60 protein-coding genes, 2 tRNA genes and 1 pseudogene (2 of these 63 cut by a window edge) are annotated in these 55,753 nt (G+C 61.6%); 29 read left to right on the top strand and 34 right to left on the bottom strand.

Translation table 11 applies throughout. The features are described 5' to 3' along the window. Positions 1-67 carry the final stretch of a uracil-DNA glycosylase family protein gene (locus C7I87_RS14450; RefSeq protein ID WP_373424698.1) on the top strand. Its footprint begins 551 nt before the window's first position, so only the last 67 of its 618 coding nucleotides appear in the window; the start codon falls outside the window, past its left edge; its stop codon occupies positions 65-67. A gap of 108 nt (positions 68-175) precedes the next feature. Then, a complete protein-coding gene (locus tag C7I87_RS14455) occupies positions 176-667 on the top strand; it encodes an Lrp/AsnC family transcriptional regulator (protein ID WP_006205209.1) in 492 nt (163 codons plus the stop codon). A gap of 9 nt (positions 668-676) precedes the next feature. On the opposite strand, the gene C7I87_RS14460 is transcribed toward C7I87_RS14455, so the two are convergent. The 12 genes from C7I87_RS14460 to moaA all read right to left on the bottom strand — a co-directional run bounded on the left by C7I87_RS14460 (position 677) and on the right by moaA (position 9,924). Beyond that, positions 677-1,243 carry a DUF3299 domain-containing protein gene (locus C7I87_RS14460; protein WP_149904843.1) on the bottom strand — a complete coding sequence of 189 codons (567 nt, stop codon included), beginning with the start codon at positions 1,241-1,243 and terminating at the stop codon, positions 677-679. A 52-nt stretch (positions 1,244-1,295) separates the two neighbouring features. Further along, positions 1,296-2,060 carry a DNA alkylation repair protein gene (locus C7I87_RS14465; RefSeq protein WP_149904844.1) on the bottom strand — a complete coding sequence of 255 codons (765 nt, stop codon included), beginning with the start codon at positions 2,058-2,060 and terminating at the stop codon, positions 1,296-1,298. A gap of 6 nt (positions 2,061-2,066) precedes the next feature. Beyond that, positions 2,067-2,936, bottom strand: coding sequence for an NAD(P)-dependent oxidoreductase (locus C7I87_RS14470; protein WP_149904845.1), 870 nt, complete (start codon positions 2,934-2,936; stop codon positions 2,067-2,069). Between the two features lie 123 nt (positions 2,937-3,059). After that, entirely contained in the window at positions 3,060-3,884 is an 825-nt protein-coding gene (locus tag C7I87_RS14475) for an ABC transporter permease (RefSeq protein ID WP_149904846.1), read from the bottom strand. After that, a complete protein-coding gene (locus C7I87_RS14480) occupies positions 3,881-4,597 on the bottom strand; it encodes an ABC transporter permease (protein WP_149904847.1) in 717 nt (238 codons plus the stop codon). The genes C7I87_RS14475 and C7I87_RS14480 overlap by 4 nt, the downstream gene beginning before the upstream one ends. 73 nt (positions 4,598-4,670) lie before the next feature. Further along, a complete protein-coding gene (locus tag C7I87_RS14485; RefSeq protein ID WP_149904848.1) occupies positions 4,671-5,456 on the bottom strand; it encodes an ABC transporter substrate-binding protein in 786 nt (261 codons plus the stop codon). 158 nt (positions 5,457-5,614) lie between these two features. Continuing rightward, a complete protein-coding gene (mobB, locus tag C7I87_RS14490; protein ID WP_149904849.1) occupies positions 5,615-6,124 on the bottom strand; it encodes a molybdopterin-guanine dinucleotide biosynthesis protein B in 510 nt (169 codons plus the stop codon). Continuing rightward, a complete protein-coding gene (gene mobA / locus C7I87_RS14495) occupies positions 6,121-6,753 on the bottom strand; it encodes a molybdenum cofactor guanylyltransferase MobA (RefSeq protein WP_149904850.1) in 633 nt (210 codons plus the stop codon). The genes mobB and mobA overlap by 4 nt, the downstream gene beginning before the upstream one ends. Positions 6,754-6,804: 51 nt before the next feature. Further along, positions 6,805-7,725, bottom strand: a complete 921-nt coding sequence (locus C7I87_RS14500) for a DMT family transporter (protein WP_149904851.1) — start codon at positions 7,723-7,725, stop codon at positions 6,805-6,807. A gap of 179 nt (positions 7,726-7,904) precedes the next feature. Next, positions 7,905-8,264 carry a hypothetical protein gene (locus C7I87_RS14505; protein ID WP_149904852.1) on the bottom strand — a complete coding sequence of 120 codons (360 nt, stop codon included), beginning with the start codon at positions 8,262-8,264 and terminating at the stop codon, positions 7,905-7,907. 137 nt (positions 8,265-8,401) lie between these two features. After that, entirely contained in the window at positions 8,402-8,875 is a 474-nt protein-coding gene (locus C7I87_RS14510; protein WP_149904853.1) for a hypothetical protein, read from the bottom strand. Between the two features lie 53 nt (positions 8,876-8,928). Continuing rightward, positions 8,929-9,924 carry a GTP 3',8-cyclase MoaA gene (gene moaA, locus C7I87_RS14515; protein WP_149904854.1) on the bottom strand — a complete coding sequence of 332 codons (996 nt, stop codon included), beginning with the start codon at positions 9,922-9,924 and terminating at the stop codon, positions 8,929-8,931. Between the two features lie 196 nt (positions 9,925-10,120). On the opposite strand from moaA, the gene C7I87_RS14520 reads away from it, so the two are divergent. Both C7I87_RS14520 and C7I87_RS14525 read left to right on the top strand, forming a co-directional pair. After that, the gene (locus C7I87_RS14520) at positions 10,121-10,474 is read left to right on the top strand and encodes a gamma-butyrobetaine hydroxylase family protein (RefSeq protein WP_149904855.1); all 354 of its coding nucleotides are present in this window, start codon (positions 10,121-10,123) and stop codon (positions 10,472-10,474) included. A gap of 63 nt (positions 10,475-10,537) precedes the next feature. Continuing rightward, entirely contained in the window at positions 10,538-11,149 is a 612-nt protein-coding gene (locus C7I87_RS14525; RefSeq protein WP_149904856.1) for a pyridoxamine 5'-phosphate oxidase family protein, read from the top strand. Between the two features lie 23 nt (positions 11,150-11,172). On the opposite strand, the gene C7I87_RS14530 is transcribed toward C7I87_RS14525, so the two are convergent. Next, a complete protein-coding gene (locus tag C7I87_RS14530) occupies positions 11,173-11,625 on the bottom strand; it encodes a MarR family winged helix-turn-helix transcriptional regulator (RefSeq protein ID WP_149904857.1) in 453 nt (150 codons plus the stop codon). Positions 11,626-11,672: 47 nt separating this feature from the next. On the opposite strand from C7I87_RS14530, the gene C7I87_RS14535 reads away from it, so the two are divergent. After that, the gene (locus tag C7I87_RS14535) at positions 11,673-12,584 is read left to right on the top strand and encodes an alpha/beta hydrolase (protein ID WP_149904858.1); all 912 of its coding nucleotides are present in this window, start codon (positions 11,673-11,675) and stop codon (positions 12,582-12,584) included. A 12-nt stretch (positions 12,585-12,596) separates the two neighbouring features. Here C7I87_RS14535 and C7I87_RS14540 read toward each other — a convergent pair whose 3' ends face one another. Then, on the bottom strand, positions 12,597-12,992 hold the full coding sequence (locus C7I87_RS14540; protein WP_149904859.1) for a rhodanese-like domain-containing protein: 396 nt from the start codon (positions 12,990-12,992) through the stop codon (positions 12,597-12,599). Between the two features lie 133 nt (positions 12,993-13,125). Between C7I87_RS14540 and C7I87_RS14545 the strand changes: the two are divergent. Further along, positions 13,126-13,233, top strand: a pseudogene (locus C7I87_RS14545) (SDR family oxidoreductase); the annotation flags it as partial. A 211-nt stretch (positions 13,234-13,444) separates the two neighbouring features. Beyond that, positions 13,445-15,328, top strand: coding sequence for a L,D-transpeptidase family protein (locus C7I87_RS14550; RefSeq protein WP_149904860.1), 1,884 nt, complete (start codon positions 13,445-13,447; stop codon positions 15,326-15,328). 198 nt (positions 15,329-15,526) lie between these two features. Here C7I87_RS14550 and C7I87_RS14555 read toward each other — a convergent pair whose 3' ends face one another. From C7I87_RS14555 to C7I87_RS14565, 3 genes are all read right to left on the bottom strand, one after another. After that, positions 15,527-15,787: a PepSY domain-containing protein gene (locus C7I87_RS14555; RefSeq protein WP_149904924.1), complete on the bottom strand. Its 261-nt coding sequence runs from the start codon at positions 15,785-15,787 to the stop codon at positions 15,527-15,529. Positions 15,788-16,146: 359 nt separating this feature from the next. Further along, a tRNA-Val gene (locus C7I87_RS14560) sits at positions 16,147-16,221 on the bottom strand. Positions 16,222-16,360: 139 nt separating this feature from the next. Beyond that, positions 16,361-17,044 (bottom strand): phosphoglycolate phosphatase, encoded by a 684-nt coding sequence (locus C7I87_RS14565; RefSeq protein WP_149904861.1) that lies wholly within the window; start codon positions 17,042-17,044, stop codon positions 16,361-16,363. A 254-nt stretch (positions 17,045-17,298) separates the two neighbouring features. Between C7I87_RS14565 and rpiA the strand changes: the two genes are divergently transcribed. From rpiA to gor, 3 genes are all read left to right on the top strand, one after another. Further along, positions 17,299-18,030, top strand: a complete 732-nt coding sequence (gene rpiA, locus C7I87_RS14570; RefSeq protein ID WP_149904862.1) for a ribose-5-phosphate isomerase RpiA — start codon at positions 17,299-17,301, stop codon at positions 18,028-18,030. Then, positions 18,017-18,637, top strand: coding sequence for a DUF2059 domain-containing protein (locus C7I87_RS14575; protein WP_149904863.1), 621 nt, complete (start codon positions 18,017-18,019; stop codon positions 18,635-18,637). The genes rpiA and C7I87_RS14575 overlap by 14 nt, the downstream gene beginning before the upstream one ends. 118 nt (positions 18,638-18,755) lie before the next feature. Beyond that, positions 18,756-20,147: a glutathione-disulfide reductase gene (gene gor, locus C7I87_RS14580; RefSeq protein ID WP_149904864.1), complete on the top strand. Its 1,392-nt coding sequence runs from the start codon at positions 18,756-18,758 to the stop codon at positions 20,145-20,147. 56 nt (positions 20,148-20,203) lie between these two features. On the opposite strand, the gene mgtE is transcribed toward gor, so the two are convergent. The 4 genes from mgtE to C7I87_RS14600 form a co-directional block, all read right to left on the bottom strand. After that, the gene (gene mgtE, locus C7I87_RS14585) at positions 20,204-21,568 is read right to left on the bottom strand and encodes a magnesium transporter (protein ID WP_149904865.1); all 1,365 of its coding nucleotides are present in this window, start codon (positions 21,566-21,568) and stop codon (positions 20,204-20,206) included. A gap of 271 nt (positions 21,569-21,839) precedes the next feature. Beyond that, on the bottom strand, positions 21,840-23,732 hold the full coding sequence (locus C7I87_RS14590; RefSeq protein ID WP_188393840.1) for an ABC transporter ATP-binding protein/permease: 1,893 nt from the start codon (positions 23,730-23,732) through the stop codon (positions 21,840-21,842). A gap of 518 nt (positions 23,733-24,250) precedes the next feature. Beyond that, the gene (locus C7I87_RS14595) at positions 24,251-24,931 is read right to left on the bottom strand and encodes a DsbA family oxidoreductase (protein ID WP_149904867.1); all 681 of its coding nucleotides are present in this window, start codon (positions 24,929-24,931) and stop codon (positions 24,251-24,253) included. 16 nt (positions 24,932-24,947) lie between these two features. Continuing rightward, positions 24,948-26,768 carry an extracellular solute-binding protein gene (locus C7I87_RS14600; protein ID WP_149904868.1) on the bottom strand — a complete coding sequence of 607 codons (1,821 nt, stop codon included), beginning with the start codon at positions 26,766-26,768 and terminating at the stop codon, positions 24,948-24,950. Positions 26,769-27,000: 232 nt separating this feature from the next. Between C7I87_RS14600 and C7I87_RS14605 the strand changes: the two genes are divergently transcribed. Beyond that, positions 27,001-27,630 (top strand): invasion associated locus B family protein, encoded by a 630-nt coding sequence (locus C7I87_RS14605; RefSeq protein ID WP_015317881.1) that lies wholly within the window; start codon positions 27,001-27,003, stop codon positions 27,628-27,630. Positions 27,631-27,714: 84 nt separating this feature from the next. On the opposite strand, the gene hspQ is transcribed toward C7I87_RS14605, so the two are convergent. Together hspQ and C7I87_RS14615 are read right to left on the bottom strand one after the other, a co-directional pair. Then, entirely contained in the window at positions 27,715-28,038 is a 324-nt protein-coding gene (gene hspQ, locus C7I87_RS14610) for a heat shock protein HspQ (RefSeq protein ID WP_188393848.1), read from the bottom strand. Positions 28,039-28,186: 148 nt separating this feature from the next. Further along, positions 28,187-29,401, bottom strand: coding sequence for a UbiH/UbiF family hydroxylase (locus C7I87_RS14615; protein WP_149904869.1), 1,215 nt, complete (start codon positions 29,399-29,401; stop codon positions 28,187-28,189). 71 nt (positions 29,402-29,472) lie between these two features. Between C7I87_RS14615 and C7I87_RS14620 the strand changes: the two genes are divergently transcribed. The 8 genes from C7I87_RS14620 to C7I87_RS14655 all read left to right on the top strand — a co-directional run bounded on the left by C7I87_RS14620 (position 29,473) and on the right by C7I87_RS14655 (position 37,811). After that, positions 29,473-30,402, top strand: coding sequence for a DUF2182 domain-containing protein (locus C7I87_RS14620; RefSeq protein ID WP_149904870.1), 930 nt, complete (start codon positions 29,473-29,475; stop codon positions 30,400-30,402). A 14-nt stretch (positions 30,403-30,416) separates the two neighbouring features. After that, entirely contained in the window at positions 30,417-31,031 is a 615-nt protein-coding gene (locus C7I87_RS14625) for a DUF1326 domain-containing protein (RefSeq protein ID WP_149904871.1), read from the top strand. Continuing rightward, positions 31,028-31,846 carry a phosphatidylcholine synthase gene (pcsA, locus tag C7I87_RS14630; RefSeq protein WP_281409056.1) on the top strand — a complete coding sequence of 273 codons (819 nt, stop codon included), beginning with the start codon at positions 31,028-31,030 and terminating at the stop codon, positions 31,844-31,846. Before C7I87_RS14625 ends, pcsA begins: the two co-directional genes overlap by 4 nt. A 27-nt stretch (positions 31,847-31,873) precedes the next feature. Beyond that, the gene (locus C7I87_RS14635; protein WP_149904873.1) at positions 31,874-32,851 is read left to right on the top strand and encodes a quinone oxidoreductase family protein; all 978 of its coding nucleotides are present in this window, start codon (positions 31,874-31,876) and stop codon (positions 32,849-32,851) included. 216 nt (positions 32,852-33,067) lie between these two features. Next, positions 33,068-34,645 carry an ABC transporter ATP-binding protein gene (locus tag C7I87_RS14640; protein ID WP_188393841.1) on the top strand — a complete coding sequence of 526 codons (1,578 nt, stop codon included), beginning with the start codon at positions 33,068-33,070 and terminating at the stop codon, positions 34,643-34,645. Then, complete coding sequence (locus C7I87_RS14645) at positions 34,642-35,772, top strand: ABC transporter permease (RefSeq protein ID WP_149904875.1); 1,131 nt, start codon at positions 34,642-34,644, stop codon at positions 35,770-35,772. Before C7I87_RS14640 ends, C7I87_RS14645 begins: the two co-directional genes overlap by 4 nt. Continuing rightward, positions 35,772-36,692, top strand: coding sequence for an ABC transporter permease (locus C7I87_RS14650; protein WP_149904876.1), 921 nt, complete (start codon positions 35,772-35,774; stop codon positions 36,690-36,692). Before C7I87_RS14645 ends, C7I87_RS14650 begins: the two co-directional genes overlap by 1 nt. A 51-nt stretch (positions 36,693-36,743) precedes the next feature. Then, on the top strand, positions 36,744-37,811 hold the full coding sequence (locus tag C7I87_RS14655) for a BMP family ABC transporter substrate-binding protein (protein WP_149904877.1): 1,068 nt from the start codon (positions 36,744-36,746) through the stop codon (positions 37,809-37,811). 77 nt (positions 37,812-37,888) lie between these two features. Here the strand turns inward: C7I87_RS14655 and rimO are convergent, their stop codons facing one another. The 6 genes from rimO to C7I87_RS14685 form a co-directional block, all read right to left on the bottom strand. Then, a complete protein-coding gene (gene rimO / locus C7I87_RS14660) occupies positions 37,889-39,202 on the bottom strand; it encodes a 30S ribosomal protein S12 methylthiotransferase RimO (protein WP_149904878.1) in 1,314 nt (437 codons plus the stop codon). Positions 39,203-39,359: 157 nt separating this feature from the next. Then, complete coding sequence (locus C7I87_RS14665) at positions 39,360-40,046, bottom strand: TerC family protein (RefSeq protein WP_149904879.1); 687 nt, start codon at positions 40,044-40,046, stop codon at positions 39,360-39,362. 185 nt (positions 40,047-40,231) lie between these two features. Then, positions 40,232-40,639, bottom strand: coding sequence for a DUF930 domain-containing protein (locus C7I87_RS14670; protein WP_188393842.1), 408 nt, complete (start codon positions 40,637-40,639; stop codon positions 40,232-40,234). 55 nt (positions 40,640-40,694) lie between these two features. Then, positions 40,695-41,393, bottom strand: a complete 699-nt coding sequence (locus C7I87_RS14675; RefSeq protein ID WP_149904881.1) for a DUF2161 domain-containing phosphodiesterase — start codon at positions 41,391-41,393, stop codon at positions 40,695-40,697. Between the two features lie 98 nt (positions 41,394-41,491). Further along, positions 41,492-42,298: an alpha/beta fold hydrolase gene (locus tag C7I87_RS14680; protein WP_149904882.1), complete on the bottom strand. Its 807-nt coding sequence runs from the start codon at positions 42,296-42,298 to the stop codon at positions 41,492-41,494. 98 nt (positions 42,299-42,396) lie between these two features. Next, positions 42,397-43,263 (bottom strand): sterol desaturase family protein, encoded by an 867-nt coding sequence (locus C7I87_RS14685; protein ID WP_149904883.1) that lies wholly within the window; start codon positions 43,261-43,263, stop codon positions 42,397-42,399. Positions 43,264-43,593: 330 nt separating this feature from the next. Between C7I87_RS14685 and C7I87_RS14690 the strand changes: the two genes are divergently transcribed. Next, positions 43,594-43,827: a hypothetical protein gene (locus C7I87_RS14690; RefSeq protein ID WP_149904884.1), complete on the top strand. Its 234-nt coding sequence runs from the start codon at positions 43,594-43,596 to the stop codon at positions 43,825-43,827. A gap of 54 nt (positions 43,828-43,881) precedes the next feature. On the opposite strand, the gene C7I87_RS14695 is transcribed toward C7I87_RS14690, so the two are convergent. Then, positions 43,882-44,811, bottom strand: coding sequence for a LysR family transcriptional regulator (locus C7I87_RS14695; protein WP_149904885.1), 930 nt, complete (start codon positions 44,809-44,811; stop codon positions 43,882-43,884). A 55-nt stretch (positions 44,812-44,866) separates the two neighbouring features. Here C7I87_RS14695 and C7I87_RS36470 point away from each other — a divergent pair, with 55 nt between their 5' ends. Next, entirely contained in the window at positions 44,867-45,262 is a 396-nt protein-coding gene (locus C7I87_RS36470) for an SDR family NAD(P)-dependent oxidoreductase (protein WP_281409057.1), read from the top strand. Continuing rightward, entirely contained in the window at positions 45,208-45,660 is a 453-nt protein-coding gene (locus C7I87_RS14700; RefSeq protein ID WP_281409058.1) for an SDR family oxidoreductase, read from the top strand. Before C7I87_RS36470 ends, C7I87_RS14700 begins: the two co-directional genes overlap by 55 nt. 23 nt (positions 45,661-45,683) lie before the next feature. Here C7I87_RS14700 and C7I87_RS14705 read toward each other — a convergent pair. From C7I87_RS14705 to C7I87_RS14725, 4 genes are all read right to left on the bottom strand, one after another. After that, positions 45,684-45,773, bottom strand: a tRNA-Ser gene (locus tag C7I87_RS14705). Between the two features lie 66 nt (positions 45,774-45,839). Next, positions 45,840-46,088: a hypothetical protein gene (locus tag C7I87_RS14710; protein WP_149904886.1), complete on the bottom strand. Its 249-nt coding sequence runs from the start codon at positions 46,086-46,088 to the stop codon at positions 45,840-45,842. Then, complete coding sequence (locus C7I87_RS14715) at positions 46,085-46,330, bottom strand: tyrosine-type recombinase/integrase (protein WP_246696275.1); 246 nt, start codon at positions 46,328-46,330, stop codon at positions 46,085-46,087. Before C7I87_RS14715 ends, C7I87_RS14710 begins: the two co-directional genes overlap by 4 nt. Before the next feature lie 573 nt (positions 46,331-46,903). After that, positions 46,904-47,389, bottom strand: coding sequence for a hypothetical protein (locus C7I87_RS14725; RefSeq protein ID WP_149904887.1), 486 nt, complete (start codon positions 47,387-47,389; stop codon positions 46,904-46,906). A 1,077-nt stretch (positions 47,390-48,466) separates the two neighbouring features. On the opposite strand from C7I87_RS14725, the gene C7I87_RS14735 reads away from it, so the two are divergent. The 7 genes from C7I87_RS14735 to C7I87_RS14765 form a co-directional block, all read left to right on the top strand. Further along, positions 48,467-49,690, top strand: coding sequence for a septal ring lytic transglycosylase RlpA family protein (locus C7I87_RS14735; protein ID WP_149904889.1), 1,224 nt, complete (start codon positions 48,467-48,469; stop codon positions 49,688-49,690). Positions 49,691-49,780: 90 nt separating this feature from the next. Continuing rightward, positions 49,781-50,944 carry a D-alanyl-D-alanine carboxypeptidase family protein gene (locus tag C7I87_RS14740; protein ID WP_149904890.1) on the top strand — a complete coding sequence of 388 codons (1,164 nt, stop codon included), beginning with the start codon at positions 49,781-49,783 and terminating at the stop codon, positions 50,942-50,944. An 80-nt stretch (positions 50,945-51,024) separates the two neighbouring features. Then, complete coding sequence (tmk, locus tag C7I87_RS14745) at positions 51,025-51,699, top strand: dTMP kinase (protein ID WP_149904891.1); 675 nt, start codon at positions 51,025-51,027, stop codon at positions 51,697-51,699. After that, on the top strand, positions 51,696-52,751 hold the full coding sequence (locus tag C7I87_RS14750) for a DNA polymerase III subunit delta' (RefSeq protein ID WP_149904892.1): 1,056 nt from the start codon (positions 51,696-51,698) through the stop codon (positions 52,749-52,751). The genes tmk and C7I87_RS14750 overlap by 4 nt, the downstream gene beginning before the upstream one ends. Before the next feature lie 140 nt (positions 52,752-52,891). After that, entirely contained in the window at positions 52,892-54,445 is a 1,554-nt protein-coding gene (gene metG, locus C7I87_RS14755) for a methionine--tRNA ligase (protein ID WP_149904893.1), read from the top strand. Further along, entirely contained in the window at positions 54,445-55,245 is an 801-nt protein-coding gene (locus tag C7I87_RS14760; protein WP_149904894.1) for a TatD family hydrolase, read from the top strand. Before metG ends, C7I87_RS14760 begins: the two co-directional genes overlap by 1 nt. Then, positions 55,238-55,753, top strand: the 5' portion of a protein-coding gene (locus C7I87_RS14765) for an MBL fold metallo-hydrolase (protein ID WP_149904895.1). Its footprint extends 306 nt past the window's final position; 516 of the gene's 822 nt are visible here — the first part of the coding sequence; the start codon lies at positions 55,238-55,240; its stop codon lies off the right edge, out of view. The genes C7I87_RS14760 and C7I87_RS14765 overlap by 8 nt, the downstream gene beginning before the upstream one ends.

The raw sequence follows: 55,753 nt of genomic DNA on the forward strand, positions 1-55,753 counted from the left end.
GAATCCATGGTTTGAAATGGATTTGCTGCCTTTCCTGCGGTCGGAAATCCGCTATCGCCTGGGTTAGGCATTCAGCAAGAAATCACTCGCTTTCGACGCAAGTGGCAGAATTTCTTTCTTGTGAACGGCCCAAACAAAAGGGAATATAGCGAAACCATTCCACCAGGAGCCTCCGATGGACCGCCTTGACCGAAAAATTCTCCGCCTCCTGCAGGAGGACGCGACGCTCGCGGTCGCCGACGTCGCCAAGAAAGTCGGCCTGTCGACGACGCCGTGCTGGCGGCGCATCCAGAAGCTCGAGGAAGAGGGCGTCATCAAGCGGCGCGTCGCCATTCTCGACCACGAAAAGGTCAATGTGCGGGTCACCGTCTTCGTGTCGATCCGCACCAATTCGCACAGCCATGAGTGGCTGCGCCGGTTTTCCGAAGTCATCCAAGAATTTCCAGAGGTGGTCGAATTCTATCGCATGAGTGGCGACGTCGATTACCTCTTGCGCGTCGTGGTGCCCGACATCGCCGCCTACGACGCCTTCTACAAGCGGCTGATCGCCAAGATCGAGATCCGGGACGTGTCGTCGTCCTTTGCCATGGAGCAGATCAAGTACACGACCGAAATCCCGCTCGACTATATGGTGCTGGACAAGGAGTCGGGCGCGAACGCGGCCTGAGCCCGCTGCTCAATTCTTCTTCTTGTTGAGGAAACTCCAGGGCGAGTTCACCGGCAATACGACGGAGTCCGGAACCGTGTCGACGCCCACGACATCGGCTTTGCGCACGGCATAGCCGGACTGGATGACGCTGACGCCGTCGAGAATGAACAACTGGCTTTTCTCCATGTCCGGCTTCAGGGCGCCGGTCACGGCGACTGGCTGGTAGGCTTCCGACATCTTGTAAGGATGAGCTGGCGTGACCAGCACGATCTGGTTGGGGGGAGGCGTCGGCATGTGGCTGCACGCACCTGTCCACGGCACCAGCAGGAACTGGTAGACGAGGTCGCCGTCGCGATCGACCGGCAATGCATAGCCGGCTAACTGTATCGTCCTATCCTGCAAATTGACCGACAGCGTCTCGCCATGATCGGGCAGTTTTGCCGCGATCATCGGCAAGCCGGCGTCTTCGGCGACCGCCTGTGTGGCCGGGCGCAGATCTTTCCAGAGTATGTGAGCGGTCTCGGCCGAAGCACCTGCGGCAAAGGACACAAACAAGGCACCGGCGAGCGCTGCGGTCTTGAAATGGCTGCTCATTGGCCGCTTCCCTTTGGCCGGAGTAAAGACGCTGCTCCCAGCCAGGTCAACGTCAGGGGCGCATCCCATGTTGGCGAGAACCGGCCATGTCGGTCTTATGGATGCCGACAGTCTCAGCTTTCCTGGCGGCGATCCGTTTCAGCGTCTTGGCATCGGTCAATTCCTTGACAGCATCCTTGCCGATCCAGTGCGCCGTCTTGTCGTGCGATGCCGCCAGTCTTTGCGCCAGCGCAAGGGCGGGAGCATGCAGCGCCAGCGACCGTTTGCCGATTTGCCGCAATGCCCAGTTCACCGCCTTTCTGACGAAATTGCGCGGATCGCCGGCATGCGCCTCGATCAGCGGCAGACAGGCAAGAAAAGTCGCGTCCGGGTCCGTCTTCAGATGCACCGCGCTCCAAGCCAGCATGGCAAAGGCGGTGCGGCGGACGAACTCGCGATCGTCCTCGGCGAACTCCTCGATCAGCTCGCGCCAGAACGATGTTGCGGCGAACAGATCCGCGACACTGTCGACGATCTCCCAGGAATCGAAATCGCCGGCCCAGCGCCGGCACTGTTCGATGGTGATCTTCTTCGGCTCTCCGGTGAACGCCGCCAGCAACCGCGCCTCGCGAACGCCGCTGTCCCACAGCGCCAGGGAACGCTCATGACTGCGCTTAACCTTGCGCGCCAACGGCCGCAAATCGGAATTGCCGACGCCGAGCGCGGCCGCGGTGTTGATGCCGAACCGCGCCATTCCGGCGCGATTTTCCTCGGTTCCGATCGAGCGCAGATGGGCGATGATCTCCTGCGCGGTCCAGTCTGGAGCGGGCAGGGACATGGTGTGCTACTTCTCCAGTCGGGCCAGCAACGAGGACGTGTCCCAGCGCTTGCCGCCCATTGCCTGCACGTCCTTGTAGAACTGGTCGACAAGCGCGGTCACCGGCAGCTTGGCGCCATTGCGGTCGGCCTCCGCCAAGCAGATGCCAAGGTCCTTGCGCATCCAGTCGACAGCGAAACCAAAATCATATTTGCCGGCATTCATGGTCTTGTGCCGGTTTTCCATCTGCCAGGAGCCGGCCGCACCCTTGGAAATCACCTCGATGACTTTCTCGATGTCGAGCCCGGCCTTCTTGCCGAAATGAATGCCTTCCGAAAGTCCCTGCACCAGTCCGGCGATGCAGATCTGGTTGATCATCTTGGTAAGCTGGCCGGCGCCCGCGGATCCCATCAACCCGACCATGCGGGCATAGGCGTCGATGACCGGCCTGGCTTTGTCGAAGGCAGCCTCATCGCCGCCGACCATGACCGTCAGCACGCCGTTCTCGGCGCCGGCCTGGCCACCGGAGACCGGCGCGTCGAGAAATGAGAACCCGCCCGATTGCGCGGCTTCCGCCAGTTCGCGCGCGACTTCAGCCGAGGCCGTGGTGTTGTCGATGAAGATCGAGCCTTTCTTCATCGCCTTGAAGGCGCCTTCGGGCCCTGTGGTTACCGAGCGCAAATCGTCGTCGTTGCCGACACAGGAAAAGACGAAGTCCTTGCCCTCGGCGGCCTGTGCCGGCGTCGCTGCAAGACTGCCGCCATGTTGAGCGACCCATTGTTCGGCTTTGGCGCTTGTGCGGTTGTAAACGGTGACGTCGTGGCCGCCCTTGTTCTTCAGGTGTCCGGCCATGGGATAGCCCATGACGCCAAGACCGAGAAATGCGACCGATGCCATGCCTTGTCCTTCCGGCGAAACGAGATTTCAGTTGCGGAAGCTCTAGGCCATGCGACGAATTCGTCAAGGCGTGCACCGCCGCATCGACTGGTACAGGCCGATCAGGAACGGTTCGACGACGCGTCAGCGATGTAGATGGATCGTGATCCGGCGCTCGATCCATTCAACGCCATGGCGCAGGATTTCGACCATCACCAGATAGACGATTGCGACCCAGACATAGGCCTGGAAGTCGAAGGATTTGGCGTAGGCGAGCTTCGCATTGCCCATCAGGTCATAGACCGTGATGATGGCGACTATGGCCGAAGCCTTGATCATCAGAACCAGTTCGTTGCCGTAGGGCCGCAACGCCACGATGAACGCCTGCGGCAGGACAACCTTGCGCAGCGTCTGCAGCTTGTGCAGGCCGAGCGAGGCGGCTCCTTCCCATTGGCCCCTGGGCACGCTTTCGATGGCGCCGCGCAGGATCTCGGCCTGATAGGCGGCGGTGTTGAGCGCGAAGGCAAAGACGCCGCAGTTGAAGGCTTCGCGGAAGAACCACCACAGCCCGACGGACTCGAGCTGCAGCCGGAAAGAGCCCAAGCCATAGTAGACGAGGTAGACCTGGACCAGCAGTGGCGTGCCGCGGAAGAAATAGACGTAGCAATAGGCAAGGCCGGACAAGAGCCGGTTCTTCGACATGCGGCCATAGGTGACGGGCAGCGAAAAGAGCGCACCGGCCACCATCGAAATCGCAACGAGCGACAGCGTGGTCCACAGGCCCTGCAGATAGGCTGGCGCATATCTGGCAAAGAACTCGCCATTCCAGGCATAGACGAGATAGGCGAGGATACCGAGGCCGAAGAGAATCCAGAGGCCGACCAGCGCGTACCCGATGATACGGGTGCGCGGCCAGCCGCGCGCCCGCGGCGGCGGCCGTTCAACGGAGATGGCTTGGCTGACGCTCATCGTGCCTCCCTCCGTCCCAGCGAGCGCAAGATGAACCCGGTCGCGATCGATGACAGGATCGCCAGAACGAGGAAAACCAGCGCGGCCACGCTGTAGAACAGAAATGCGTGTTTCGTGACACGCGCGGCCACGCCAGCATTGCGCAAGGTTTCGGCGAGGTTGACGACCGAGACCAGGGCGGTGTCCTTGAGCAGGCTGAGCCAGCAATTCTCGAGGCCGGGAAAGGCGATGCGCAGCAGCTGAGGCAGGATCACCTTGCGCATGGTCAGCCACGTCGACAAGCCGATCGCATAGCCGCCCTCATACTGGCCCTTGGGAATGGCGCGAAAGGCGGAAAGAAACACCTCGCTGGCATAGGAAGAAAAGATCAGCGACAGCACGATCATGCCGGCGATGAAGCTGTCGACGTCGATGGTCGCCTCGGGCTTGAAAAGGCGGATGACGTATTGCAGCAGGATGGGCATGCCGAAGAAGAACAGGAACAGCGTCACCAGTTCCGGCAGGCCGCGAAACACGGTGGTGTAGATGTTGGCGGCCACCCGCAGCGACGGTTCTTCGGATTGCTTGGCCCAGGCGACGAAAAAGCCGATCGTCAGACCGATCGGCAGCGTTGCAAGGGCAAGCGCGATGGTGACCAACGCGCCATAGGCAATATCGTCACTCCAGCCCTCCGGTCCCCAACTGAGCAGTGTCCATATGCTTTGGGCTGGCATTGATTGGTCTTATCCCCACGGCGCTCCTGAGATGAAAGGCGGCAGGAGACCCCTGCCGCCTTGGCAATGATTATCAGGACTCGGCGCCGTAGACGTCGAACTTGAAGTACTTGTCGTTGATTTCCTTATATTTTCCGTTGGCGCGGATGGCGTCTATGGCGGAATTCAGCTTGTTGACCAGGTCGGTATCGCCCTTTCGAACGGCGATGCCGGCGCCGGGTCCGAAGATTTCGACCGGTTGCGGCGAAGGCTGGCCGAGAATCTTGCAGCAGGCGCCGTCAGGCGAATCGAGCCACTGCTGCAGCACGACGATATCATCCTCGATGGCGTCGAGACGGCCATTGGCAAGATCTGCCTGCTCCTCGGGGCTGCTCGGATAGCCCTTGACGGTGCTGTCGGTATAGGTCTTCGAGGCATAGTTGAAATGCGTCGTCGTGGTGGCCACACCGATGGTCTTGCCGGCGAGGTCTTCCTTGGTCACACCCTTGAGCGGCGAATCCTTCGGCACGGCGATCGCCGACGGCGTGTTGTAGTATTTGTGCGAGAAGTCGACCTTCTCCTTCCTCTCCGGCGTGATCGACATCGAGGCGACGATCGCGTCGAACTTGCCGGCCTGAAGTGCGGGAATGATGCCGTCCCAGTCCTGGGCGACGAAGGTGCACTTGACCTTCATTTCATCGCAAAGCGCCTTGGCGATGTCGATGTCGAAGCCGACAAGTTGGCCATCGGCAGTGAGGTTGTTGAACGGGGGGTAGGCGCCTTCTGTGCCGATCCGCAGGGTCTTTTCCTGGGCCTGGGCTACGCCGAGCGTCAGCAGCGCAGCCGATGCGGCGAGCGCGATACGCAGTGCAATACGCATGATAGTCCTCTCTTTATGGTCCCGGCCGTCGTTCCGAAACGGCTCTGTGGGGCGGTGCTTTTGACCGCCCGCTGGGCCGATACTCCCACTCTTTCCAAGAAAAAAGCAACTGCAAAACCGCCAAAATCGGTAATGGGCTTCTGCCGTTACGTTACTTCTCAAGCAACGAGGCCGGTCGTTCGCTCGATGAAGTCGACTATGGATTTTGCGTCGTCGAGGTCGAAAACCGGCAGGCTTTGGTCGGTGATGGCGAAATCCGCGGCGACGGCGACAATATTGGGATCACTTGCCGAAAGCGGTGTCTGGTCCTTCGCTTGAAGCCGCCTCGTTTCGATCTTGCGGTGGGGTTCGCGCTTGTAGCCTTCTACCAGCACGATGTCGCATGGGGCGAGCCGCGAGAGGATGGCGTCCAGCGGCGGCTCTTGCTCGCCACGCAACTCGTGCATCAACGCCCAACGATTGCCGGACACGATCGCAACCTCGGTGGCGCCGGCCTGCCGGTGGCGGAAGCTGTCCGCGCCCGGCTTGTCGATGTCGAAATCATGATGGGCATGTTTGACCGTCGAGACCTTCCAGCCGCGCCGCACGAGCTCGGCGACCAGCCTCTCGGTTAGCGTGGTCTTGCCGGAGTTTTTCCAGCCGGTGATGCCGAAGACGCGTCTGTTCATGATGTCATGCTCTGCAACAGGTGTTCGGCATGAGCAAGATCGTCCGGCAAATTGATATTGAAGAAAGGATCGATGGGTTGCCCTGCCGATTGCAGGACCGGGAATTCCACCTCGACATGACCGTGGCGCTCGATGAAGGCCGAAACCCGCTTGTTGTCCTCATCGACCAGGAAATGCCGCAAGGCTTCGCGGCATCCGACCGGCCATAGCGCGAAGGTCGGGTGCCGCCTGCCTGCCGACAAAGCGACTGCGATCGAACCGGAACGTTCACCTACTGCCGCCGCTAGACGATCGACGAGCTCCAGCGGCAGGAAAGGCGTATCGCCAGCAGCGGTGACGATCGCCGTGCAAGGCGTGCCGGCAGCGGCCCATTCCAGGCCGGTGAGAATTCCGGCAAGTGGTCCGGCATAGCCTTCGACGGTATCGGCGAGCACCGGCAGCCCGAAACGGGCAAACCGTGCTGGGTCACCGTTGGCGCTAAGCGCCACGGTCTCGAACTGCGGACCAAATCGCGACAGGATCTGGTCGAGCACACAGCCGTCCCCAAGCGGCAACAGGCTTTTGTCGCCACCGCCCATCCGACTCGATTGGCCGCCCGCCAGAATGATCCCCGTGATATCCCGCTTCATACCACCCAGCCTGTACGCCAGCCGCGGGAAATCGCAAGCGACTTCAAGGGACTAGATTCCATCCGGCGCCATGGCCGGCCTCGTGCTTTCGGCGACGATCCTTCGCCGACCGACGACGCGCTCGCGATAAAGCGTATAGAGGCCGGAGCCGACGACTATTGCTGCGCCGGCGATCATCGGCATGTCCGGTATGTCACCGAAGATGATCAGGCCAAGCAGTATCGACCAGAGGAGCGCCGTATAGCGGAACGGCGCGATGAAGGAGATCTCGCCCGAACGCATCGCCATGATGATGAATTGATAGCCGATCAGCACGAGCACTGCCGCCAGCGCCAGCAGCGCCGTGCTTTTGCCGGTCATCGGTGTCCAGCCGCCCATCGGCGTCAACAGAAACGCGCCGACAACAGTCATGGCAAGCGCGGTGGCGGTCGAGACCAGCATCGTCGGGATGGCCTGGGGGATGCGCTTGGTGGCGAGGTCCCGCGCCGTGCAGCACGTGACGGATACTAGCGCCACCAGCGAATAGACGCTGAAGCCCTCGAAACCCGGCCGCACGATGATCATAACGCCGGCAAAACCGATAGCGATCGCCAGCCAGCGCCGCCAGCCGACCGCTTCGCCGAAAAACAGCGCTGCGCCCATCGTCACCGCCAGCGGCAATGCTTGCAAGACGGCCGAAACGCTACCAATCGGCAAATGGGCGAGGGCGACCAGGAAGGACACCGTGGCGCCCGCTTCACTGAGCACGCGGATCGCCACCAGCGGCTGCAGCATCAGGCGAGGCTGGACAAGCGCGCCGCGTTGCCAAGCCAGCAGGCCGACGAACAGCGAGGCGAACGCCCCTCTGATCAGCATGACCTGCGCCATGTTCATCGACTGGGAAGAGTATTTGGTAATGGCGTCGTTGAGCGTGAAGCCAACCATCGCCACCACCATGAACAACGCGCCGCGAAGATTTGGGGAAAGGGGCAAGACACCTACCGGTTGCTTTGGCAAGCAAGCCTGTAACAGCCGGCCATGAAACAGCAACGGCAAAGGGCTGGGCCAGGACCGGATATCCATCTTCGCCGACGCGAAATCATCCCGGATCAGGCACGAATTCTGTCGGAAGGCGGCGTCGCCTCCCGACATTGGTGCAGACGAGGCGTCGTCTATTTCTTGGGGGTCAGCACCTCGGTGCCATTCCCCTCCTTGCCGGCGATGGTCCACAGGCCATGCAGCGACCCGTCATCCTCGACCTTGTAGACGACGAGGCCGATATCCTTGCCCATTGCGTAGCCGGCGGAGAATGCGTTGTCGTTGCGCATGCAGATGCCATCGGAAGAAGAACCGCCGGTCTCCCAGTGGATCGTGCAGGTGGTCCCGCTGGTCAGCGTGATGGTCGCTTCGCCGCCATAGGACGAACCGTCGAAATTGGTGCCGGCGACGGTGTAAGTGCCGCCGATCGACTGGGCGGCCGCAGGCAGGGCGGCCAGGCCGAGCAAGGCGAAAGAGAGAAGAAGTTTGCGCATGATGTAATCCCCCGAGAAAGCGATGAACCGCTGCGGAACGGACGCTAGGCGGGAAACCGTCACCAGTAAATCAGACGGACCTTTGCGGACAAAGATTTGTTTGCGGTGTGGCTAAAATACTCATGACCAGCTACGGTTCACGGCCCCTTGAGGCTGCCGGCGATGGCTCCGACCAGCGGATCATATTTTGATTTCAGCGCCGGGGGATAGTCGATCCAGACCGTGCGGATGACGCCATCCCTGCCAAACAGGCGCCGCTCGTAAAAGATCTTTCCATCCTCCATGCCTGACAGCACCGCCCAGTCCCTGCCGGCCTTGCCGTAGGTGACCTTGTAGCCCGGCTCATTGCTCGCCTTTTCGCCGGCAATGAATCCCTTCGGCGTGTCGTCATCGACATTGAATATTCCGGAGCATGTCAGGCTGGCGCCGTCCGCGCTCAGCCACACCTGGCCGTCGCCATTTTCAGGCTCGGGCTGGCGATCGGTGAAGGTGTCGTCGGGAAAGGTGCAGACGGTGCCGAAGCGTTCATTCACGTAGGTGGATTGCGCGGCAAACGTGGTGCCCGCCGAGACCACGACGAGAAATGTCACGATTGAAAGGAGCTGCCGCATGTCTCGCCCCGAAGCCGATTGCGGGGCAATTCTGGCACAGTCAAGCGAGAAGGTCAGCCGCCTGTGACACTCATATGCCGTGACACCGATGGACGGCTGGTGCGGCGATCGATGATGAAGTCATGACCTTTCGGCTTGCGGCCGATGGCTTCGTCTATGGCGTCGGCGACAAGTTCGTTGCCCTCGGACGCGCGCAGTGGCGCGCGCAGATCGGCCGCATCTTCCTGGCCAAGGCACATAAAGAGCGTGCCAGTGCAGGTCAGCCGTACACGGTTGCAGCTTTCGCAGAAATTATGTGTCATCGGCGTGATGAAGCCGAGTTTTCCGCCGGTCTCGGCGACCTGGACATAGCGGGCCGGGCCACCGGTCTTGAACGGGATGTCGGTCAGCGTGAACTGGCGCTCGAGCGAAGCGCGCAGCAGCGACAGCGGCAGATACTGGTCGGTGCGGTCGGCGTCGATCTCGCCCATCGGCATGGTTTCGATGACGGTCAGGTCCATGCCGCGGCCATGCGCCCAGCGCATCATCTCGGGCAGTTCGGCGTCGTTGAAATCCTTCAACGCCACCGCGTTGAGCTTGACTTTCAATCCGGCCGCCTGAGCCGCGTCGATGCCGGCCATGACCTTGTCGAGATGACCCCAGCGGGTGATGGCATGGAATTTGTCGGCATCGAGCGTATCGAGCGAAACATTGATGCGTTTGACGCCGCAATCGGCGAGTTCGGCCGCGAAGCGCGAAAGCTGGGAACCATTGGTGGTCAGCGTCAATTCTTCCAGCGCACCGCTTTCGAGGTGCCGCGACAATTGGCGCACCAGATGCATGATGTTCTTGCGCACCAGCGGTTCACCGCCGGTGAGGCGCAACCGCCTGACACCCTTTTCGATGAACACGGTGCAGAGCCGGTCGAGTTCCTCCAGCGAGAGCAGGTCCTTCTTGGGCAGAAAGGCCATATCCTCGGCCATGCAATAGGTGCAGCGGAAATCGCAGCGGTCGGTGACCGACACTCTGAGATAGCTGATCGTGCGACCGAAGGGGTCGATCATGTTCATGTTCGAGCGTTTCCGTGGCTGTTATCGGCGCCGTTATATATGGCTATGTGATACGATCCAGCCCGCCATTCAAGATACTGCTTCTCGATCTTTGGTAACATCCCGGGGCCGACACGATGTGTCGGTCGTCTATCAGGACTTTTCCCGTTTGGCGAAGCGGCGTAGGGGAAGAGAAACGGATACGGGATCAAACAGCATGACCGCGCCAAAAGAACTCAGGGTCTCAAAGGACCGCAAACTTCTGTCGGTCACCTTTCCCAATCACCCTCCTTTCGAACTCCCGGCGGAGCTGTTGCGCGTAGCCTCGCCCTCCGCCGAGGTACAGGGCCATTCGCCAGACCAGCGCGTCACCGTTCCGGGCAAGCGCAATGTCGCCATCCTGAAGATCGAGCCGGTCGGCAACTACGCCGTGCGCATCACCTTCGACGATTTCCATGACACCGGCATCTTCACCTGGAATTACCTCCACACGCTCGGCCACGAGAAGGACGCGCGCTGGGGCGCCTATCTCGCGGAGCTCGCCGAGAAAGGCTTGAGCCGCGATCGTTAGCCGTCATTGCGTCGTCAAAACGTCATCGATCGAGAGTAGGGGCGGCGGATCGGGAGACGAAAAATGTCGGTCATCACCACAGTCGAACAACTCGAAGCGCTCTACGGATTGCCCGGCGAAGCCTCAGTGGTCAAGGAACTCGACCATATCATTCCCGAATACGCCGCCTTTATCGAAGCCTCGCCCTTCGTCGCGCTCGCGACCAGCGGTCCGGAGGGGCTGGATTGTTCGCCACGCGGCGATCTCGCCGGCTTCGTGCGTATCATCGATGCGAAAACACTGATGATGCCGGACCGGCGCGGCAACAACCGTGCCGATTCGTTGAAGAACATCATCCGCGACCCGCGCGTCGGCCTGCTGTTCCTGGTGCCGGGCTCCGGTACGACGCTACGCATCAACGGCCGGGCCCATATCACGACCGACACCGCGCTTTGCGCGTCGTTCACCATCGAGGGCAAGCCAGCGCGTTCGGTGACCGTGATCGATGTCGATTCGGTCTATTTCCAGTGCGCCCGTGCGATCGTGCGGTCGGAACTCTGGAATCCGGAGAGACATGTCGACCCGAAGTCGCTGCCGACACCCGGAAAAATCCTGGAAATCACCAGCCGCAAGAATATCGACGGCGAAACCTACGACAGGGAATGGCCGGAGCGGGCGAAAAAATCGATGTGGTAGTGAGTTGGGGCAGGAAAGGCCGATCACGCCTCGTTCAGCACGTCATAGATCTTGCGCATCTGCTCGCCGATCATGTCGCATTGTTCCGGCGTCGACTGGCTCATCGCCTTCTCGATCAGCGCCATATGCACTTTCAGCGCCTGCATCAGCAGCGCCTCGCCGGCTTGGGTCAGCGTAAGCCGCAAGATGCGCTTGTCCTTCTCATCGCCTTCGCGCCGCAGCAGGCCACGCGCCTCCAACTGCGGCAACAGCATGGTGATGTTGGAGCGGCCCACGAGCAGCTTGCGGGCAAGGTCGTGCTGCGACATGCCGGGATGGCGGTAGAGGTTCATCAGCACGTCGAGCTGCGCCGGCTTCAGGTCGAGCGGCGCCAGTTTCACCGCCAGCGTGCGCTCCAGCACATGGCAGGCGCGCGCCACCGCGACCCAGTTGCGAAAACGCGGGTTGTCCCAGGGTAGCTCTTGTTTATTGTTCATCTTTGAACTATTATGTTCATGCTTGAACGTATGGATGGATTCCCACTATGGCATCATTCGGACTGAAGGTCATCCGAGGTGTGTTTGGTGCGGCCGAACATGTCGCGCCGCGCATAACCGGACGCGCGGCTTTCGAATTGTTCTGCCGTACGCCAAGCACCAGGACGTTTACCGATGGCGAGCGCCGCGCCATCGACCGCGCCGCGGAGTTCATGACCGAGGCGCGGCATCATCGGCTGAAGACCGCGACCGGCTGCGTCATGGTGCATGAATTTCGCCCCGAGCCGGGCCGCGAGCCTGCCGGCACTGTCCTCATCATCCATGGCTGGCGCTCGCGTACCGAATATATGCGCGTGCTGATCGAGGGTTTTCGCGCTGCCGGCTATAGGGTCGTCTCGCTCGATCTTCCCGGTCATGGTCATTCGCAGGGCAGGCACCTGAACATGGTCAACGCCGTCGAAGCCGCAAGAGTGGCCGGCGAATGGTTCGGGCCGTTCGTGGCCGCGGTCGGCCATTCCTTCGGAGGCGCCGTTGCCGCCAATGCCATTGCCGGCTCCGTCAAGGACATCCCGCCGCTGGCGGCCGGACGTCTTGTCTTGATCGCGGCGCCAAGCTCGCTGCCGGCAATCTTCGCCGATTTCAGCCGCATGCTCAATGTCGGTCCCCGCTCGCAGGTCGCCATGGCCGACCGTGTCGAGTATCTCTCCGGCCGGCCGCTGCATGAATTCACCGGTGACCGCCAACTCGCCCAGGCGCCCGTGCCGACGCTGGTCATCCACGCCCCTGATGATCGGGAGGTGCCGGCTGAACACGCGCAACGCTATGCCGGTGCCGGCGACCATGTGCGGCTGCACTGGGCCGAGGGGCTCGGCCATCGCCGCATTCTGGCCGACAAGGGCGTGGTTGAACGCGCCGTCGGCTTCGTGACCATGCAGCGCGGGCCGTCGCTGCTCCACTGAGCGGCATTCAGGCTATTTCTTCTTTTCCCCGGGCTCTACGGGCAATCCGGCTGCCTTCCAGGCCGTATAGCCGCCGAGAATATGCTTGACCGGCGAAAGCCCCATGTCCTGCGCCGTCTTTGTGGCCAGCGCCGAACGCCAGCCGCCGGCGCAGAAGAAGACGAAGCTCTTTCCGGAAGCGAAGAAGGGCTTGTGATAGGGGCTTTCGGGATCGATCCAGAACTCCAGCATGCCACGGGTGACATGCCTGGCGCCGGGAATTCTGCCGTCACGTTCGATCTCTCGAGGATCGCGAAGATCGACGAAAATGGTGTCTTCGTCCTCAAGCAGTCCTGCCGCTTCCTCGGGCGAGACCACTTCGATCTCGGCGTTGGCCTCATCCAGCAGTTCGCGATACCCTTTTTTCACGTCGTCCCTCCCGGCCGCAGGCTTTTTGCTGGCAAGTCGAATTTCGAGCACAACGAACGGTGTTTGTCACGCCTCGACGGTGCCGGCCATGGTCTTCCAGGCGGCCATTGCCCCGGCCACCGTCGACCCGCGATTCGGCAAGGCGGAGGACATTGCCGGCATGGTTGCCTGGCTCGCCGGACCGGAGGGCCGTTTCGTCACCGGAGCCGCGCTGACCATCGATGGCGGCGCAACCACCTGAAGACGCCAGGATCCCCGCGGCCGGAGCTACTGTTCGATCGTTCCGGCCGTCACGATGTTGTGAAACCGTTCTGCAACAGGCCCGCCGAAATTTATGAAAGCTTAACGAAATCGGTATGAATCGGTATAGTCGCGCCTTACATCCGCCATGCGGTGAGCGAGACGGTCTAGCGTGCGGAACGGGAACCGGTTGCGACCGGAGCGGGTGATCCATGAAATTCCTCGGTACAAAAGCAACCGTGATGCCGCTTGTGGCGATTACGGCGACGCTGGCTTTCGGCATGCCTCAGGCAGGAGCCCAAGGGCTTTTCGACATGCTGTTCGGCGGCGGCGTCAGGCATGGGCCGAAGGGCGAGTTTCCACCTCCTCCGCCAAAGCACAGACCCAAAGCCTCGGCGGATGGCGGCGGCGGCGCGAAGATCAGCAGCCCGTCCTACTACACCTACAAGGCCGACAAGCTCGTGCGCGTCGACTTCTCGACGCTGTCCGCAGCGCCCCAGCCGGCGACGCCGCAGGACGCCGCGTTCGTTCCATCTGCCACGGGGGCTGCTTTCCACGATGCCATTGCCGGCCTCAGCGACTACGAACTCTATGCCGAGCCGGACATTGCCAAGACGCTGATCGCCTATTACTCGGCCAACCCGGATTTCATCTGGGTAAGCGGAACCAGCCCCAACAACCGCGCGCAGGATGCCGTGCGAGTGCTTGGCGAGGCTGCAAGCTACGGCCTCATGCCTGCCGACTACACCGTCGATGTGCCAGCCGCCAGTTCGGCCTCGACAGACGACGCAGCCAAGCTGAAGGAACTCGTCCGTTTCGAGATGGCGCTGTCGGCACGAGTCCTGCGCTACGCCCATGACGCCCAGAACGGCCGTGTCGAGCCCAATCGCATGACCGGCTACTACGATTTCCCGGCCAAGCCGCTCGACATGGTGGGCGTGCTGAAAACACTGGCGCATACACAGGAAGTTCGCACCTATCTTGAATCGCGCCATCCGCAGAATGCAGAGTACCAGGCGCTGCGCGTCGAACTGGAATCGCTGCAGGCGAGCGCCGAGAACGAGATCGTCGTCGATCCCAAGCTGCTGCTGAAGCCAGGCGAAACCAGCCCCGAACTGCCGAAGATCCTTGCGCTGATCGCGCGCAATCTCGATGACGAGATGGGCGGCAGCTATGGTGAAGTCCTGTCGCGGCTGGCAACCAGCGAAGTCTATGTTCCCGAACTGGTCCCGCTCATCAAGGCGGTGCAGCAGAAGGAGGGCATGAAGGGCGACGGCGTCATCGGACCGCGCACCGTCGCCACACTGGCCGGGACATCGAAAGCCGACAGGCTGCTCAAGGTCGAGGTGGCGCTGGAAGAATTGCGCTGGCTTCCGTCCGATCTCGGCAGTCCGCGTGTTTTCATCAACCAGCCTGCCTTCACCGCAAGCTACATTGACGACGGCCAGGAAAAGCTGAAGACGCGCGCCGTCGTCGGCCGGGTCACCAACCAGACGGCCTTCTTCTACGACCAGATCAAGCAGGTCGATTTCCACCCCTACTGGGGGGTGCCGCAGTCGATCATCGTCAACGAAATGCTGCCGAGATTGCGCAGCGATCCCGGCTACCTCGACCGGGCCGGTTATGAAGTGACGGACTCACGCGGCAAGCACATCCCTTCGTCGGCGGTGAATTGGGGCGCGTATGGCGCCAACATTCCCTACAATGTGCGCCAGCAGCCGAGCGAGGCCAATGCGCTGGGCGAATTGAAGATCCTGTTCCCCAACAAGCACGCGATCTACATGCATGACACGCCGCAGAAATCATTCTTCAAGCAGGATATGCGCGCGCTAAGCCATGGCTGCGTGCGCCTGCAGGATCCGCGCGGCATGGCGGCGGCGGTGCTTGGCACCTCTGTCGATTATATCGCGGAGAAGCTGAAGCACGGACACTCGACCGAGGATGTGACGCGCAAGATCCCGGTCTATGTCGCATATTTCACCGCCTGGCCCGACATGTCCGGCAAGGTCGAGTATTTCAGCGACGTCTACGACCGCGACTCGCGGCTGAAGCAGGCCATGGACGCAACCGAGGCGGTGCGCTCACCTTCGAGCTAATCGCTAACTCTCCGACAGCGGGCGCCGGAAACCGGCGTCGCGCCCGGCGATCAGCCAATAGACCAGCCCGGCCACCAGACAGGCGGCGGCGATGATGCCGATGTCTGCCCAGCGCTATCTTCCAACGTACCTTGTCGCTCGATCAAGGCGAAGCGTCCAGCGGCGGCGGCCGCCAAAGAACATGTGCATCCCGCGTCCCTATTTGGGTTCGGCCGTTACCGGGTCGTAGGTGATTTCGACCTTTGCCTTGTCTGAAGTGTAGTAGGTGACGGTGTAGGCACCGCTGTCCCAATCGACTTCCTTCACATAGCGAAATCCGTCACGCTGCTCGACCTTGGCAAGGATCTCAGACAATTTCTTGGCGTTGGGCGGCGGCAATAACGGCTTGTCATCGGCGGCAAAGGCCGAACCGACACCACAAAGCAGCGCCATTCCGGTCACGAGAACCAATCTGCACATGATTTCCCTCACATTTGAACGGGAAGAAACGCCCGATAGCAGCCGTTTGTTCCGTTGGAAGCAGATTGCCCGCAGCTTTCCGTAGATGAAGCTCAAAGTCTTTGCCGCCGCCACCCCCCGTACTGCCGGCAATGAGGAGGTGGCGCATTCCACGGAGAGCGATGATCAATAGTAGAAATTATGTCGCCCTCTACCCCAGCAATGCCGCTATGAGGGGCAATAACGAATCCGTCTATTTCTGAGGAGGACGAACCTCTGCCTCCTCCGCCCGGACTTCGCCCGCCGGTGACGAGCGCCCTTCGGGGTCGTCATAGAGGTTGTTTACTGCTTCGTTTATGTCGTAAAATCAGGAAGGAAAATGGTGGGCGATGCAGGGATTGAACCTGCGACCCCACCCGTGTGAAGGGTGTGCTCTCCCGCTGAGCTAATCGCCCGCTCGTTGCCCGAAGGCCAAGCGAGCCGCGATATAAGGGAGGCCGGACCGTTAAGTCAAGGCAGTGTCTGGTGTTCTCACACAGATCGGATTTGCTGTCCCGCCGGAGCCCGTTCGGGAGACATTTTCACTGCCGGCGCTCAGTGGGCGGCGGCGCCGATCAGCCCTTGCGCCAGATCGAGCGTCAATGCATCGAAATGCGATATTACCGCCGAGGGCTCGAACTCGCGCACATGACGGTCGGTGTAGCCGAAATCGACGGCGACGACAGGAATGCCGGCGGCCTTGGCGGTGTCGATATCGGTTTGCGAATCGCCGATCATCAAGGCGCGGTGCGGATCGCCACCGGCCAGTTTGATGGTTTCGATCAGGTGACGCGGATCGGGTTTGCGGAACGCGAACGTATCCTGTCCGGCAATTGCCGCGAAATGCCTGGTCAGGCCGAGCGCCTCGATCAACGCCAGCGAATTGGCTTCGTATTTGTTGGTGCAAATGGCCAGCAGATAGCCGGCCTTCTCAAAGCGGGCTATAGCCTCGATCACGCCGGGGTAGGGACGGGATTTGCCCGGAATATTGTCGGTGTAGTGATCGAGGAACAGTTTCAGTAGCCGGTCGTGCTCCTCAACCTTGAGGGATCGTTGCTGCGCGGCATGCGCCCGTTCGATCATCACCCGGCCGCCATGGCCGACGAAGCGTTTGAAGCCGGCCTCGTCGACGGCCGCCAGTTCGCTGGCCGCCAGGCTATGGTTGAGGCTGTCGAGCAGGTCCGGCGCCGTGTCAATCAGCGTTCCATCGAGGTCGAACACGATGATCGGGCGACTCATGATCCATCCTAAGCAGGTTTGTGCATCGGCAGGCGATAGCGGCTGCGACGCGTTAAGGCAAGCAGACTGGTGGCGCAGCCGCCAAGGGCTTTGACCCGGCCTGCAAAAATGCTAGGAGCCCGAAATGCTAAAGCGCGTCGCGTCGAAACGGACCTATGCGACGCGCTTTGGATCTTTGTTTCATGCATGTCGTTTTCCCAAGACCCAGGTCACTTTTGGGCGACAAGCATTCGGTTTCGGGGCAGCAAAGCAGCATGGATGCGAGGCAATTGAAGGTCGAGGCCGCGCGGGCGGCCCTTGCCCATGTCAGCGACGGCATGCGGCTTGGCATCGGCACCGGCACCACTGCCGAGGAGTTCGTGCGGCTGCTCGCTGATAAAGTTGCCTCCGGCATGACCATAACAGGCGTGCCAACCTCGGAACGCACTGCTGCGCTGTGCCGCGAACTCGGCGTACCGCTGTCGACGCTGGAGGAAACACCCGAGCTCGATCTCACCGTTGACGGCGCCGACGAGGTCGACCCGGAACTGACATTGATCAAGGGCGGCGGCGGTGCGCTGCTGCGTGAGAAGATCGTGGCCGCTGCCTCGCAGCGCATGATCGTCATCGCCGACAGTTCGAAGATGGTCGAGACGCTCGGCCGGTTTCCTCTTCCCATCGAAGTCAACCAGTTCGGCCTGCGCGCGACCGAGATCGCAGTGGCCGTGGCGGCTGGAAATCTCGGCCTTTCCGGTCCGGTGACATTGAGGATGACGGGAGGCCAGCCTTTTGTTACAGACGGCGGCCATTTTATCCTCGATGCATCTTTTGGCCGCATTCCGGATACAAGAGCGCTTTCGAATGCTCTCCACGCCATTCCGGGCGTGGTCGAGCATGGTCTTTTCATCGGGCTGGCGTCAGCGGCCATCATCGCCGGCGGCGACGGTATCCAAACCGTCCATGCCGCCCGAAAACCAGGGAGTTCTACCGATCATGATGTTGCATAACCGGGTTCGCAGCCTTTGCGCCGTTCTGGCGGCTTCGGCCGTCTTTGCCTTCTCCTCGCCGGCGTTTTCGCAGGATGTCACGGAATCGCACCTGAAGGCGGCCCGGGCAGCGGTCGAGGCAATTCATGCGACCGACCCGTTCGACAACATCCTGCCGCAGGCGGCGGCGGCGCTCGAATCGCAGCTCATCCAGAAGAATCCTGACATGCAGGAGCTGATCGGCAAGACGATCAGCGAGAAGGCGCTGGCGCTTGCCTCGCGCCGCGCGGACCTCGAGAAGGAAGCGGCTCTTGCCTACGCGAAGGTGTTTTCCGAAAAGGAACTCTCCGACATCGCGGCCTTCTACAACTCGGAGTCAGGCAAGAAGCTGCTCGACAGCGGCCCGACCGTGACGCGCGACCTCGTCAAGGCCGCCGACATCTGGCAGAACGGCGTAGCTCGCGATCTTGCCCAGCAGGTCGGCGAAACGCTGGCGGCGGCGGCAAAAGCGAAGGCGCCGCCCGCGCCCGCGCCCGCCGATAGCGCCGCTCCGGCCGACAATGCGGCCCCGGCGGATAGCGCCGCACCCGCGGACGGTTCGGCTCCTGCCGACGGCACGCAGAACTGATCCTGCATTTCAAAGGCGGCCTTTGCAGCCATCTGTAAAGCCCGGCTTGTCCGGGCTTTTCTTTTGATGGTTTGCGGCCTACCTGTCATTCACATTTTGGCGTTCAAGGAGCCGCTTCATGGCCGGTTATGACTACGACCTCTTCGTCATCGGCGGCGGCTCCGGCGGGGTGAGGGCGGCGCGGGTCGCGGCAGCGCTTGGCAAGCGCGTCGGCATCGCCGAAGAATACCGCTTCGGTGGCACCTGCGTCATCAGAGGCTGCGTGCCGAAGAAGCTCTATGTCTACGCCTCGCAATTTCCCGAGCATTTTGCCGACGCTGCCGGTTATGGCTGGACGGTGCCGGAAGCCAGTTTCGACTGGCAGACGCTGGTCGCCAACAAGGACCGCGAGATCAGCCGTCTGGAAGCGATCTACAAGAAGAATGTCGAGGGCTCGGGCGGCGAGACCTTTCATTCGCGGGCGATGATCGTCGACCCGCACGTGATCCATCTCCTGGGCGAGGACCGCACCGTCACCGCCGATCAGATCCTGATCGCCACCGGCGGCCGTCCGGCGGCGCATCCGGCACTGCCCGGCCACGAATACTGCATCTTTTCCAACGAGGCTTTCGACCTCCAGGAACTGCCGAAGGCGATCATGATCGAGGGCGGCGGCTATATCGCGGTCGAGTTCGCCAACATCTTCCACGGGCTCGGCGTCGACACCACGCTCGTGTATCGCGGCAAGGAAATCCTTGGCCGTTTCGACATGGATCTGCGGCGCACGCTGCATGAGACTATGGAAAAGAAGGGGATAAAAATCCTTTGCCATTCCGTCTCCGAATCGGTCAGCAAGCGGCCGGACGGGCGGCTCGACGCGCAGCTCATCAGCGGTCAGGTGCTGACGGTCGACCAGGTGATGCTGGCCATCGGCCGCATCCCCAACACCGAGAATATGGGCCTGGAAGGCGTAGGCATCGAGATGACCGCCGCGACCGGTGCAATCAAGGTCGATGACTATTCCCGCACCAACATCGACAATATCTGGGCGATCGGCGATGTCACCAACCGCGTGCAGCTGACGCCAGTGGCCATTCACGAAGCCATGTGTTTCGTCGAAACGGCGTTCAAGAGCAATCCGACCGCGCCCGACCACGATACGATCGCGACCGCCGTGTTCTCGCAGCCGGAAATCGGCACGGTCGGCCTGTCGGAGGACGACGCCATCAAGCGCTTCGCCGATATCGAAATCTACCGCGCCAGTTTCCGGCCGATGCGGCATACGCTGTCGGGCCGTGACGAAAAGATGCTGATAAAATTGGTCGTCGATGGTTCTTCGCGCAAGGTCCTCGGCGCCCACATACTGGGGCCGGATGCCGGCGAAATGGCACAGCTGCTCGGCATCCCCTTGAAGGCGGGGCTGACCAAGGATGATTTCGACCGCACCATGGCCGTGCACCCGACCGCGGCCGAGGAGCTCGTCACCATGTACAAGCCGACCTATCGGGTGAAGGACGGCGAGCGCATCTGACGCCTCGCCTGTCGACGCGCCGCCGCCAGCCTTGGCCGTCGGCGGCAGTCAAACCGCTACAGCAACGTGCCGCGCAGGATGACCAGCGCCACCGAGAAATAGATCACCAGTCCGGTGACATCGACCAGCGTCGCGACAAACGGCGCCGATGCGCTGGCCGGGTCGAACCCGATCCGTTTCAGGGCGAAAGGCAGCATCGACCCCGACAGCGAGCCGAAGGTGACGATGCCGACCAGTGCCGCACCAACCGTTGCGGCAATAAGCGGCCAGTGCGGGCCATAGTCGTAGAAGCCCATATACTGCCAGAGCGCGATGCGGCAGACGCCGACCACGCCCAGCATGGCGCCGAGCACGAGACCGGTAGGCAATTCGCGCAACGCCACCCGCCACCAGTCACGAAGGCCGATCTCGCGCAGCGCTAACGCGCGGATGACAAGCGAGGTCGCCTGCGATCCGGAATTGCCGCCGGAGCTCATGATCAGCGGGATGAACAGCGTCAGCACGATCGCTTTCTCCAGTTCGCCCTCGTAGCTTTGCATCGCATTGGCCGTCAGCATCTCGCTGATGAACAGCGCGCAGAGCCAGCCGCCACGCTTCTTGATCATGGCGAGGAAGCTCATCTTCATATAGGGCTCGTCGAGGGCCTCCATGCCGCCGAACCGATGCACGTCCTCCGTGGTCTCCTCGATCATCGTGTCGATGATGTCGTCGATGGTGACGATGCCTAAGATCTTGCCGTGGTCGACGACCGGGACGGCGAGCAGATCGTATTTGGAGATCGTCTGCGCCAGGGTTTCGCGATCGGTCAGCGGGGTGACCGTCACCGGCACGCGGTCGGGCGCAACCGACAGGATCGAGTCGTCCAGCTCGCCGGTGATGAGGCGACGCAAGCCCGTCGACCGCACCAACAGATGTGTTTGCGGATCGACGATGTAGATTGCATAGACGGTCTCGCGCGTCCGCTCGACCTTGCGGATGTAATCGAGCGTGCGCCCGACGGTCCAGTCGGAGGGAACGCTGACGAACTCCGTCGTCATGATCGACGCGGCGCTGCCTTCGGGATAGCCCAGAATGGAAAGCAGGGTCGCGCGCAGCGGCGGGGCCAGTGCGCCGAGCAGCTCGGAGCGTGCCGGCTCATCGAGCTCGCGCAGGATGTCGGCCGCGCGGTCGACGGACATGGCGGTGAGCAGCTTGCCCGCCTTGGGACGGGGCAGGGCCTCCGCCAGTTCGGGCGCGCCCTCGAGCTCGGGCTGATCGAAAATCTCGACCAGCCGTTCGAAGGGTACGGCGCAAAGCAGCTCCGTAGCGGTTTCGCGCGATTCACGATTGAGCGCCTCGACAACGTCGGCGACGTGGTCATTGGCAAGGATGCGGGCGATGGCGACGGCCTCGTCGTCCGCTACGGGAAAAAAATCGTTCATGGTTCACTCCTTGCCGTCCGGCAGGACATGAACCATTCAGGTCACGTCTAGGCGGACGGCGGTTGCGTTCGACTGTGACTGTCGCCAGGCATGGCGCGGTGACCTTTCTGCTTGCGGGTTCGCTTTTGACTGTCTGCAAGCCGGCGCAACATAGGAGCGCGCCTTGCCGAGTCAATCGCAGAGAGAGAGGAAAACGGTGGCGAACGGCCCTGATCGCGAGACTGTGATCACCGTCCACCGCTCAACGCGGCAAGTCCCGGTGACGTCATCGTTATTTCTGCTTCAGCCGGCGCGAGAAACGTGTCCATTTGTCCTCGACCGGCCTTGGCTGAACCAGGATCGTGGTGAGTTCAGGAGGCAGGCTCGGGGCGAGCGGCTTCTTCGTGGCGACGCCGTCGGCGATCAGGACCATCGAGTGGTAGAACTCGGTACCGGCAGCCGATCTCGGCGCCACGGCTTCGTGCATGACACTGATCACCGTCACCTCGGGGCAGTTGTCCTTGATGGCCTGGTGGAAGGCAATCTTGCCGTCGGGGTCGAGAGCACCGGTCGCCTCGTCGAGGAACAGCAGCCCCGGTTGCTGCAGGATGATACGAGCCACCACCAGCTTCTGCTTCTGGCCGCCCGACAGGACCTGATCCCAGCTTTTGCCCTCACGGCTTTCATTGGCCATGTGTTCGATGAAATCGCCAAGGCCGGCCTTGTGCAGCGCCGACGCGACCTGGGCATCGCCATGGTCGCGTTCGGAGCCGGGCAGGCAGACCAGCTGTTTCAGCGACACCTGGGGCAGCTTGACCTCCTGAGCGGCATAAAAACTCTTCACGCCCTCGGGGAAGACGATGGTGCCGCGGCCGTAGGGCCACAAGCCGTTGATCGCCTTGATCAGCGAGGTCTTGCCGCAGCCGGATTCGCCTTTCAGGAAGGTCCATTCGCCGCGCCGGAAGCGCAGGTTGGCGGAACTGAGAAACGGCGTCGCGTCCTCGCCCTGGTGCGCCAGCTCCAGCTTCTGGATGGTCAGGCCGAAAACCGGATTCTGGCTGGCGTAGTGGAAGTCGGAACGGCCGCTCTGGCTATAGAATTCCTGCGGGTGCTGGACATTCTCGATCGCGTTGGCAAGCTCCGTCACACGCTGGCTGTTGGCGCGAAGCGTGGCGATGGCCGGCATGACGTGGATGAACCACGAACACTGGCTGATGAGCTGGGCCACCATTTCGGAGCCGGTGATGTAGCCCTTATAGTCCAGGCGGCTGTGGATGAACGGCACCAGGCCTGGACCATAGGCTACAATACGGGCACCGACGAAGTTGTAGATCAGCTCGAACGACATGTAGCTGGTGTTGACGACATTCAGCCGCCCCCAGGTGCGATCGATGTCGACATAGAGCCGGTCGTGCATCATTTTCTGCACGCCCTCGCCATGGGACGCAGCGACGTGGAAGCTGCGGCGCAGAAATGTCGTCAGTTCGCTGCGATAGCTTCCCTCGGCCTTCTGCATGCGAATATTGAGACGTTCCAGCAGGCTGCCGAGCTTGACCGCGATCCAGGTGTTGAGGGGCACGTAAGTGGCGACCGCGAGGAGAGCGAGAACGGCGCTGCCATAGCCGCCAAGGAACTCCAGACCTTTGACCTCCACTGACGATTGCAACAGGTTCTGGCCGATAAAGTAGAGCGACGTCGCCAGCCCCAGCACGCCCATGGCGAGGCCGATCGCACCGCCGGTCATGTCCTTGATCGATTCCTGGATGCGCTGGTCGACATTGTCGGGCGCAACGATGCTGCCGTCCGCGGAACCATTTTGGGCATGGAAATGGGTATGGTTGCCGTCGAGCAAGGCCTGGTTGAATTTGTCGTTCAGCCAGCCACGCCATTTGCGGTGCAAGGTTGCCGAGACGAGATTGCGTATACCGGTGAAGCCGGCATCCTTGAGCAAGACCAGCAGCACCAGCACGCCGGCGTTGGTCAGGATTGTCTCCAGCGGGCGGGTATTGGCGGCGTCGTGCAGGAAGGCGATCGAATTCACCAATTCGCCTGAAGCCATGGCGAACCACACGCTGGCCTTGCTGGACAGCGCGGTGAGCAGCGCGATCACCAGCGTCAGCGTCCAGGCTTCCTTCCAGCGGTCCGAAACCCAGTAGGCTCGCATGAGCCCCCAGAAATTGCGCATAGAGGATACCGGCGTCAAATGCGACTGCCCTGCGGCGTCGCCGTGTAGTCCATCCGGTACTGACTCTTGCGATCGTCTGCCGATCCGAATCACGATCCCGCCCAAACCTTTTTTGTTTTGTTACGGATGGTAACACCAATTGATCATTTTCCATTAATTTTAAACCCGGCCGGCCGGATTGCCGCCGCACCCGTTGCCCTGAGGCAACAGATTGACGGTCGGATTGACGTCGCAACGACTGGCAAAAATCCAGAAATTTCTATTGATTTCAGATTGTTGGGAGCCACGAACGTGGCTGTGCCCCATCTTCCGTAGGGGAAGCTTCGCACACGGTTTTGTGAATCAAAAATCGTGTGGGCTGGCGGGTTTTCTCATTGAGTACCGACCAGAACTCCCGAAAACATGCTGTCTTTTATGTCCGACCGTCGCCATCCTTGCCGGAGGAGACGTCGCCTACGGAAGCAACTGGAATGCAGGATCGTTCTCTTGCCGGCTGTCACACAAGAGGATGGCTGGCATCAGCCGGCCTTCTCCAGCTCTCCACGCGCCTTGGCCGCCGCGACCTGACGGATCGCATCAGCCAACGTGTCCGCGTCCTGCGCGCCCATCACGGCATATTTGCCCTCGAGCAGGAAGCACGGCACGCCTGTGATGCCCATGCGCGACGCGGTGGCGATTTCCGTGCGAACCGCGTCGACATCGGCATCGCTCGGCAAGAGCGTCTCAACAACCGAGGCGTCCATGCCGGCCTCGCGGGCAGCTTCGACCAGCACCATGCGGTCGCCGATGTTGACGCCTTCCTCGAAATTCAGCTGGAACAGGCGGCGCACCAGCCGGTTCTGGACGTCTTCGCCAGCGGCACCGGCCCAGCGGATCAACCGGTGCGCGTCGAGCGTATTCGGCGCCACCTTTATGGCGTCGAAGGCAAAGGAGATGCCCTCGGCCTCGCCAAGCGGTTCGATGCGGGCATGAATTTCGCGGATGCGCTCGTCGCTGCCGAACTTGGCCAGCATGTAATCGTGGCGGTCCTTGCCTTGCGGCGGGATGGTCGGATCGAGCTGGAACGGCCGCCAGCGTATGTGCACTTCGACATCACCGGCCGCGGCGACCGCCTTGTCCAGCCGCTTCTGACCGATGAAGCACCACGGGCAGACGACGTCCGACACCACATCGACGGTTACGGCGTTCGCTTCGCTCATCTCGATCTCCGGATTCTCAGTTCGGTTTGCGCCACCATGTCGGCAACTGGTAACCGAATATGGGCGTCTTTCGCGGATGTTCCAGATAATTCCAGTAAGCAAGCCACTGCTGCGTGTTGTACTGCATCGGCACGATGTAGTAGCCGGAGATCAGCAGCCGGTCGAGAACGCGGACAGCGGCCACGTAATCCTCCTTGGTGCGGGCGTTCAGCATCGCCTCGATCGCGGCATCAATTGCGGGGTCGGCGACACCCGCGAGGTTGAAAGTCCCTTCTCTCATGGCTTCCGAAGAACCCCAGCGCCCGACCTGTTCGCTACCAGGCGACAGCGAATTGTTGAAACCGCTCGATCCGAACAGCGCTTCGAAGTCCAACCGCTGCTTTCGCGATTGGATCTGGTCGCCATCGAGGCTGCGGATCGTGACTTTGATGCCGATCTTCTCCAGCGTGCGCTGATAGATCGTGGCAAGGCGCTCTTCGTCCTGTGACGCGGCAATTATCTCGAAACCGAACGGCTTTCCCTGCGGATCAAGCATCGTCCCGTCCTGCACATGATATCCAATGCTCTTCAGCAGATCGAAGGCAACTTTCAGCACCTTCCGGTCATTGCCCGACCCATCGGTGACCGGCGGCCGATAAGTGCCGTCCATCACATCGGCCGGCACGCGGCCGGGGTAGGGGGCCAGAAGCGCCTTCTCCCGGTCGTCGGCTGGATGACCGAGAGCGGAAAGTTCGGAATTCTGCCAATAGCTCATCGTGCGCGTGTATTTGCCGTCGAAGAGGTTCTTGTTGGCCCACTCGAAATCATAAAGCATGCCAAGCGCACGCCGCACGACGGGGTTGGAGAACTTTGACAGTCTTGTATTGAACAGGAAGCCGGTCACGACAGGCGGAATGCCGGTGTCGAAATTCTCTGCCTTCACATCGCCTTTGCGGAAGGCCGGAAAGTCGATATCGCGCTCGCGTTTGACCGGATCAGTTTCATCGTCGATCGCGCAAATGCCCTTCTTGAAAGCTTCCGTCTTGGCATTGGCGTTGAGGAAGTACTCGATTGTGATCTGGTCGTAGTTGTCAAAACCGCGCTTCGAAGGAATGTCCTTGCCCCAATAATCCGGGTTGCGTTTGAAGACGATGCGCTGGCCGGGCTGTACCTTGTCGACCGTGTAGGGTCCGCTGCCGATCAACGGTTTCAGTGTGGTCTTGTCGAACGTGTCCTTGTCGAAGGCGTGTTTCGGGATGATTGGCGTCAATGCGATGATCAGCGGGAATTCGCGATTGGCCTTGTCGTTGAAGGTGAAGCGCACACTGTGGTCGCCGGTCTTCTCCAGCTTGGCGATCATACCCATGCGGGCGCTGTAGGGCGGGCGGCCCTTATCGGTGAAGACGTCGTAGGTGAACAGCACGTCTTCCGGCGTCACTGGCTGTCCGTCCGACCATTTTGCGTTGGGGTTGAGGTGAAACTCGATACTCTTGCGTTCAGGATCCATGTCGGCGGTGTCGGCCAGCAGCCCATAGAGGCTGAAAGGCTCGTCATAGTTGCGCTGCATCAACGGCTCGAACACCAGATTGCCGAAGATCGTGTCCATCATGCCGCGCGCCGTCGTGCGCAGGCTTTTCAGGATGAAAGGGTTCAGATTGTCGAAACTGCCGACAACACAATAGGTGATGCTTCCCCCCTTCGGGGCGTCGGGATTGACGTAGCTGAAATGGGCGTAGTCCGAGGGCAGGGCCGGTTCGCCCTGCATCGCAATCGCGTATTTCGGCTCCGACAGCGCCGGTGGCGACGACAGGGTGAAAAACGATAATGCGGTGACCAGCCAAACAAGAACGCGGCCCATGACCGTCTCCTTAACAGGTCGGCTTGATGATTCGGTCCGCACCCTAGCATGGGGCAACTGCATGGCGGCCAATGGCATCATCAAGAATTACAAGTGGGCGGGCTGGATTCGACGCCGCTTGCAGTGTAACACGCCGTCCGAAGTCATTCTGTTGCCTCATTTTGGCAACAGGTAGCTGGACCACACGGCACGAAGAAGCCGGTCCCGGGATCATTGAGAGGAAGTACACGACATGACGAGCCTGAACAGCAACGCGTACCGCCTGTCGGTCATGGCCGCAGGCGTGGTTGGCTTTCTCGGCGCAGGACTTCCCTCTGCTTCCGCGCAGCAGCAGCCGCAGATTCCGCAGGGCTGGTTCAAGGCCTGCACCAAGCAGGAAGACGTCGACATCTGCAACGTCCAGAACATTGTCACCGCCGGCAATGGCCAGCTCGTCACCGGTGTCAGCCTGATCGAGCTCAAGGGCAAGGTGAACCGCAAGGTGTTCCAGGTGACGGTCCCGACCGGCCGTCTCGTGCCTCCCGGCATCGGCCTGCAGATCGACACCGGCAAGGCGCAGAAGCTTGACTATGTCATCTGCTTCCCGGATCGCTGTGTGGCGGAAGTGCCGCTGACCGACCAGCTCGTCGCCTCGTTCAAGAAGGGTCAGGGGATCACGTTGACCTCGATCAATTTCCAAAACCAGGCCAATCCGATCAAGATCGCGCTGCAGGGCTTCAGCGGTGCCTATGACGGCCCCCCGCTGCAGCAGTCGGACATCGAGGACCGGCAGAAGAAGCTTCAGGACTTCGTCGCCAAGAACAACCAGGACTTCGCCAAGAAGCTCAAGGACGAGCAGGACAAGGCGAAGACCGCCAACTGATCCGGCATCGGATCATTATCCAGTCAAAAAAGCGGGGTCATGCCCCGCTTTTTTCACGTCTGGTCGTACCCGGTATGCCGGAAGTCAGTGCCTGGACTGCCGTTTCGGCGCGTAGCGCCCATCCGGCTTCTTGTCGAACATTTCCTTGATCTGCGGATGGCGGACGGGTTCTCCCGACCGATCCTCGAGCAGATTCTGCTCTGAGACATAGGCGATGTATTCGGTTTCCGAATTCTCGGCGAGCAGGTGGTAGAACGGCTGGTCCTTGCGCGGCCGTACGTCGGCGGGGATGGCTTCGTACCATTCGTCGGTATTGGCGAATTGCGGATCGACGTCGAAAATGATGCCTCGGAACGGGAACAGTCGGTGGCGAACCACCTGTCCGATCGCGAATTTGGCCGTTTTCATCGTACTCACCACTGAATTCCTTGATTTTATTTGGCGCAGACTCCGCATCAATTCAATCCCGAGCGTCTGAGCGCCTTCAAAATACGCGGAATACGCAAAAAAGGTTTTTGATGAACGTCGCGATACTGTGGCAAAGTCCGCAAAATCGCTACCGCTGCCGCGTCGGCTTCCGAAAGCCGCCCGCAAGCGCCGCAAAGCCGCTGCCGGGACGCAGCCCTTCGCGCATAAAAAAAGCGCGAAACGGTGCAAAGCCACCAAGCACACCGAGACCGGCGCCGCGCGCCATCTGTGCCGGCAACATGTCCGAAAGCAGCGACATGTTGAGCAGATTGACAGCGCTGCTGCGCGCCAGAATATCGGGGCGGCGCTTCAAATCATATACGGCAAGGGCAGCAGAAGCCCCCGGATCCCCACGATTTTCACGGGCGATTCCAACCAGATCGTCGATATCCCTGATGCCCAGGTTGAGGCCTTGCGCACCGATCGGCGGGAACACGTGCGCGGCTTCACCGACAAGCGCCACCCGTCGCGCCGCGAACCGGAGAGGGGTCACCGTCGACAACGGATAAATCTGGCGGCCCGGCTCCACGGTTACCCGGCCCAGCATCGACTGCATCTGTCGTTCGACCCGCAGCGAGAGCGTTGCGTCGTCCAACGCGGCAAGCTCCCTGGCGGTCTCGGGCTTGACCACCCAGACAAGGCTGGAGCGATTGCCCGGCAGTGGAACCTGCGTGAAAGGACCGGTCTCGGTATGGAACTCCGTCGAGGTGAAGCCATGTTCGCGGCTGTGGCCGAAATTGAGGACGAGCGCCGCCTGAGGATAGGTGCGCGCCGCCGTCGAGATGCCTGCTGCCTCGCGGGCCGGCGACAGGCGGCCGTCGGCAGCGACCGCAAGCGATGCATCGATCTCGCTGCCGTCAGCCAGCGTGGCAAGAGCTTTGGCGGCGCCGAGATGCCAGGCCTTCACCATCGATCTGCGCCATTCGATCCCGGAATGCCCGGCCACCTTGCCGGCAAGCGCGGGTCCAAGGACGCTGTTGGGCAGGTTCAGGCCGAACTGTTCCTCGTCGATTTCGCTGGCGCGGAAAGTGACGACGGGGCTGCGGATCAACCGGCCGGTCGCATCGACAATGCGCATGACCTTCAAGGGTGCGGCCTTGGGCCTGATGTCCTGGAGCACGCCCAGCCGTTCGAGCACCTTCAGGGCAGGCGTCATGAGCGCCGTGGTGCGGCCATCGGGAGCCGAAACCTCCGGCCCGGCAACCGTCACCGGAAAGCCGGCATCGGCGAAAGCAAGTGCAGCGATCAATCCCGCCGGCCCGGTGCCTGCGATCAGTATGCGCGCTGTTTCCTGATGCTCCAAGGTCGGCTTCCGGCTTGCTATGCGAGGCGGCCATCAGACCTGCCAGTCGATAGACGCATATAGGGCAGATCATGCGGCTTGATCAACGCGGCGATTCGGCCCATTCGAGTGTCATGACCGGCCAGCAGGACGATTTCAGCCACCTCGATCGCGCCGGCCGCGCCACGGCAAACGTCGCACGCAATCCGCGCTTGATGGTCAACGTCGTCATCGGTGCAAGCATCGCACTGGCCTGGCTGCTGCTTGCGGCGATGGCGATTCGCAGCGCCGAAGCCCAGATCAGCGCGCCAGGCGACACTTTGTTGCGTAACTTGCCGCAACTGCCGCTGCCTGCCGTCCTCGAACGGTTCTTCGCACTCTGCCTTTCCCCGGCGCCACTGGACGCAAGGATCGGTCCGCGTACGCTGGCGCTCATCCTCATGTGGTTTCTCATGGCAATCGCCACGATGCTGCCGTCCGCGGCACCGATGATCCGCACTTATTGCGAGATCGCCGATACAGCCCGGATCAAGGGGGAGCCAGTCGTCCATCCGCTGGTGCTGGTTGCCGGCTACCTCTGCGTCTGGCTTGCCGCCTCGATGCTGTTTGCGGCACTGACACTTGCCGTCCACGCATTCGCCGCCTCCGGAGGGATATTCGACCCGGTGCTTGGCGTTGCCGGTGGACTCGCCTTGCTGGTTGCCGGCCTCTACCAGTTCAGCGGCCTCAAGGAGGCCTGCCTGACAAAGTGCCGGAACCCGTTCTCGATCCTTTTTTCGAACTGGAGCCCGAGAACCGTCAGCATCTTCCGGCTCGGTCTCGCGCAAGGCATCTGGTGCCTGGGATGCTGCTGGGCATTGATGCTGGTGATGTTCGCAGTCGGCGTTATGAACGTCTTCTGGATGGCGCTGATCGGCGTGTTCACCCTGATTGAAAAACAGACGATGGGCAGTCTTCCAACCCGACTGGCTGGTGCGATACTGCTTGTCTGGGCAGCCGCGCTGCTAGTAATCTCGCTATAACCGGGGGAAATTCGATGTCAGATCAGAGCTGGGCAATGAGAGGAGAGCTCGTACTCTCCTGCAATTGCACGGTTTTTTGTCCTTGCGTTCTGTCGCTTGGCAGTCATCCTCCGACCGAGGGCTATTGCCAGACCTGGGCGGGTTTTCGTATCGACGCCGGTCATTTCGGAGAGGTCGACCTCTCCGGCCTCAACCTTGGGCTGATCATGGAAATCCCCGGTTACATGAGCCGCGGCAACTGGACCGCGGGCCTGTTCATCGACACCAGGGCCTCGGTGTACGCGGCCAAGGCTTTGACCAAGATCTTCACCGGCAAGGCCGGCGGGACGACGTCGCTGCTCTCGATCCTCGTCGGCAAGTTCCTGGGCGTCGAACAGGTGCCGATAACCTACGAGACACGGGACAAGACGCGTATTTTTCAGATACCGAAGATCATCGACGGGGCCGTCACGCCAATCGCGGGCAAGGACCGCGAGAAGGATACAGTGATCACGAATTCCGAATACTGGATCGCATCGGAGATCATCGTGGCCAGGTCCGACAAGAGCAAGATGCGGGCCTTTGGCCGCAACTGGAATTTCGCCGGCCGCTCGGCCGAGATCTGCAAACTTGATTGGCGGGGCCCGTGAGCAAGAACACAAAGGCCCGCAAGATCGCCGGGAAGATCACCGACCGGATTCCGCGGCCGAAGAAGAAGGTCACCTGGCCGCAGGCGCGCGCTTTTTCGGTGCATCTGCTGACCGCCTCCGGTTCGTTCCTGGCTTTCCTGTCGCTGGTGGCGGCGAGCGAGGAGCGCTGGACGGCCATGTTCTGGTGGCTCGGGCTGGCGCTGTTCGTCGATGGTATCGACGGGCCGATCGCCCGGAAGCTGGAGGTCAAGGAAATCCTGCCGACCTGGTCCGGCGAACTCCTCGACAACATTATCGATTACGTGACGTACGTGCTGATCCCTGCCTTCGCGCTCTACCAAAGAGGCTTCATGGGCGAGGGCCTGTCGTTCCTGTCGGCGGCTATCATCGTCGTGTCGAGTGCGATCTACTATGCCGACACCGGCATGAAGACGAAGGAGAACTTCTTCAAGGGATTCCCCGTGGTCTGGAACATGGTGGTGTTCACGCTGTTCGTCATCGAACCGGGACAATGGGTTTCGTTCGCGGTGGTCGTGGTGGCCGGCATTCTGACCTTTGTCCCGATAAATTTCATCCATCCGGTGCGGGTGGTGCGGCTGCGGCCGATCAATCTCGGCATGACGCTGCTGTGGTGCGCCTTCGGCGCGCTTGCGCTCGCGCAGGCGGCGCTCGCCGCTTTCTACGATCAGATCGGCGTGCTGGGCGAGCAGGTCAGCACTTTCACCAAGATCGGCATTACCGTTACCGGGCTCTATCTCGCAACCATTGGTGGCCTCATGCAGTTCTTTCCAAACCTCGGCGCCAAAAAAACCTGACCAACCGCTCTTCAAGGAATCCTGTCCATGTCCAAAGCCATCCGCATCCACGCCAATGGCGGCCCGGAAGTCCTGACCTATGAGGACGCCGATCCCGGCCAGCCTGGTTCGGGACAGATCCTGATCAGGCATACCGCTATCGGTCTCAACTTCATCGATGTCTATCATCGCTCGGGCCTCTATCCGCCGCCCGGCGGATTTCCGCTCGTTCCCGGCAGCGAAGCAGCCGGCGTGGTGCTGGAAGTCGGCCACGGCGTCGACTGGCTGAAGCCTGGCGACCGGATTGCCTATGCCGTGACGACGGGCGCTTATGCGCAGGAGCGCGTCATCGATGCCAGCCGCGTCGTCAAGGTGCCGGACGGCATCAGCGACGAACAGGCCGCCGCCATGATGCTGAAGGGCATGACCGCAGAATATCTCCTGCGCCGGACCTTCAAGGTGAAGGCGGGCGACACGATCCTGTTTCATGCCGCGGCCGGTGGCGTCGGGCTCATTCTGGGCCAATGGGCGAAGCATCTCGGGGCGACGGTCATCGGCACCGCCAGCTCTGCCGACAAGATCGAACTGGCCAAGGCGCATGGCTTCGACCATGTCATCAACTACAAGGAGCAGGATTTCGTCGCCGGCGTGGCCGCAATCACCGGCGGCGGGAAATGCGACGTCGTCTATGACTCGGTCGGTAACGACACATTTCCGGCCTCGCTCGACTGCCTGAAGCCGCTCGGCATGTTCGTCAGCTTCGGGCAGTCCTCGGGACCCATCCCGCCGTTCTCGATGTCGCTGCTGGCGCAGAAGGGCTCGCTGTTCGCCACGAGGCCGACGCTGTTCGTCTACAATGCAAAACGCGAGGATCTCGATGCGTCCGCCGCCGCACTGTTCGAGGTCGTGCTCAGCGGTGCCGTCGAGATCAAGATCAATCAGCGCTATGCGCTGAAGGACGCGGGCAAGGCACATCAGGATCTCGAGGGACGCAGAACGACAGGCACGACCATCCTGGTTCCGTGACGACGAACTGCCTGGGTTTTCAGCGTCCTGCCGCAGTCGCAGGCATGGTTTGCACGAAAAGCCAGCTGGCCATATCCTTGTCCGAGAAGGGCTAATCTTTACCCTTGAGTTTCCGCTGAAATTCTTGAAGCTCTTTCAAGTTGGGTGCTGCTTTCACACGAGAGCCGGCCGCGCATACGATGCTTGCGGGAACACAGAACATGTCCGGTAATCCGGATGGGAGGCACTGTGAGTGCAGATCATGATGGAGCGAACCTGCTCGAGGTTCGTGGCCTGACCAAGATATTCGGCACGCTGACAGCGTGCGACCATGTCGACCTCAACATCGCCAAGGGTGAAATCCACGCTTTGCTCGGCGAGAACGGCGCCGGCAAGTCGACGCTGGTCAAGATGCTGTTCGGCTCGCTGGAGCCCAATTCGGGCGAGATTTTCTGGAACGGCCAACCAGTGCGGATCACCAGCCCGGGCGTTGCCAAGAAGCTCGGCATCGGCATGGTGTTCCAGCATTTTTCGCTGTTCGAGGCGCTGACGGCCGCCGAGAACATCGCGCTGTCGCTGGATGACGGCTCGCCGATCAGCAGCATCGCGGCCAAGGCGAGGGCGCTTTCCTACAGTTACGGCCTGCCGCTCGATCCGGAATCGCTGGTCGGCGACCTGTCGGTCGGCGAGCGCCAGCGCATCGAGATCATCCGCTGTCTGCTGCAGACGCCGCAACTCATCATCCTTGACGAGCCGACATCGGTGCTGACACCGCAGGAGGCCGACAAGCTGTTCGAGACGCTGGAGCGACTGCGCGCGGAAGGCAAATCGATCCTCTACATTTCGCACCGGCTCGAAGAGGTCAAGCGCATCTGCGACCGCGCCACCGTGCTGCGGCACGGCAAGGTGGTCGGTCACTGCAACCCGCGCGAGGAGACAGCCGCCTCGCTCGCCCGCATGATGGTCGGCAGCGAGGTGCTGGCCGTGGTGCGGGCGCCGGTCGAGGGGATCGAAACCGCGCAGCCGCTGCTTGAAATCCGCGGCCTCAACCGCAAGCCGGCAACGCCGTTTTCCATTCCGCTCAAGAACATCAGCCTCAATGTCCGGGCCGGCGAGGTGATCGGCATTGCCGGCGTCGCCGGCAATGGCCAGGGCGAGTTCTTCGAATCCGTCTCCGGCGAGGTTTTGCAGCAGGATGCCGCATCGGTGCGCATCCGCGGCAAGGACGCCGGCGGCCTTACCATCACAGGGCGGCGCCTGCTGGGGGCTGCCTTCGTGCCGGAAGAGCGGCTCGGCCATGGTGCCGCGCCGCGCATGAAACTCTCGGAAAACCTCCTGCTGTCGCGACATGCTACGGATGGCAAGGCTTTTGTCGGCGCCGGTGGCATGGTCAAGAGCGGCGCCGTCTACGCCGCCTCGCAACGCATCATCGAGGCGATGGATGTGCGCAAAAGCGCGCCCGATCCTGAAGCCGCGGCACTTTCAGGCGGCAACCTGCAGAAATTCATCGTCGGTCGCGAACTCGACCGCCGGCCAAGCGTCATGGTGGTGAACCAACCGACATGGGGCGTCGATGCCGGAGCTGCAGCGCACATCCGTCAGGCGCTGATCGAGCTTTCGCGCAGCGGGTCGGCAGTGCTGGTGATCAGCCAGGATCTCGACGAGCTGTTCGAAATATCGGACGTTATCGCCGTCATGCACAATGGCGAATTGTCCAAGCCGATGCCGATCGCCGAAGCGACTTTCGAGAAGGTCGGCTTGCTGATGGGCGGCGCCGAACCCGGCCACGCCGAACATACGCTGGAGACGGCATGATGCGCCTCGAACTCGTCAAACGCCCGCAGCGCTCGGCGCTGTTCTCGATGCTGTCGCCGTTTATCGCGTTCGCGCTGACCATCATCGCCGGCGCGGTTCTGTTCGCGCTGCTCGGCGTCAATCCGCTCAACGCATTCAAGATCTATTTCATCGAGCCGATCAGCCAGGTCTGGCAGTTGCATGAGCTGGCGATCAAGGCCGCGCCGCTGATCCTGATCGCGGTCGGCTTGTCGGTCTGCTACAAGGCCAACATCTGGAACATCGGCGCCGAGGGCCAGTTCATCTTCGGTGCCATCTTCGGTTCCATCATTCCCGTGCTGTTTCCGCAATTCGAAGGCCCGCTGGTGTTGCCGCTGATGCTTCTGCTCGGCATGGTCGGCGGTGCGGCCTATGCGGCGATCCCGGCCTTGCTGAAGACCCGGTTCAACACCAACGAGATCCTGACCAGCCTGATGCTGGTCTATGTCGCCCAGTTGTTCCTCGACTGGCTGGTGCGCGGTCCATGGCGCGATCCGCAAGGCCACGGCTTTCCGCAGACGATCCAATTCAGCGATTCGGCCACCTTACCGGAGCTGATGCCGGACGCCGGACGCGCCAACTGGGGCTTTGTCTTCGCATTGGTTGCCGCGGTGCTGATCTGGATCCTGATGGGCCGCATGCTCAAGGGTTTCGAGGTCCGCGTGCTGGGCTCCAGCCCAAGGGCAGGACGCTTCGCCGGCTTCGGCCTCAACCGCATGGTGTTCTTTGCCTTCCTGCTGTCGGGGGCGCTCGCCGGCCTTGCCGGCATCTCGGAGGTTTCTGGCGCCATCGGGCAACTGCAGCCCGTGATTTCACCCGGTTATGGCTTCACCGCCATCATCGTGGCCTTCCTCGGCCGCCTCAATCCGCTCGGCATCATCGCCGCCGGTCTGGTGCTGGCGCTGACCTATCTCGGCGGCGAAGCGGTGCAAAGCGCGCTCGGTATCTCGGACAAGGTGGCTCGGGTGTTCCAGGGCATGCTTTTGTTCTTCGTGCTCGGCTGCGACACGTTCATTCACTACCGCATCCGGCTGATCGGCCTGGCGCTTACGAAACCAGATGGCGCCGCAAAGCTCGAAGCCGCGCCGAAGTTGAAGGAAGCCCGCTGATGGACATCACCGTCAACATCCTCTTGACCATCGCCACGGCGGCGACGCCGCTTTTGATCGCGGCGATCGGCGAACTGGTGGTCGAGCGCTCCGGCGTGCTCAATCTCGGCGTCGAAGGCATGATGATCATGGGTGCGGTCGGCGGCTTCGGCGCCGGCTACCTGACCGGCTCGCCCTGGATCGGCCTTTTGGCGGCGATCGTCATGGGCGCACTGTTCTCATTGCTGTTTGCCGTCATGACGCTGTCGCTCGCCACCAATCAGGTTGCGACCGGCCTGTCGCTGACACTGCTGGGCCTTGGCCTGTCTGGCATGATCGGAACGAGCTTCGTCGGCCAGCCTGGTGTCAGGCTGCCCAATCTCGACATTCCAGGCCTGAGCTCGATCCCGGTCCTCGGCAAGCTGCTATTCGGCCAGGACCCTGTGTTCTACATTTCAATCGCGTTGACGGCGGCCGTAATGTGGTTCCTGTTCAAGACGCGCACCGGGCTGACGCTGCGCTCGATCGGCGACAGCCACACTTCGGCCCATGCGCTCGGCATCAAGGTCATCCGCTACCGTTACCTCGCGGTGATCTTCGGCGGCGCTTGCGCCGGTCTTGCCGGCGGGCATCTGTCGCTCGTCTACACCCCACAATGGGTGGAGAACATGTCCGCTGGCCGCGGCTGGATCGCTCTCGCACTGGTCGTGTTCGCGTCGTGGCGGCCATGGCGGGTGCTGGCCGGCGCCTATATCTTCGGCGCCGTGTGGATCGGCCAGCTTCATGCACAGGCTTTTGGCATTCCGGTGCCCTCGCAGATGCTTTCTTCTCTGCCCTATCTGGCAACCGTCGTGGTTCTCGTTCTAATCTCGCGCAACAAGCGTCTGACGATGATGAACACGCCGGCATCCCTGGGGCAGCCATTCGTTCCGGATCGTTGACAACAACAAAAAGACGGGAAGCTCCTAGGCTTAACACAGAGAGGTAACACAATGAAAAAACTGCTTATCGCCCTGATGACGACGACAGCGACTTTGTCGCTGGCTGCGTCCGCAGAGGCCGCCGACAAGTTGAAGGCCTGCTGGGTTTATACCGGCCCGATCGGCGATTTCGGCTATTCCTACCAGCACGACCAAGGCCGCCTCGAAGTCGAGAAGGCGCTCGGCGACAAGGTCGAAACCGCCTATCTGGAGAACGTCTCCGAAGGCCCCGACGCCGACCGTGCTTTCGAGCGCCTGGCGCGCGAAGGCTGCAAGCTCATCTTCGGCACCTCGTTCGGTTTCATGGACGCCGAAGTGAAGGTCGCCAAGAAGTTTCCAAAGGTGATGTTCGAGCACGCCACCGGTTACAAGACCGGGGACAATCTCGGCATCTACAATGCGCGCTTCTATGAAGGCCGCTATGTGCTCGGCCAGATCGCCGCCAAGGAATCGAAGTCCGGCGTCGCCGGCTACATCGTCTCCTTCCCGATCCCGGAAGTGGTGATGGGCATCAACTCCTTCATGCTCGGCGCGCAATCGATCAATCCGAACTTCAAGGCCAAGATCGTCTGGGTGAACTCGTGGTTCGATCCGGGCAAGGAAGCCGACGCCGCCAAGGCGCTGTTCGACCAGGGCGCCGACATCATCGTCCAGCACACCGACTCGACCGCTGCCCTGCAGGTGGCCGAAGAGCGCAAGCTACACGGTTTCGGCCAGTCGTCCGACATGATCAAGTTCGCGCCGCACGCGCAGCTGACCTCGCTGACCGACGAATGGGGTCCGTACTACATCAGCCGCGTGCAGGCAGCCATCGATGGCACCTGGAAGCCGGACAATGTCTGGCTCGGCATCAAGGACGGCGCGGTCAAGCTCGCGCCCTACACCAACATGCCTGACGACGTGAAGGCGATGGCCGAAGCGACCGAAAAGAAGATCGCTGGCGGCTGGAACCCCTTCACCGGACCGATCGCCAAGCAGGACGGCTCGGCGTGGCTCAAGGACGGCGAGGTCGCCGATGACGGCACGCTGCTCGGCATGAATTTCTACGTCAAGGGCGTCGACGACAAGCTGCCTCAATAAGCAGCACGTCATATTCCAAATAGGAAAAGGGCGCCGCGAAGCGCCCTTTTCATTGCCTGGAGAAACTGACGGAAGGCTCAGACGGCCGAACCGTAGAGATCATAGGCGTCGGCGCGCTCGATCTTGACGGTGACGATGTCGCCGGCGCGCATCGGGCGGCGCGACTGGATGTGGACCGAACCATCGATCTCCGGCGCATCGTATTTGGTGCGGCCTTTTGCCGACATGCCGTGCGCTTCGTCGATCAGCACCGGCAGGCGCTTGCCGACCTTCCGGGCCAACTGCGCCGCCGAGATCTTCTGTTGGCGCTGCATGAAGCGGTGCCAGCGCGCTTCCTTGATCTCCTTAGGCACCTGCTCGAGGCCAAGGTCATTGGAGCGGGCGCCCCTGACCGGCTCGTATTTGAAGCAGCCGGCGCGATCGATCTTCGCTTCATCCAGCCAATCGAGCAGCATCTCGAAATCGTTTTCCGTTTCGCCGGGGAAGCCAACGATGAAGGTCGAGCGGATGGCGAGATCCGGGCACACGTCGCGCCAGCCGCGAATGCGCTCGAGCGTCTTTTCGCCATGCGCGGGCCGGCGCATGTTCTTCAGCACCTGCGGCGAGGCGTGCTGGAAGGGAATATCCAGATAGGGGAGGATTTTTCCCTCGGCCATCAGCGGGATGACGTCGGCGACATGCGGGTAGGGGTAGACATAATGCATGCGCACCCAGATGCCGAGTTTGCCCAGCTCCTCCGAGAGATCGAGGAATTTCGCGCGTACTTCGCGGTCGCCGAACATGGACGTCTGGTATTTGATGTCGATGCCGTAGGCGCTGGTGTCCTGCGAGATGACGAGGAGTTCCTTGACGCCGGCCTTGGCCAGTTTCTCGGCTTCGCGCAGCACATCGGCCGCCGGCCGCGAGACGAGATCGCCGCGAAGTGCCGGGATGATGCAGAAGGTGCAACGGTTGTTGCATCCTTCCGAAATCTTCAGATAGGCATAGTGGCGCGGCGTCAGCTTGACGCCCTGCGGCGGCAGGAGGTCGATGTAGGGATCGTGCGAGGGAGGGGCTGCCTCATGGACGGCAGCCATCACGCTCTCATAGGCCTGCGGCCCGGTGATCGCCAGCACGTTTGGATGCTTCTCGCGGATCACGTCCGGCTCGGCGCCCAGGCAGCCGGTGACGATGACCCTGCCGTTTTCCGAAAGCGCGGAGCCGATGGCGTTGAGCGACTCATCGCGGGCGGAATCAAGGAAACCACAGGTGTTGACGACAACGAGATCGGCACCGTCATGCTTGCGGGCGATCTCGTAGCCCTCGGCCCGCAGGCGCGTGATGATGCGTTCGGAATCGACAAGGGCTTTGGGACATCCGAGACTGACGAAGCTGACGCGCGGGGCGGACATGGGCGATTTTCCAATGGACGCGAACCGGAACACCGTCCGGCCCGCAGTCTCAACATATAACGGTTTGCATGGCTCCTGGCAGGAGCTCAATTCGGGCGGCGCAATAGCACGGCTTCCTCAATCAGGCAAACGGGGCCCTGCGCCCCCGGCCTGTGCGTCAGTGCCCGCCTGACCCGAACCATGGTGATAGGAAGGCAAAATGATCGGGGAATTGCTGCACGGCGCCGTCAACCAGCATCTTGACCGCGACATAGAGGATGATCACCAGGCCGATATAGGCAATCCAGCGGTATTTGTGCAGCAGGCGCGCGACGAACGACGCGGCAAAGCCCATCAACGCGATCGACAGCGCCAGTCCGACAATCAGCACCGTCGGATGGTTCATGGCCGCGCCCGCCACGGCAAGGACATTGTCGAGCGACATCGACACGTCGGCAATGACAATCTGCCAGGCGGCCTGTGAGAAGGTCTTGCTTGGCCCCTTGCCGGCGATAACGCCATCCTTGTCGAAATCGCCGTTCGACAGCGCTTCGGTGGCGTCGCGCTCGTCATCATGGCTGACCCGCAATTCGCGCCACATCTTCCAGCAGACCCACAGCAAAAGCAGGCCGCCGCCGATAAGCAGCATTGGACCAATGGTCAGCAGCCATTGCGTGATCAGGGCGAAGAAAATGCGAAGAACGGTGGCAGCCGCAATGCCGACAAGAATGGCTCGCTGGCGCTGGCTGGCGGGCAGGCCGGCCGCGGCGAGGCCGATGACGATGGCATTGTCGCCCGCGAGCGCAAGGTCGATGGCGATGACCTGGAGGAGAGCCGAAAAGCCCGCGGTGGTGAATATTTCCATCGACCTGGAAGCCCTTCGTCGAGTGTTCGTCGGCGATCGTCCGAACGGGCCTAAAGGCATGGTCCGTTGGCGTCAAGTCGCAGCGCCGGACAACGCTGGAAAACCATTTTTCGTTGCCGTGGAATTACAGGAGATTCTCAGCAAACGCCGGCGGCAAGCCAATGCCGGCGCAAGCCCGCGAGAAACTAATCGTAGAGATTGTACTTCGCCCAATCGGCTTCCGGAATCTCATCTCCGATCCGATAGCGGAGCTGGAGAACTTGCATATGGTCCGGGCCTGTCTGGCATTTGAATTTCAGCCGGTACCACTGTCCCTTGCTGCGGAACGCCGCGCCGGGGCTCCGGATGGCGTCGGCGCTCATCTGAGGCGTCGCGAAGGCGTATGCGACGACGCGGTCGGCCTTGAACTTGCGATCATCGTGGGTGATCCGGTCCAGGATTTCGGCATCGCAACGCTGCTCGAGGCGGGTCTGCGGATCAAGTTTCATCAGCCCGGCGCGCAAAGCGTTGTCCATCGCACTGGCCGGAAAAGCCAGCGTCAGGGACGCAATGGCCATCATGCAGAGTGTCTTCATGGGCGGGACAAGCAGCATGTTTTGTCTGAGAAATCAACCAACAGGGCCGTTCCATGCTCGGCAAACCCAGTATTCAGAGGCTCGGCGCAATCAAAATCTCGTGTCGGGCTTCATCGTGCGGGACCTGCGGCCAACGAACCAGCGAGGCGCGGCCGGCATCCGTGAGATCGTAAAGGCCGCGCTCGACCCTTGCAAACCAGCCGTAGACATTGTGCTGCAGAATCTTCGGCGCGATCGACGTCAAGGCTTTCAGATCGCGCGGCCGTTTGGGGCCGTCCGCAAGCGCGGCGGCGCAAATGAGGGCGCTCTGCCGATAGGCGGTCATGATCGGATTGCGCGATCCGCCGCCGGCGACAGGATCGCCGCGGCGGCGCTGGTGCTCGTCGACAAGGCGAGAACGCCGTCGCGCATTCTTTCGCAGCGCCATGGCGATCGGACTGAGAAGCACTTCGACCCGATCATTGGCGGTTACGCCAATCAGGCCGAAGCCGAGCCGACGGCAAAGGTTGCGGAACCTGGCATCGCTTTCGCGTCCCTTGCCCCGCGCCGACATGCGCGCCGCCAGCCACACCTCATCGCAAGCAGCCGCACGGTCGACGCCCTGCAGAACCAGTTCTAGATTGAACTGCAGCTTCAGCTCGCAGATGACGACGATCGGCGGCTCTCCCTCGCGCAGCGCGACGATATCGCAGCCGCCGATTTCCCCTTTCACGACGAAGTCGAGGTTTTCGAGGAAACGCTTCACCGGCGCATAGAGTGAGGTCTCGTTCATGCCGCATGGTCTAGCCGATTCGATATGAAAAGCCTCGCAGGCGAATGGCGTCGTCTGCCCCGCCGAGAGCGGGGATTCCGGAAGCGGTGCGGCATGGCTCAAGAATGAATTCTTTTGAGGAAAGCCAACAGCACGCGGTTGAACCGGTCGGGACGCTGCAAGGGCGCGAAATGACTGACGTCGGGAAGCATGACCAATTCCGATGCCGGTATGCTGCGGGCCAGATAGATGGCGTGCTCGTCCTTGATAAACTCGTCGTGCTCGCTTTGGACGACCGCCACGGGCACGCGGATCTCTCCCAGCTCGGCGGCGCCATAATTGGGTTCGCTCTTCATCATCAGGCTGACAGCTTTGACAAATGCATCGAATTGGCCTGGCGTGGCCGACAGCTCGGCATAATCCTTTTTGTGCCGGCTGAAACACCGCTCGATGACCGGACTGGCCTGGAATTCCTTCGTGCCGCTGGGATCCATATTGCAGCCGAAGAAGAACACACCCGCGATGCGATCGGCAGCCTTCATGCCAAGGATCAGGGCAACACACGCGCCATCGCTCCAACCTACCGCGGTAACCTTGTCCAATTGCAGGCGATCCATCACCGCAAGGACATCAGAGGCCACCAGTTCGTATTTGTATGACCGTTCGTCGCGGGTGCTGCGTCCATGGCCCCCGCTGTCGATAGTGACGACCTGATAGCCGTGCCCGACCAATGTCGGGACCTGAAATCCCCAATTGCCGCTATGGCCAAGGCCGCCATGCAACAAGATCACGGGAAAGCCCGTCCCAAACGCGGCGTACCAGATTTTTGCACCCTCGTGCTCCACTTGGCCTTCGTCCGCCGCGGCCGGCAAAGGAGCAGCACCATGCGCTTCGAATTTTGTGAGATCGTCGTCGCGATAATCCATGCCGAAAACAGCCTCGTGGCAAACGTCCAGGCCTACGTTATTGCTGGGGCACGCCGATACCAACCCACGAGGGGACACGACAGAGGAGATTGTGTTGCCTAACGGCCGATATTGACCGCACCTGTCGCCGCCTGATCCTGGCTGGTTCGCACCGGCCGATTTTCGTGGAGGGCTTCGCCCTCCGGCACTGCCCGATTCGATCGTTTCCTGCGACGCAGCAGCGGATAGCCGACCTGTCCGAAGTAGCTGGAGGGGACTGGATCATCGACGCCATATTTCTCGGGCGCTTTGTTGCCAGTCGCATTGTAGGTGCCGAACACCACGTCGAGGAAGGGCAACTGTCCGGCGAAGTTCTTGTCGTAGGCTTCGCGCTGGTTGGCATGGTGCCAGCGATGGAACTGCGGGCTGGCGATGAGCCACTTCAAGGGGCCGAACGGAATCCGCAAGTTCGAATGAACAAGCAGCGTGTGCCAGAAGTAGATGACGGAAAAGACGGCGATCGAGGCTTCGGAGAATCCGAGAAAAAAGATCGGTGTCAGCGAAATTGCCTTGGTGACTATGGCGTCGACGGGATGAGAGTGGAATGCACCGAGCCAGTCCAGTTCCTCGATGCCGTGATGGACTGCATGGAATTTCCAAAGCGCGGGGATTTCGTGAAACGCACGGTGTGCCCAGTAGACGCCTATGTCGGTAATCAGGATGATCTCGGCGACCTGCAGCCAGATGGGCTGGCCGCCGACCGCGCGCGTTACAGATTGCGGGACCAGCATTGCAGCGGCTTCGAGCGTGTTGGCCGCGAGCAGGATTATTACGGCCTTTACGACGAGGCCGTTGAACAGCACATAGATCAGGTCGACACCCAGGCCCTTGCGCAGGATCTTCTGCGGTCGCTCGGCAAACAGATGCTCGAACGGAATGAAGATCAGCGTGCAGATCAACAGCCCCTTTATGCCAAAAATATCCATTCGACCTGCTTATCGCCTTGCCTTTGGCCAGCGCCACCCGCGCTTCAGCTTCCGAACAGAACCACATTTCTCCTTTCCAAAGGCTTGACGCCGGCCGCTCGTGTCATGTTCCCGGCTATCATCCGACGAACGCACCCGGCGGTGTCACATTCGTGTCGCGATCTGGCGCTAGTTGTGCCAGTGCGCGCTTGTCGAACGCAGCGCAACGCGCGTCCTCCCAGGAATAACCCCTCCGGTCCCTGCCGGTGGGGTTTTTCATTTCGAGAACCATATTGTCGGTCGCGGGTTGTCCTTGCTATTGTGGCACTACGGCCAGCACGGGGACGCATCATGGACGCAAGTGAAATGAGTGCGATCGGCGACACCCTCATGAGGATCGTCACGCCCGACATGTCTCCCAAGCAGCTTGTCAAAGCCGCCCGGAAAGCGCACCCCAACGCCTCCAAGAAGGATATTGCGAGGGCAGCCTTCTTCTCGATCATCGCAAACGCGGATCAGGACATCGGCAAGGCCAAGAACCTGCAGGCATTTGCCATTGCGGAGCGCACACAGCAGTCGGACTGAGCAAGTCGGCGCCTTGGCGTTGGGCGAGCTTGCCATTGCTGCGCAATCACGCCTTCATCGCCGCGGATAAGCCGCCCGGCAGACTGACATCACGGTATCGCGCAGCCAGCGATGGGCCGGGTCGGCGTCCATGCGGGGATGCCACATCGCCGATATCTTGAACTCCGGAATGGGAAGCGGGAGCTCGAAGCACTCAAGACCCGTCGTGACGGCATGGTCGCTTGCGCCGTCGTTGCCGAAACATGAGCGCGGCACGGTCGCGACCAGATCCGACTGGCGAACAATCCGCATTGCATCGGGATAGCCGGGCACGACAACCGCGACGGTGCGCCCAAGGCCAAGCTTGCCCAAGGCGCCATCGATCGGCTCGACGACATTTCCTTCCCGTGACGCCACGACATGCTTGCAAGCGGCATAGCGTTGGGGCGTGACGCCCGCGCCCGTCAGAAGCGGATGTCCGGCCCGGATCACACCGGCATATTTGTCGTGGAACAGGAACTGGGTGCGTATCTCGGGCGCGGATGTGCCAAGCAAACCGATCTCCAGATCGATGAGACCTTCCCGGAGCGGGCGCGCATCCTTGTCGGGCTTGGGTGCGAAGCGCAGGCGGACACGAGGCGCCGCACGGGTAACTGCAACCACGACCGGGCCGGACAGGAATTCCAGGAACGCTTCGCTGGCGCGAATGGTGAACGTCAATTCCAGCGTCGCTAAGTTCAAGCGCATGTTTTGCGGCCGCAGAACCGATCGCACATCCCGGGTGAGCTCATGGACACGATCGTGCAATTCCGCGGCGTGCGGCGTGGGCACAAGCCCGCGTCCGGCCCGGACGAGCAGCGGGTCGCCGGTGGCTGCGCGAAGTCGCGTGAGCGTCCGGCTCATCGCCGAGGTGCTCAGGCCGAGTCGGCGGGCCGCCCCCGTCACGCTGCCTTCGGCAAGCAAGACGTCCAGCGCTACGAGAAGGTTCAGGTCCACATTGTCCATGGCACAACCTTATCCCAGCTGTTTTGGCAGACATAGCGTCAGATGCAACCATACTTTGAATTTGGCGCGTCTGGCGCACGGCTTCCGGTTGCCCATATTTGCGGTCACCCCAGACAACGAAGGAGATTGCCCAATGTCCACAAACGTCTTGAACACCCCGTCAGGTACTGTCCTCATCGTCGGCGCATCGCGCGGCCTCGGCCACGCAATGGCGGCCGAGTTTCTCAGGAAAGGCTGGAACGTCGTCGGCACGATTCGGAAAGGCAGCGGCCGGACCAAACTGCACGACCTCACGGACGAGTTCGAAGGCCGGCTCGAAATCGAGACGGTCGACATCTGCGAGCCCGATCAGGTCGCGGCCTTGCGCGACCGGCTGTCGGGCCGGGTATTCGACATATGTTCGTCAATGCCGGCGTTAGCAACAACCCGACTGAAACGATCGCCGATGTGACGACCGACGAGTTCGTGCGCGTGATGGTCACAAATGCGCTCAGCCCGATGCGCGTCCTCGAGAGCCTGGAGCAATGCGTCCCGGCGACCGGCCTGATCGGCGTGATGTCGTCCGGGCAGGGCAGCATCTCCAACAACGAGACAGGTCAACGCGAGGTCTACCGCGGCAGCAAAGCGGCGCTGAACATGTTCATGCGAAGCTTCGCGGCCCGTCATGCCGCAACGTCGCGTGCCATGGTGCTGATGGCGCCCGGCTGGGTCCGTACGGAATTGGGAGGGCCGGAAGGACGGCTGAGCATCGAGGAGAGCGTGCCGAGCCTTGTCAACGTTCTGCTTGCCAGACAGGGAACCCCGGGGTTGACGTATGTCGACTATCTCGGCCGCACCGTCCCCTGGTGATATGACGTTCACGAGCAGGGGATTGGCGGAGGGAGTGGGATTCGAACCCACGGTGAACTTGCGCCCACGCCGGTTTTCAAGACCGGTGCCTTAAACCGCTCGGCCATCCCTCCGGGCCTTGATTTCGTTAGCTTTTCTGGCGTTCTGTGCTCGGCCATGCGGGCCGCTGCTACCATTTGCTACCGAATGCCCATTTCGATCCACACATGGACTGCGTTTGCTGCGACCCCTCCTAGCAACATGCATAGGGGTATGACAACTCCGGTTGCTCCTAATTGTTGAGCGATGAAGGCCGAGCCGAAAAAGGCAACGATCCCCACGAACAGCGAGATTGGGATGAACAGAAATGATGACTTCAAGCCCTTATGGTAGGTGACATAGGCGGAAGGCGCCAGCCATAGAGCGATGATCAACAAGCTACCGATCACGCGTTTCCTCCCCCTTTGGAATTTGCCGCTCGGATAGCAGCATCAACCTCTTCCGCAGCATCAGCATGCATTCCTGGCATCACATGCGAATAAAGGTCCAGCGTGATCCCGATCGTCGAATGCCCAAGGCGCTCGCTGGCGACCTTCGGATGAACGCCGGCAAGCATCTGTGGAGCGTAGGTATGCCGAAGATCGTGGAAGCCGATGCGGGGCAGGGTTGTCTTGCCGATGATGCGAGGCAACGCGTCAACACTCAGATGTAAGGAGCAGAATGTCCGATGAACATCTTGCTACCATTTTGCTACCGAACTCGGTAGCAGCATCCGGTACGAAACGGGAGCAATAGTGCAGAGCTTCGCCTATCCGATTGATTTTCCGGTACATGGCCGGATGGCGCAGGACGGATCAATACGCCAATAAGCGAATTTCAAGACCGGTGCCTTAAAACGCTCGGCCATCCCTCCGCTATGGTTTTCCAACCACTTAGGACATTAGCGACCGGTCGTTTTTGAGCAGTTGGCACCGAATTGGCACCGAAGGCGTTCCCGACCGGTTCGCTGTTCATTCCTGTAGTGCGGCATTGAGGGCCGCGTCAACCACCGCTGCGGCGCCTTCCTGCTGTCCTGGCAGAAGGTGTGCATAAATGTTCAGCGTAGCCGACGGGTTGGCATAACCGGCGCGCGCTGACCCGACTAGGCTACCAGACCGGCGAGGGCATGGACGATCGAGAACTCGACGACGAGCGGGAACAGCCCGACTTCAACTGAAATTCAACACCGTGTTGAATATGGCCGCTGCCTCCCGGTGGCGGCATCTTAGCGGTCACTACGGGAGAAGAAATTCCTCAGAAGTTGACTGCCGGTCGCGCCGGCCGACCCGGTGGCCTCATCCCGCCACCTGCTGGTCTCTTTGTTATGCTGCTTATAGTCCTGGCGAAGTCGCTGCGCCCTTGCCGCATCCGATCTGGCTGCAGCCAGTCGGGCCGATTGGTCACCGTCCGGAAGGCGCAGTGGCACTGCGAATACGACCCTGCTTACGGCCTGGGACCGGCTGTCCATGCCACCTTCCGCTCCAGTCCCCCAGACCCTGATGAACTCCTTGCCGTCGGCCGAAGATTCGGCCGTCACGGCGACATCGAAGTCGACGCGGACGAACCCGAACTCAGGAAGCATGGACAGATTGCTGCCAGGATCGCCACGGAATGACGCATTGACGTTCTCGCCGATCTCAGTGTCCTGCGCTTTAGCAACGCCGGAGAGTATCTGTCCCAGGGTCTCTGAGATGAATTGTTCCAAGTCCATTTTTCTTCCCCGCACATGGGTGCGTCCATTCGGAACTGCTAATATTTGCAGGAAAGAGTTGGCACCGCAATTGGCCCGGCGGTTTCGGCTTCCGGGGCCTTCTATTGCAATCTCGGTTGGACCCGGTCCAGGCATCGAATGGGGATATCGGGCCAAGTCGCCTTGGCGCATTCTGCGTCTGTAACTGCCGCAACGGGCTCGCCTTGCACACTGGCGGCTTGTGTGGCCGTGGATCCGAGGAGGAATGTTTGCGTCAGGAGGGCCGAGAAGGCGGCGACTTGAAGCAGCACTGCGGCAAAGGCGATTTTCTTGAGCATGCGAGAGAACGTTGTTGATGGCCACCCGGTTCCGTCAGGTAAGGCGCTTGCCAATCATTCATCGATAGGAACATATTCCCGGCGCGGCGATTTCTTCCTTCCTGGGCCGCACCATGTCCAAGACCATCGCCAACGCCATTCGCAGCCGTGAGACGTTCTACGTCACGTGCGGCCAACCCATGTGCAATCATTCACCCAGCTCGACCTGGAGGCGCTAGGCGCCCGCCTGGGGCTCGACCACGGCGCCATGCATAACGACCTGGTGAAAGGTGTTCCGGTGCGATCAATGCAAGCAAGCGGGCATGGACCAGCGGCCAGTGTTCTTCACCTGCTTCCCGGATTATGGCCGATTCGATCGGGAGAGGATTGGCATTGGCACCGAACTTGGCACCGGACAGGCAGGGAAGGGTAGGGACGAGGTAGGATGAAGGCTTGCGAGCGGCAGAGAAAAAGCGGGGAAAACCGGGCTATTCGGGACCGCAGATGACAGCGCGGGATGGCTTTCACCACGTTTCAAGACCGGTGCCTTAAACCGCTGGGCCATCCCTCCGGTGACTGCACTGCTCTATGTGCCAGGCGAAGGACAAGCAGCGCCACAATCTTGCCCGGTTCCGGCCACAATCGATTAATACCGTGATAAACAATTCCTGCGCACAAAGGATCGGGGTTCGAGGCGTCGTTGGCATTGCGAGTGAGTGCTTTGGCTCCTCTGATGGTCGGATACGACGTCTTTGGTTGAGACTTTAGGGGGCAATCAAGAATGCAGGCTGTGACGCACCCGCGTCTTCGTCGCGTTGCCACAGTTGCGTTGCTGGCAGCATCGGCTGCATTGCTTGCCGCTTGCGCTTCCCAGCCCGAGCCGAAAGGCATGGTCCACAAGAAGACCCGTTCCAAGGAATATTTCGCCGAGACCGAGTATGGCGTGAAGGCCAGTCCGCGCGCCGCCTTCATGCGGCGCGGCGGCGGCCGCGACCAGCTTGGCAAGCCCTATCAGGTGCGTGGCAAGTGGTATTATCCCAAGGAAGACAAGAAGTACGCCAAGGTGGGTCTGGCCTCGTGGTATGGCGACGCCTTCCATGGCCGGCTGACCGCCAATGGCGAGGTCTACGACACGGCGCATCTGACGGCGGCGCATCCGACCATGCCGCTGCCCAGCTATGCCCGCGTCACCAACCTCGAAACCGGCAGTTCGGTCATCGTGCGCGTCAACGATCGCGGCCCGTACCATGAGGGCCGCATCATCGATGTCTCGGAGCGAGCCGCGCAGATGCTGGACTACGACAAGGTCGGCACCGCAAAGGTGAAGGTCGAATATGTCGGCCGCGCGCCGCTGGACGGCAATGACGACCAATACCTGATGGCCTCCTACCATCCAGGCAACCGGATACCGGACCCATCGGATGGGCTGCCGACCGGCGTCATGGTGGCCATGAACGGCCCGTCGCCGAGCCTTCCGGTGGGTGCCGCCGCAGTGCCGTTTCCAGGTCAGCTGACCGATGCCGCGACCCAGGTCCAGGGACAGATGTCGGCGCAATCACCCGCGTTCGGCGATCTGGTGCTGCCCGATTTCGGGCCGCTCGTGCCGGAACGGCCGGAGATCGGCCTGCCGCCGCAATCGCCGTTCGCCATGGCCTCGCTGTCCTATGCGGATGAACGCGTCCATCGCGCGGATGTCTTTGCCGCTCTGGACGACAGCGGCTTGTCGCCCGCCGACATCCTGCGGTCGTGGAAAAGGACCAGCCGCCAAGCGGCGCCTTCCAGTTCCGACTATGTCGCCGCCGGCACGTTCGACGATGCCACCGAAGCCAAACGTGTGGCCTCGGCACTAAAGCCCTTCGGCAGAATAGACATCCAGCGTTCCGATCTCGACGGCAACGACTGGTATGCGGTCAACCTCTATCCGGACGGCCATGGCGGCCTAGACGAGTTGCTGAAGGCGGCATGGTCGCACGGCGCACCCGACGCGCTGGTCGTGCGCGACTGAGAGCCGGCTGTCCGCCCGGCAGTTGATCCCTCAGCGAAAAAGCCCGATAGTTTCGGCACGCCGGAGGGGCCGGCCAACGGGTCGAATTTCATGCAGTTTCGCTTGCTACAGCCTTTCGCCGGGTTTTTTCTCCTCGGCCTCCTGCTTACGCTTTCGCCGGCCCACGCGCAGCTTTTCGAGACCAAGGCCGCACAGGCCTTCATGATCGATGCCGACACCGGCACGGTGCTGTTTTCGAAAGATGCCGACAAACCCATTCCGCCGGCCTCGCTGGCCAAGCTGATGACGATGGAAGTGGTTTTCAACGCCCTCAAGTCCGGGCGCCTCAAACTCGACGATACGTTCGTGGTCAGCGAGAACGCCTGGCGCAAGGGCGGCGCGCCGTCGGGAACCTCGACGATGTTCGCCAAGCTCAAATCGGCGATCCGGCTCGAGGACCTGATCCAGGGGGTGACCGTGCAGGCCGCGAATGACGGCTGCATCGTCATCGCCGAAGGCATGGCCGGGTCCGAGGACAATTTTGCCGGAGAGATGACCGAACGGGCGCGCCAGATCGGGCTCAAGACATCGACTTTCGTCAATTCCACCGGACTGCCGGCGGATGGCCAGCAGACAACCGTGCGCGAATTGGCGCAGCTCGCCCTGCATCTGTGGCGCGAATACCCGGATTTCTATCGTTACTATGGCTTGAAGGATTTCACCTGGAACAAGATCTCGCAGAGGAACCGCAACCCGCTGCTGGCGATGGACATCGGCGCCGACGGCCTGGCGGTCGGCGCCAGCGAGACATCCGGCTTCGGCATCGTCGCTTCGGTCAGCCACGACGGCACGCGGGTGATCGCGGCAATGAGCGGGCTGGCCAATGACAAGGAGCGTGCCGAAGAGGCGCGCAAACTGCTCGATTGGGGCGTTCGATCGTTCGAGAAGACCGAGATTTTCGCCAAGGACGAGGTGGTCGGAGAGGCCCAGGTGTTTGGCGGTGCGAAATCCGGCGTGACACTGAAGGCAAAAGGTCCGATCGACATCTTCCTGCCGATCACCAACCGCGACAAGCTGACGGCCAGGATCATCTATACCGGTCCGGTCGCAGCCCCGGTGGAGGAGGGGCAACCGGTGGGTGCGCTGCGCGTCTGGATCGGCGATACGCTGAGCCAGGAGACACCGTTGTTCGCCGCCGAGTCGATCGGCGTCGGCACGTTGCCGCAACGCGCGCTCGATGCCGTCAAGGAACTGGCGATCGGCTGGCTTCGATAGCACCGACGGCATGGACGTTTTCCCGAACGCGGACTATCTAGAGCGCAACAATCCACTCAAACACGGATAAAGGCCCTCGGTTGACGCGCGGATTTTTCATCACCTTCGAAGGCGGCGAAGGCGCAGGCAAGTCGACACAGATCGAGCGACTGGCCACGAAGATGCGCGCCAAGAAGTATGATGTCCTGCGCACGCGTGAACCGGGCGGCTCGCCGGGCGCCGAAGCAGTCCGGCATGTGCTGCTTTCGGGCGCCGCCGAACCGTTCGGGCCGAAGATGGAAGCGCTGCTCTTCGCTGCCGCGCGTTCCGACCATGTCGAGCAGGTCATCCGTCCGGCGGTCGAGCGCGGCTCCATCGTGCTTTGTGACCGCTTCCTGGATTCCTCGCGTGTCTATCAGGGCGTCACGGGCGGGATCGATCCGGCATTCATGGCCATGCTGGAGCAGGTCGCCATCAACGGCATGATGCCCGACCTGACGCTGATCTTCGATATCGACCCGGCGGAGGGTTTGAAGCGCGCATCATTGCGGCGCGGCAGCGATGCCGCCGCCGACCGCTTCGAAAAGGAGACGCTGGCCATCCACCAAGCCCGCCGCGAAGCGTTCCTGGAGATCGCGGCGGCAGAGCCGGAACGCTGCATCGTCGTCGATGCATCGGCCGATCCGGACACGGTGGAGGATGTCGTCACGGCGGCCGTGTTCGCGGCACTGGAGGCAAGGGCGTCCGCGCGCAACAGGCAGGTCGCACCGGTATGATCTTCGAACGCATCGCGCCGGAACAGCATGATACGCTGGACGGCGTGCCGGAACCCGCTGAAACGCCGCGCCTGGTCGGGCACGGGCAGGCCGCCGCCATGCTGGCCGCCGCCTATCGCGCGGGAAAACTTCCGCATGCACTGATCTTCGCCGGGCCGGTCGGGATCGGCAAGGCGACGCTCGCCTTCCATCTTGCCCACCACCTTTTGAAGTATCCGGCCTTCGACCAGGCGCCCGGTAACCTTGCGGTTCCCGATCCGGCCTCGCCGCTGTTTCGCCAGATCGCCACCGGCGCGCATCCCGGCGTGCTGCACCTGACCCGCCCCTTGAACGACAAGACCAAGAGCTTCAAGACCGTCGTCACCGTCGACGAAATCCGCAAGGTCAGCCGCTTCCTGTCGCTGACTTCGCACGACGGCAGCTACCGGGTGGTGATCGTCGATCCGGCCGACGACATGAATGCCAATGCGGCCAATGCCTTGCTGAAGAATCTCGAGGAACCGCCTGCACGGACCCTGTTCATTCTCATCGTCCATGCGCCGGGCAGTCTGCTGCCGACGATCCGCTCGCGCTGCCAGGTGGTGCGGCTGACGCCGCTCGACGCCAGCGAACTGATGGCGGTGCTGGAGACCGCGGAGCCGCCGCCGCCGGACGATCCGGCCGCGCGAGCCGCACTGGTCGAGCGGGCAGGGGGAAGCGCGCGCAGCGCGATCCTGTTGACGCAGTATGGCGGGCTGGAGATCGCGCAGACGCTCGATGGCCTGGTGGCGAGGGGAAAGAGCGATATTGCCGGTGCCTACCGCCTGGCCGAGGCCGTCGCGAGCAAAGACCAGGCGATCCAGTTTGAGATCTTCAATCGTCGCGCGCTGGACCTTCTGTCGGACGCGGCAAGCCAGGCGGCGAGGGCTGGCGATCTCAAGCGGGCCAAAACGCTCTCCGATACTTGGCACGAGGCCTTGGACGCTATATCTGAGACGGACACCTACAATCTCGACAAGAAGCAGCACGCCCTGACCATGATCGACCGCTTGAATTCTGCAATGCGAATGTGACGGCCATTTTTGGTGCATGCCCGTTGCCCCAAAACCGGGGCACTTTTGGGCGGCATGCATTGGTCTCGGGATGGCAATCGCCATTCCGATGCGATATCCACCGCCACGGCTCCCATTCAGACATTCATGACGGTTCATTCATGTCACGCGACACATTCTACATCACGACCGCGATTTCCTATCCGAACGGCAAGCCGCATATCGGCCATGCTTACGAGCTGATCGCCACGGACGCGCTTGCCCGCTTCCAGCGGCTCGACGGCAAGCAGGTCTTCTTCCTCACCGGCACCGACGAGCACGGCATCAAGATGCTGCAGACGGCGAAGAAGGAAGGCATTTCGGCGCGCGAACTGGCTGACCGCAACTCGGCCGAGTTCAAGTGCATGGCAATCGCGCTCAACGCCTCCAACGACGATTTCATCCGGACCACGGAGGAGCGGCATTACGCGGCTTCGCAGGCGATCTGGAAGGCGATGGCCGCCAATGGCGACGTCTACAAGGGCGGCTATGCCGGCTGGTACTCGGTGCGCGACGAAGCCTATTACGGCGAGGAGGAGACCGAAGTCCGTCCCGACAATGTCCGCTACGGGCCGCAGGGAACGCCGGTCGAATGGGTCGAGGAGGAGAGCTATTTCTTCCGGCTGTCGGCCTACCAGGACAAGCTCATTGCGCTTTATGAAGACCAGCCCGACTTCATCGGCCCGGCCGAGCGCCGCAACGAGGTGATGAGCTTCGTCAAGTCGGGCCTGAAGGACCTGTCGATCTCGCGCACCACCTTCGACTGGGGCGTGCCGGTGCCAGGTGACGACAAACACGTGATGTATGTGTGGGTCGATGCGCTAACGAATTACATCACCGGCGTCGGCTATCCCGATGAAAAAGCTGACAACTGGCGGTTTTGGCCAGCCGATGCGCACATCATCGGCAAGGACATCGTGCGCTTCCACGCGGTTTATTGGCCGGCCTTCCTGATGTCGGCCGGCATCCCGCTGCCGAGGCGCGTCTTCGGCCACGGCTTCCTGTTCAACCGCGGCGAGAAGATGTCGAAATCGGTCGGCAACGTCATCGACCCATTCACCATGATCGAGCATTACGGCCTCGACCAGGTGCGGTACTTCTTCCTGCGCGAAGTGCCGTTCGGGCAGGACGGCAGCTACAGCCATGAAGCGATCGTCAACCGCACCAACGCGGATCTGGCCAATGGTCTCGGCAATCTGGCGCAGCGCTCGCTGTCGATGATCGCCAAGAACTGCGGCGGCGTGGTGCCGAAGCGCGGCGATCTGGCAGAAGCAGACAAGGTGATCCTGGATCAGGCGGTCGACGCACTCGCCACCGCGCGCAAGGCAATGGCCGAACAGGGCATCCATCTGGCACTGGCGGCGATCTTCGGCGTGGTTGCGGAAGCCGACCGGTATTTCGCCGGGCAGGAGCCCTGGGCGCTCAAGAAAACCAATCCGGAGCGCATGGAAACGGTGCTGTGGACGACGGCCGAATTGGTCCGGCGCGTGGCGGTTCTATGCCAGCCCTTCATTCCGGGCTCGGCCGGCAAGCTGCTCGACCTCCTGGCGGTGCCGGCGGACAATCGCGATTTCGTGCATGTCCACGCCGACCATGCGCTTGTGTCCGGCACATCGCTGCCTGCGCCAGAGGGCGTGTTTCCGCGCTATGTCGAACAGACGGACGCGAACGCCTGATGCTCGTCGACAGCCATTGTCATCTGGACTTTCCGGACTTTGCCGAGGAGCGGGCGGCCATCGTCGCCCGCGCCAAGGCGGCCGGTATCGGCCGCATGGTGACGATCTCCACGCGCGTGAAGCGGTTTCAGCAAATCCTTGAGATCGCAGAGACTTTCGACGAAGTCTATTGCTCGGTCGGCACCCATCCGCACAATGCCGCCGAGGAACTCGACGTCACCGCCGCCGACCTTGTCCGCCTGTCCGCTCATCCAAAGGTGGTGGCGATCGGTGAAGCGGGGCTCGATTATTTCTACGACAAGGCGCCCCGCGAGGCGCAGGCGCAGGGTTTTCGCGCCCATATCGCCGCCGCTCGCGAGACCGGGCTGCCTCTCGTCATCCATTCGCGCGATGCCGACGAGGATATGGCCGCCATTCTCGAGGACGAGACCGGGAAGGGCGCCTTCCCGTTCATCCTGCATTGTTTTTCGTCGGGACGGCGGCTCGCCGAGGTCGGCGTGTCGTTAGGCGGCTATGTGTCGTTCTCGGGCATCCTGACTTTCAAGAACTCGGTCGAATTGCGCGCCATCGCCGCCGATGTGCCGCACGACCGGCTGCTCGTCGAAACCGACGCGCCATACTTGGCGCCGGTGCCGTTTCGCGGCAAGCGCAACGAGCCGGCCTATGTCGCGCAGACCGCCAAGGTACTGGCCGAGATAATCGGTGTCACCGAGGCTGAAATCGCAGCGGTGACGACCGACAATTTCTTTCGGTTGTTTGGAAAAATGCCACGCCCGGACCAGCGGGCGCTCAATGAGTGACCGGCTGCGCCTGACCATTCTCGGCTGCGGGTCGTCGCCAGGCACGCCGCGCATCACCGGCGACTGGGGCAATTGCGACCCCGCAAATCCCAGGAACCGGCGCATGCGCACGGCCGCGCTTGTCGAGCGTATTGCCGCCAATGGCGGCCGCACCACCGTCGTCATCGACACCGGGCCGGATTTCCGCGAGCAGATGCTGATGGCTTCAGTCAGGCGCATCGATGGCGTGATCTACACTCATCCGCATGCCGACCACATCCACGGCATCGACGATCTGCGCGGCTATGTGCTGGAACAACGGCATCGCATCGACATCCATGCCGACGAGCCGACCATGCAGCGGTTGCGCGAGGCGTTCGGCTATTGCTTCCAGACGCCGCCAGGCAGCTCCTATCCGCCAATCGTCGACGCCCACATCATCGACCATGCCAGGCCGATCGTGATCGAAGGAGAGGGGGGTGCCCTCACCTTCGAGCCGCTGCCACAGATCCATGGCGACATCATTTCG

Source organism: Mesorhizobium sp. SARCC-RB16n, from assembly GCF_008520305.1.
Taxonomy (GTDB): Bacteria; Pseudomonadota; Alphaproteobacteria; order Rhizobiales; family Rhizobiaceae; genus Mesorhizobium.

Coding starts and splice junctions, on each gene's coding strand:
- C7I87_RS14555 (WP_149904924.1), bottom strand. CDS start 15,787: ATGTGCAGATTGGTTCTCGTGACCGGAATGGCGCTGCTTTGTGGTGTC.
- C7I87_RS14520 (WP_149904855.1), top strand. CDS start 10,121: ATGACCGCGCCAAAAGAACTCAGGGTCTCAAAGGACCGCAAACTTCTG.
- C7I87_RS14605 (WP_015317881.1), top strand. CDS start 27,001: ATGACGAGCCTGAACAGCAACGCGTACCGCCTGTCGGTCATGGCCGCA.
- hspQ (WP_188393848.1), bottom strand. CDS start 28,038: ATGAAAACGGCCAAATTCGCGATCGGACAGGTGGTTCGCCACCGACTG.
- C7I87_RS14680 (WP_149904882.1), bottom strand. CDS start 42,298: ATGGATTATCGCGACGACGATCTCACAAAATTCGAAGCGCATGGTGCT.
- C7I87_RS14535 (WP_149904858.1), top strand. CDS start 11,673: ATGGCATCATTCGGACTGAAGGTCATCCGAGGTGTGTTTGGTGCGGCC.
- rimO (WP_149904878.1), bottom strand. CDS start 39,202: ATGTCCGCCCCGCGCGTCAGCTTCGTCAGTCTCGGATGTCCCAAAGCC.
- C7I87_RS14685 (WP_149904883.1), bottom strand. CDS start 43,263: ATGGATATTTTTGGCATAAAGGGGCTGTTGATCTGCACGCTGATCTTC.
- C7I87_RS14655 (WP_149904877.1), top strand. CDS start 36,744: ATGAAAAAACTGCTTATCGCCCTGATGACGACGACAGCGACTTTGTCG.
- rpiA (WP_149904862.1), top strand. CDS start 17,299: ATGGATGCGAGGCAATTGAAGGTCGAGGCCGCGCGGGCGGCCCTTGCC.
- mobA (WP_149904850.1), bottom strand. CDS start 6,753: ATGAAGCGGGATATCACGGGGATCATTCTGGCGGGCGGCCAATCGAGT.
- C7I87_RS14525 (WP_149904856.1), top strand. CDS start 10,538: ATGTCGGTCATCACCACAGTCGAACAACTCGAAGCGCTCTACGGATTG.
- C7I87_RS14505 (WP_149904852.1), bottom strand. CDS start 8,264: ATGCGCAAACTTCTTCTCTCTTTCGCCTTGCTCGGCCTGGCCGCCCTG.
- mobB (WP_149904849.1), bottom strand. CDS start 6,124: ATGAACAGACGCGTCTTCGGCATCACCGGCTGGAAAAACTCCGGCAAG.
- gor (WP_149904864.1), top strand. CDS start 18,756: ATGGCCGGTTATGACTACGACCTCTTCGTCATCGGCGGCGGCTCCGGC.
- C7I87_RS14620 (WP_149904870.1), top strand. CDS start 29,473: ATGCGGCTTGATCAACGCGGCGATTCGGCCCATTCGAGTGTCATGACC.
- C7I87_RS14665 (WP_149904879.1), bottom strand. CDS start 40,046: ATGGAAATATTCACCACCGCGGGCTTTTCGGCTCTCCTCCAGGTCATC.
- C7I87_RS14625 (WP_149904871.1), top strand. CDS start 30,417: ATGTCAGATCAGAGCTGGGCAATGAGAGGAGAGCTCGTACTCTCCTGC.
- C7I87_RS14475 (WP_149904846.1), bottom strand. CDS start 3,884: ATGAGCGTCAGCCAAGCCATCTCCGTTGAACGGCCGCCGCCGCGGGCG.
- C7I87_RS14750 (WP_149904892.1), top strand. CDS start 51,696: ATGATCTTCGAACGCATCGCGCCGGAACAGCATGATACGCTGGACGGC.
- C7I87_RS14740 (WP_149904890.1), top strand. CDS start 49,781: ATGCAGTTTCGCTTGCTACAGCCTTTCGCCGGGTTTTTTCTCCTCGGC.
- C7I87_RS14470 (WP_149904845.1), bottom strand. CDS start 2,936: ATGGCATCGGTCGCATTTCTCGGTCTTGGCGTCATGGGCTATCCCATG.
- C7I87_RS14465 (WP_149904844.1), bottom strand. CDS start 2,060: ATGTCCCTGCCCGCTCCAGACTGGACCGCGCAGGAGATCATCGCCCAT.
- C7I87_RS14645 (WP_149904875.1), top strand. CDS start 34,642: ATGATGCGCCTCGAACTCGTCAAACGCCCGCAGCGCTCGGCGCTGTTC.
- mgtE (WP_149904865.1), bottom strand. CDS start 21,568: ATGAACGATTTTTTTCCCGTAGCGGACGACGAGGCCGTCGCCATCGCC.
- C7I87_RS14635 (WP_149904873.1), top strand. CDS start 31,874: ATGTCCAAAGCCATCCGCATCCACGCCAATGGCGGCCCGGAAGTCCTG.
- C7I87_RS14460 (WP_149904843.1), bottom strand. CDS start 1,243: ATGAGCAGCCATTTCAAGACCGCAGCGCTCGCCGGTGCCTTGTTTGTG.
- C7I87_RS14595 (WP_149904867.1), bottom strand. CDS start 24,931: ATGAGCGAAGCGAACGCCGTAACCGTCGATGTGGTGTCGGACGTCGTC.
- C7I87_RS14735 (WP_149904889.1), top strand. CDS start 48,467: ATGCAGGCTGTGACGCACCCGCGTCTTCGTCGCGTTGCCACAGTTGCG.
- C7I87_RS14575 (WP_149904863.1), top strand. CDS start 18,017: ATGATGTTGCATAACCGGGTTCGCAGCCTTTGCGCCGTTCTGGCGGCT.
- C7I87_RS14485 (WP_149904848.1), bottom strand. CDS start 5,456: ATGCGTATTGCACTGCGTATCGCGCTCGCCGCATCGGCTGCGCTGCTG.
- C7I87_RS14690 (WP_149904884.1), top strand. CDS start 43,594: ATGGACGCAAGTGAAATGAGTGCGATCGGCGACACCCTCATGAGGATC.
- C7I87_RS14725 (WP_149904887.1), bottom strand. CDS start 47,389: ATGGACTTGGAACAATTCATCTCAGAGACCCTGGGACAGATACTCTCC.
- C7I87_RS14675 (WP_149904881.1), bottom strand. CDS start 41,393: ATGAACGAGACCTCACTCTATGCGCCGGTGAAGCGTTTCCTCGAAAAC.
- C7I87_RS14590 (WP_188393840.1), bottom strand. CDS start 23,732: ATGCGCAATTTCTGGGGGCTCATGCGAGCCTACTGGGTTTCGGACCGC.
- C7I87_RS14565 (WP_149904861.1), bottom strand. CDS start 17,044: ATGAGTCGCCCGATCATCGTGTTCGACCTCGATGGAACGCTGATTGAC.
- C7I87_RS14480 (WP_149904847.1), bottom strand. CDS start 4,597: ATGCCAGCCCAAAGCATATGGACACTGCTCAGTTGGGGACCGGAGGGC.
- C7I87_RS14510 (WP_149904853.1), bottom strand. CDS start 8,875: ATGCGGCAGCTCCTTTCAATCGTGACATTTCTCGTCGTGGTCTCGGCG.
- moaA (WP_149904854.1), bottom strand. CDS start 9,924: ATGAACATGATCGACCCCTTCGGTCGCACGATCAGCTATCTCAGAGTG.
- C7I87_RS14550 (WP_149904860.1), top strand. CDS start 13,445: ATGAAATTCCTCGGTACAAAAGCAACCGTGATGCCGCTTGTGGCGATT.
- metG (WP_149904893.1), top strand. CDS start 52,892: ATGTCACGCGACACATTCTACATCACGACCGCGATTTCCTATCCGAAC.
- C7I87_RS14600 (WP_149904868.1), bottom strand. CDS start 26,768: ATGGGCCGCGTTCTTGTTTGGCTGGTCACCGCATTATCGTTTTTCACC.
- C7I87_RS14760 (WP_149904894.1), top strand. CDS start 54,445: ATGCTCGTCGACAGCCATTGTCATCTGGACTTTCCGGACTTTGCCGAG.
- C7I87_RS14695 (WP_149904885.1), bottom strand. CDS start 44,811: ATGGACAATGTGGACCTGAACCTTCTCGTAGCGCTGGACGTCTTGCTT.
- C7I87_RS14700 (WP_281409058.1), top strand. CDS start 45,208: ATGTTCGTCAATGCCGGCGTTAGCAACAACCCGACTGAAACGATCGCC.
- C7I87_RS14640 (WP_188393841.1), top strand. CDS start 33,068: ATGGGAGGCACTGTGAGTGCAGATCATGATGGAGCGAACCTGCTCGAG.
- C7I87_RS14455 (WP_006205209.1), top strand. CDS start 176: ATGGACCGCCTTGACCGAAAAATTCTCCGCCTCCTGCAGGAGGACGCG.
- C7I87_RS14670 (WP_188393842.1), bottom strand. CDS start 40,639: ATGCTGCTTGTCCCGCCCATGAAGACACTCTGCATGATGGCCATTGCG.
- C7I87_RS14650 (WP_149904876.1), top strand. CDS start 35,772: ATGGACATCACCGTCAACATCCTCTTGACCATCGCCACGGCGGCGACG.
- C7I87_RS14530 (WP_149904857.1), bottom strand. CDS start 11,625: ATGAACAATAAACAAGAGCTACCCTGGGACAACCCGCGTTTTCGCAAC.